This window comes from Mesorhizobium sp. P170090 (genome assembly GCF_057786115.1).
The window spans coordinates 3,451,201-3,506,193 of sequence record NZ_JBYNWH010000001.1 but is presented as its reverse complement, the minus strand read 5'-3'; the positions used below and the strand labels follow the sequence as shown (position 1 = coordinate 3,506,193).

Sequence of the window (54,993 nt, the reverse complement as noted above, 5' to 3'; positions counted from 1 at the left end):
AGCGCCGCCGCCGTTCGGGCAGTTTCGTGCGCCAGCCGCAATCGCAGGCCGCGGTGCTGGAAATCCACGACATCAGGATCGAGGTCGAGGCGCTTGGGCTGGCCTATCGCTACGAGCGCGTGGCGCGGCAGAAAAGGCGCAGCAGCGCCGAGGATCGCGCCTTGCTGGAATTGGGAGCGGCTGGACAGGTGCTGGCGCTGGAATGCCGGCATTTCGCCGGCAAGCGGCCGTTCGCGCACGAACAGCGGCTGATCAATCTCGCCGCCGTCGCGGAAGCCGCCGAGGAGGAGTTTCTCGACATCGCCCCCGGCCCTTGGCTGATCGGCCGCGTGCCATGGAGCGAGGCAGAGCACCGTATCCGCGCGGTGGCGGCCGACAGGCATATTGCCGAAGCGCTCGACATCGCAACCGGCGCGCCCTGCCTGGTGGTCGAGCGCCGGACCTGGAGCGCCGAGCACCCGGTGACGCAGGTGAGGTTCACTTATGCCGCGGAGAGCCACACGCTGGTGGCGAGGTTCAGGCCTTCGCAGGGGTGATTACCCTCCCCCTCGAGGGGAGGGTCGCGGAGCAAGTGCCGCAAGGCGGCACTGGTGACGCGGGGTGGGGTCGGTGCAGCCTCGCCGACCCCACCCCGTCTCGCAGTCTCCGCTTCGCTTCGACTACTCGCCGACCTTCCCCTCGAGGGGGAGGGTAAGGCGCCGTGCCTTAAATCGCCGCCGTAACAATAATCTCGACCACATATTCCGGCCCTGCAAGCTTGGCCTCGCCCGTGGCGCGGGCGGGCGTGTTGCCTTGCGGGACCCACTTGTCCCATTCCTTGTTCATCTCGGCGAAGGTGCCCATATCGGCCAGCCAGATGATCGCCTGCAGGATCTTGGTCTTGTCGGTGCCGGCCTTGGCCAGCAGTTCGTCGATAGATGCGAGGATCGACCTGGTCTGTTCGCCAACGCTGGCGCCGGGCGTTCCGACCTGGCCGGCGAGATAGACGGTGTTGCCGTGGATGACGATCTGGCTCATGCGCGGGCCAACATCGATGCGACGAATGCTCATGGGATGGTTCCTTCGTTTGTCGGTGCGCCTGTTTAGAGTTGCTGCCGCCTCCGGGCAAGGCCAACAGCGCGAAACCTCTTGAGCCTGGGTTGGATCTTGGGCCGCAAATGTCTATCTGCGCCGAGGTATTTCTTTCCGGCGCGGATTGCCGACCTCGTGTGAGAGTGGCAAGACTTCGCGCCAAACCAGGTTGAGAGGATGAGAGCCATGGAATATCGCGAAATCAGCGAGGACTATTCGGTCTCGGGCCAGATCCAGCCCGAAGATGCCGCCGCCATCAAGGAAGCCGGTTTCAAGAGCGTGATCTGCAACCGGCCGGATGACGAGCAGCCCGACCAGCCTTCGGCCGACAGCGTCAAGGCGGCGGTCGAAGCCGCGGGGCTGGCCTTCCGTTACATCCCGGTGATCAGCGGCCAGATCACAGCCGAGAATGTCGAAGATCAGGCCGAAGCGCTCGACGCGCTCGAAGGCCCGGTGTTTGCCTATTGCCGCTCCGGCGCGCGCTGCACCAATCTCTACGGGCTGATCCAGCAGTCCAAGGGGTGAGCATCCTGAGGCGCTGGCGATCCCTCACACCCTCCGCTGTCCTGCCGGACATCTCCCCCGCAAGGGGGGAGACCGGATGTCGCCTTCACTCGCCAATCGCCGACGTTGCAGGATGAGCGCTGTCGACAAAAGCTGCTGATCTCCCTCCTTGCGGGGGAGATGGCCGGCAGGCCAGGGGGGTGCTGTCCCGCCGACGTATCAACTGAAACTCTCTCAAACTAGATCGGCAGCGCCCCGGTTTCCTTGAGTGTTTCCAGCACGATCGCTGTCTTCACATGCTGGACCGATTCATGCGGCAGGAGCACGCCGTTGACGAACTCCGACAATGATTTGAGATCGGGTGTCACCACTTTCAGGATGTAATCCATCTCGCCGGTCAAAGCGTGCGCCTCCTGCACCTCGGGCAGCCGGGCCAGCAGTTCGCCAAAGCGCCTGGCATTGTCGCGGTTATGGGTGGCGAGCGTCACCGAGATGACATTGACCAGCGAGAATCCAAGCTTGTCGCGGTCGAGCACGGCGCGATAGCCCTTGATGAAGCCGTCTTCCTCCAGCCGTTGGCGGCGGCGCGAGCATTGCGATGCCGACAGGTTCACGCGCTCCGAGAGATCGTTATTGGTGAGCCGCGCGTCGCCCTGCAAGAGAGCCATTATCTTGCGGTCAAATTGATCGATGCGCGCGTCATTCATCGATTCACCTCCAATCATGCATGAGTTACGCACCAGATGATCATTTCAAGCGTTTGAATGCAAGCACCGTGCGGTCGCTTCGTACTATCATGCGTCATCTCGTGGTCCGATGCGGCCACCATCCGTTTGGAGGAATGCCATGGGTCCCTTCCCGCACGACGCCCCGCCCGCCAAGATCAGCAAGGAAAACCCCGCCGGCACCGACGGTTTCGAGTTCGTCGAGTTCGCGCATGCGGAGCCGCAGAAGCTCGCCGAGCTGTTCACCCGCATGGGCTATGTCGCGGTCGCCAAGCACCGCACGAAAGACATCACCGTCTGGCGCCAGGGCGACATCAACTATGTCGTCAATGCCGAGCCAGGCTCGCATGCGATGAAATTCGTCGACAAGCACGGCCCCTGCGCCGCCTCGATGGCCTGGCGCGTGGTCGATGCAAAGCATGCGTTCGAGCATGCGGTATCGAAAGGCGCCACGCCCTACGACGGCAACGACAAGGCGCTCGACGTGCCGGCCATTGTCGGCATTGGCGGCTCGCTGCTCTATTTCATCGAAGCCTATGGCAAGAAGGGCTCGGCCTATGATGCCGAGTTCGAGTGGCTGGGCGAACGCGACCCGCGGCCGCAAGGCGTCGGCTTCTATTTCCTCGACCACCTCACCCACAATGTCTATCGCGGCCAGATGGACAAATGGTGGGACTTTTATCGCGAACTGTTCGGCTTCAAGCAGATCCATTTCTTCGACATCGACGGCAAGATCACCGGCCTCGTCAGCCGCGCCATCACCTCGCCCTGCGGCAAGATCCGCATTCCGCTAAATGAATCCAAGGACGACACCAGCCAGATCGCCGAATACCTGAAGAAGTACAATGGCGAAGGCATCCAGCATATCGCCGTCGGGACCGACGACATCTACGCCGCCACCGACAAGCTTGCCGACAACGGGCTGAAGTTCATGCCCGGTCCGCCGGAGACCTATTACGACATGTCGTACAACAGGGTGAACGGGCATGACGAGCCGATCGAGCGGATGAAGAAGCACGGCATCCTGATCGACGGCGAAGGCGTGGTCGACGGCGGCATGACCAAGATCCTGCTGCAGATATTCTCCAAAACCGTGATCGGCCCGATCTTCTTCGAATTTATCCAGAGGAAGGGCGACGAAGGTTTTGGCGAAGGCAATTTCCGCGCGCTGTTCGAGTCGATCGAGCAGGACCAGATCAAGCGCGGCGTGATCAAGGTCGACGGCAAGGCGGCCTGAACCCCCGTTTGCGGCTCGATCGGCCTTGATCTAAGTTTCGATAAAAAGGGTCAACCCGTGAACGTCTCCATAACCGAAGCAAAGGCCAAACTAGCGGAACTCGTCGGCCGCGCGGAGACCGGCGAGGAGATAGTCATCACTCGTCACGGCAAGATCGCGGCGCGGCTCGTGCCACCAGTTCGAGAAGACTTGTTGTCGCGCATAGGTGCCCTGAAGGGCAAGATTTGGATTTCTGACGATTTCGACAAACTCGGCCCTGAATGGAACGAGTACACCAGATAAAGGTCAGAGGCCCAGCCGCTCGACCTCTTCCTTCCTCACCTTCAAATCATAATCGAGCAAAAACTCGTCCAGCTGCGGCGGCGCGACCGAGCTGCCCGAGAGCATCGCGTGAACCTGGCCGCGATGGTGGATGTCGTGCAGGAAGACATGGGCGAGAATGTCGCCGATCTTTTCGGGGATCATGCCGTCCTCGCGCCGGTCCGTGATGACCCGACGGTCGAGATCCGCCTCCGACAGCTTCTCGCAAAAGGCGATCAGGCGTCGATCTGCCGCGACCTGAGCGGCAAACAGCGCCTGCGGCACATCGAACGGCACGTAGTCGTCATGGGCGGCCGCGCCGACGCCGCCTTCTTCGAGAAAATCGAGATAGAGATGATCGACCGCAAGGATGTGGTTGAGCGTTGCCTTGATCGACGGGAAGAAGCTGGTGCGTTCGGCTTCGAATTCGCCGGGCTTCAGCGCAAGCACAGCGCGGTAGAGCCGGTCATTCGACCAGAGATTGTTGCCGGCCATGCGGCTGAAATGCTCGAGCAGGGTCACGCGTTCATTCGTCTGATCAGGCCAATGCCAGCCGCCATCACCGCGAAGCCGGCGACAACGATCAGCAGCAGCCGGTTCATGCGCCGCCGCATCGCCTGCGTCTCCTCGTCCCGGCCACATTGGTGTTGGTGATGGTGTGGAACATCATCGCCTTGCGCGGGTAGCCGCTGCGGTTGGTCAGATCGGGCGAGCGCGCCTCGATGCGGTAGCTCAGCCGGATCGCCTGGATGAAGACCACCAGAATGGCCAACGCCCAGACGCCGGCCAGCAGGTAGAACGCCTCGCCCGTCATTGCATTGCCCCCTCTTATGCCTGGGACTTCTCGACCTTCTGCTCGATGGCGCCGAAGATCGAGTTTCCGCTTTTATTCTTCATCTCGATACGCACCGTATCGCCAAAGCGCAGGAACGGCGTCTTGGGCTCGCCAAACTCAATGGTCTCGATCATGCGCAGTTCAGCGATGCAGGAATAGCCGGCGCCGCCGGCCGCCACCGGTTTGCCCGACCCGCCATCCAGCTTGTTGGAGACGGTGCCGGAGCCGATGATGGTGCCGGCAACCAGCGGCCGTGTCTTTGCGGCATGGGCAATCAGCGCCGGGAAGTCGAAGGTCATGTCGACGCCGGCATTGACACGGCCGAACGGCTTGCCGTTGACGTCGGCGAGCAGAGGCAGGTTGACCTTGCCGCCATCCCAGGCGTCGCCGAGTTCGTCCGGCGTCACCGCCACCGGCGAAAAAGCCGAGGACGGCTTCGACTGGAAGAAGCCAAACCCCTTGGCGAGTTCGGGTCCGGTGAGCGCGCGCAGCGTCACATCATTGACCAGCATGACCAGCCGGATCGCAGCGCGCGCCTGGTCGAGGCTGGCGCCCATCGGCACATCGTCGACGACGACGGCGACCTCCGCCTCCATGTCGATGCCGAAGGCTTCGTCCGCCGCGCGGATCGGATCGCGCGGCGCGATAAAGGAATCCGAGCCACCCTGATAGATCAGCGGATCGGTCCAGAAGCTTGCCGGCATCTCGGCGCCGCGGGCTTTGCGCACCAGCTCGACGTGGTTCACATAGGCAGAACCATCGGCCCATTGATAGGCGCGCGGCAGCGGCGAATGGGCGTCATGCTCATGGAAGCGTGCCGACGGCACCGCATTGTTCTCCAGCGATTCGGCGATCGTCGCCAGGTGCGGCGAAATCCGCTGCCAGTCGTCGAGTGCGGCCTGCAGCGTGCGCGCCAGGAACGAGGCGTCGGTGAAGCGCGTCAGGTCGCGCGAGACGACGACAAGCTTTCCGTCGCGCGTCCCGTCCCTCAATGTGGCAAGCTTCATGCGGTTTCCTCTCCTGATGCGGCTTTGGCGCCGTCTAAGTTCACAACAAGGCCGTCGCGGGCAATCGTCAAGTCACCCACCCACGATTTCCTGACAGCAGCCTCCCAGTCGGCCTCGCCGATCTCGGGATCATCGGCCGGAATAAGGTGGTTGAGCACCAGCCTCTTCACCCCGGCATCGCTGGCGATGCGGCCTGCCTGCTCGGCAAATGAGTGGCTGGCAAGCAGATGCTCTTTCAGCCGCGCGCCATTGCCGGTCCTGGCGACCAGCCGCTCGATGCCTTCTTCCAGCATGGCCTCATGGACGAGAATGTCGGCATTTCGGGCAAAGCCTGCGAGCGGCGGAAAGAAGGCTGTGTCGGCCGAGAACACGACGCTGTTCGCACCATGCTCGAAGCGCAGCGCGAAACAGTCGGTCACCGGCGGATGGTCGACGCGCAGTGCCGAGACCTTCAGGCCGCGCTGCGCAAAAATCTCGCCCTCGCCGAATTCCACGATCGAAGCCATTTCGCGAATGTCCGGCCTGCCCTCATCGACGATGCGAATTTCAATGTCGAACTCCATCGCCTGGCAGAAGCGGCGCCAGTATTGGCCGGTGCCGGGTGGTCCGAACAACGTCACCGGATTGGCCAGACCGGCGGTCCAGGCGGTGTGGAGCAGCGCCCCCAGTTCCAGCACATGATCGGAATGCAGATGGGTGACGAAGATCAGGTCGAGCGCCTTCAGGCTGACGCCGGCATCGACCAGGCCACGCGTGACACCCAGCCCGCAATCGACGACGATGGTCCGCCCGCCAAGCTCCAGCAGCGACGAACTCGGCCACGGCCCGCCCGGCCGCAATGCCGGGCCGCCTTTCGAGCCGAGAAGCACCAGCCGGTCGCTCATCGAGCTGATCTCAAGACCAGTCGCCCTCCGGCGTGCCGTTGAAGCGCTTCTTCAGGTCGGTCCAGCAGTCAATGTAATTGTCCTGCCTTGTTTCAAGCTCGGCGCCGTAGCGGGTCAGCATTTGCGGGAATCGGGTCTCGAACATGAAGGCCATCGTGTTGTCGAGCTTGACCGGTTTCAGCTCGGAGCGCGAGGCCTTTTCGAAGCCAGGTGCGTCGGGGCCGTGGGCCAGCATCAGATTGTGCAGGCTGATGCCGCCGGGCACGAAGCCTTCTTCCTTGGCGTCGTACTGGCCATGGATCAGGCCCATGAACTCGCTCATGATGTTGCGGTGGTACCAGGGCGGCCGGAACGTGTCTTCCGCCACCAGCCAGCGCGGCGGGAAGATGACGAAGTCGATATTGGCGGTGCCCTCCTCGCCGCTCGGCGCCGTCAGCACGGTGAAGATCGACGGATCGGGATGGTCGAACAGGATGGCGCCGACCGGCGAAAACGTCACCAGATCATATTTGTAGGGCGCATAGTTGCCGTGCCAGGCGACGACGTCGAGCGGCGAATGGCCGATCTCGGTGACGTTGAAATTGCCGCACCATTTCACCGTCAGCCGGCACGGCGTCTCCTTCTCCTCGAACCAGGCGCTGGGCGTCTTGAAGTCGCGTGGGTTGGCCAGGCAGTTGGCGCCGATCGGGCCGCGGTCGGGCAGCGTCAGCTTGGCGCCGTAATTCTCGCAGACATAGCCGCGCACTTCCTTGTCGGCGAGCTCGACCTTGAACACCAGACCGCGCGGCAGCACGGCGATCTCGCCGGGCCGAAGCTCGATGACGCCCATCTCGGTGACGAAGCGCAAGGCACCGACCTGGGGGACAATCAGCAACTCGCCGTCGGCGTTGAAGAAATGGTCGTCGACCATCGATCGGTTGGCGACATAGACATGCGCGGCCATGCCGCTTTGGCCCAGCACATCTCCGGCAGTGGTGATGGTGCGCATGCCGGCGATGAAGTCGGTCGGCTCACTCGGCATCGGCACCGGGTTCCAGCGATACTGCCCGAGCGCCAGTTCGTGGTCGCCGACATTGGGTGCTGTCTTCCACAAGGGATAGCTCGCTGCCTTGAAGCGGCCGGTGTGTTTTACGCTCGGCCGGATGCGGTAGAGCCAGGAACGCTCATTGGTGCCGCGCGGGGCGGTGAAGGGCGAGCCCGAGAGCTGCTCGGCATAAAGTCCGTAAGCCGGCCGCTGCGGGGAATTGCGCCCTTGCGGCAGCGAGCCGGGCAGCGTTTCGGTCTCAAAATCATTGCCGAAGCCCGGCATGTAGGAAAATTCCATCCGATCCTCCCTGATCCCGACCGCCGCGAAGCGCGGCCTGCCGGCGATGTTGACCAAACTGGTTTCATTTGTAACCATCGAAAATGTAACTATCAACGGCTGATGCCGCATCCACGGTGCGCATATGGAAACCCTCGAACTCGAAAATTTCCTGCCCTATCGGCTCTACCGGCTGGCCGACGCCGTCAGCCGCGAATTTTCAAAAATCTACCGCGACCGCCACGGCCTGACGCGGCCGGAATGGCGCACGCTGTCAGGGCTCGGACAGCGCGGCACCATGACGGCGACAGCGCTTGGCGAGCAGTCGGCCATGCACAAGACAAAGGTGTCGCGCGCGGTGGGGGAACTGGAGCGAAGGCGCTGGCTGGTACGCACAACTGACGAGAATGATCGGCGCGTGGAGCATCTGGCGCTGACAAAGGCGGGGCTGGCGGCCTATGGCGAAATGGTGCCGCTGGCGAAGGCGTTTGAACGGGAGTTGCTGGAGAGGCTTGGTACGGAAGAGCGGGCGGCGATTGTGAATGGGGTGGCGGCGCTGGAGGCAAAACTCACCTTGGGTTGAGATCTTCCCATAAGTTCGACCGTCGCTGAAATCAGATCGCGAATGCGGCAGGCAACGCCCCTAGACCGTAATAGGCGCGTTCGGCTTCAATGAAGCCTCTGACACGGCTTCGAAATGCCACCGGATCATCAATGTAGGCTAGAAGCGCCTGCGCTTGCGAAGCCGCGTGTCTTTGCGCGCTTTCAAACAGTCGCCTTGCCGTTTCAAAACCACCGGCCAAACCAGCCGCCACCCCGGCGTGGAAGGCCGCCCACTCGCCGTAGGCGCCCGGTTGCAATTCACTCACGAGGATTTTCGCTGTCGCCTGGACGGAAGGGAACATCGATCGGTGAACCTGATCGATTTCGACGACCTTCTTGGCCATTTGATCAACCGCGAGAAGAAACTGTGGCGGGCTCTCGAACGGAACGAACTGTCCAATGCGCTCAACGCGATCGAAGGTAATCGTTTCCGGAAGCGAACCCCAGAGCCAGTGGACTGCTACGTTAAGGTAAGTGCCCTTGGACCATGAGCTGGGCTGGAACTCGACTACACTTAGCCAGAAGCCGCGATCGGCGATCCAGATTCGGGATTGGCCCTTGCGTCGAAATCCAGCGGGCTTCAGTACGATCTTTGCCTGCGAGGCAATGATACGACCGTGCTCATTTTCCGCCATCTTGCACCCACACGTGCCTCACCAATCCATCACCACCTTACCCGAACTGCCGCTCCTCATCGCATCAAACCCCACCTGAAAATCATCAATCCCGATGCGGTGCGTGATCAGACCCGATACATCCAGCGGCCCCTGCACCAGCGCAATCATTTTGTACCAGGTCTCGAACATCTCGCGGCCGTAGATGCCCTTGAGATGCAGCATCTTGAAGATGACCTTGTTCCAATCGATTTCGAAGCCGGTCGGCGCGATGCCGAGAATGGCGATCTTGCCGCCATTGTTCATGGTGTCGATCATGTCGCGGAAGGCGGGCGCGGCGCCCGACATTTCGAGGCCGACGTCAAAACCCTCGGTCATGCCGAGCGCCGGCATGACGTCGCGCAGCTTTTCCTTGGACGCATCGACGACATGCTGGACGCCGAGTTTTTTGGCCAGCGCCAGCCGCACCGGGATGATGTCGGTGATGACGACTTTTCGCGCCCCCACACATTGGGCAACGAGCGCGCCCATGATGCCGATCGGTCCGGCTCCGGTGACCAGCACGTCTTCGCCGACGAGATCGAAGGACAGGGCGGTGTGGACGGCATTGCCGAGCGGATCGAAGATCGCGGCGATTTCGTCGGGCACATCGTCGGGGATCGGCACGACATTGTGCTGCGGGATCGCCAGATATTCGCCGAAGGCGCCGGGACGGTTGACGCCGACGCCGAGCGTGTTGCGGCAGAGGTGCCCTCGCCCGGCGCGGCAATTGCGGCAATGGCCGCAGACGATATGGCCTTCGCCCGAAACACGCTGGCCGACCTTGTATTCGGTGACCGCAGCACCAAAATCGGCAACCGTGCCGACGAATTCATGGCCGGTCACCATCGGCACCGGCACGGTCTTTTGTGCCCACTGATCCCAATTGTAGATATGCACGTCGGTGCCGCAGATCGCGGTCTTCTTGACCTTGATCAGCACATCGTTGGGGCCGATCTCCGGCACCGGCACCTCTTCCATCCAGATGCCCGGCTCGGCCTTGGCCTTCACCAGCGCCTTCATCATGTTCGACATGCTACAACTCCTTACCCTCCCCCTTGTGGGGAGGGTGGCCCGAAGGGCCGGGTGGGGGTCAAAAACTGGCGGAGGTCGTGACCCTGCAGACCCCCACCCCGCCTCCCGCCCGCTTGCTTCGCAAGCGGTCGAAAGTCGACCCTCCCCACAAAGGGGGAGGGTAAAACTCTCAGCCAATCACGCCCAGTTCCTTGCCGACTGCGGCGAATGCCGCCACGGCGCGGTCGATGTCGGCGGCGGAATGCGCCGCCGACATCTGCGTGCGGATGCGCGCCTGGCCTTTCGGCACCACCGGGAACGAAAAACCGATGACATAGATGCCGCGCTTCAGCATGCGCGCCGCCATTTCCTGCGCCAGGCTGGCATCGCCCAGCATCACCGGGATGATCGGGTGATCGGCGCCGGCCAATGTGAAGCCGAGCTTGCCCATCTCGGACCTGAACCGCGCCGCATTGGCATAGAGGCGCTCGCGTAGCGCATCGCCATTTCGGATCAGCTCGAAAACCTTGATCGAGGCGCCGGCGATCGCCGGCATCAGCGTGTTGGAGAAGAGATAGGGCCGCGAGCGCTGGCGCAGCCAGTCGACCACCTGGCTTTTGCCCGAGGTATAGCCGCCCGACGCGCCGCCCAGCGCCTTGCCGAGCGTGCCGGTGATGATGTCCACCCTGCCCTCGACGCCGCAATGCTCGGCCGAGCCGCGGCCGTTTTTGCCGACGAAGCCGACGGCATGGCTGTCGTCGACCATGACCATGGCGTCGTATTTTTCCGCGAGGTCGCAGACGCCTTTAAGATTGGCGATGATGCCGTCCATGGAGAACACGCCGTCGGTGGCGATCAGGCGGAAGCGGCAGTCTTTCGCCTCTTTCAGCCGCGCTTCGAGGTCGGCCATGTCGTTATTGGCATAGCGGAAACGCTTGGCCTTCGACAGCCGCACGCCGTCGATGATCGAGGCATGGTTCAGCGCATCGGAGATGATCGCATCCTCCTCGCCGAGCAGCGTTTCGAACAGGCCGCCATTGGCGTCGAAGCAGGAGCCGTAAAGGATGGTGTCGTCCAGGCCGAGGAAGGATGAAATCGTTGATTCAAGCTGCTTGTGCTCTTCCTGCGTGCCGCAGATGAAGCGCACCGAGGCCATGCCGTAACCGTAGCGGTCGAGCGCGCCTTTGGCCGCGGTGCGCAACTCGGCGCTGTCGGCGAGGCCGAGATAGTTGTTGGCGCAGAAGTTCAGCACCTTGTCGCCGCCGACTTCGATCTCAGCCGACTGGGTCGAGGTGATCACCCGCTCGGATTTGTAGAGCCCGGCGGATTTCAGCCCTTGCAGTTCGTTGTCGATATGGGAGAGGAATGCCGCGCTCATGATCAGGTCCTGTTGAGATTGGCGCGACTGTCGCGCTACGCGCACTAAAAATCCACCGCAAAAGCGACCGCTTCGGTGGCGCGGCTGCCTCAACCCTGGCGCGATCCGATCGCATGGCCAGCATGCTGGAGTAGCAGGCACGCGAATACGGCCATGCCGCGAAAGAACATGATAACCATCTCAGCAGCTTTCGTTTACTGCGGAAGCAGCAGTTCCGCCGGCTTCCAAACCTGTTAACCCTTTCAAGGCAATGGTGTTCTTGCCACGAATCGGTGGCAGAAATCCGTCGACCGAGGGGTCACCTAGAATATGTCGCAGCAGCCGGCGCAAACCGTCTCGGGCAAACTCATCCTGCTGATCAAGAGCGGCTACTGGCTGGCGCTGCTGATCATCGCCGCCATGGTGATGGCCTCCTTCATCCTGCTGCAGCAGATGATGGCGGCGCAACAGCACAACCATACTCTGCTCGACATCGTCAGCACCCAGAAGGCGCTGTCGCAGCGCATTGTCTTTTTGACCAGCGCAACCGGCTCCGCCGCGCGTGACAAGCAGCCGGCCCTGGTTGCCGCGCTGAAACAGGCGACCGCCGAGTTCGAGACGAACTACGACCTGCTGCTCAAACAGACGGGAGCCGACCCACTGTCGCCAGCATTGTCCGATCCAAAGTCGATCGAGAGCGTCCTTTACGGCAAGCCGTTCCACCTCGACTATTTCTCGGTCGGGCTGGTCGCCAATGGCGAAAGGCTGATCTCGTCCTTCGAATCCCAGCTCTCCGGCAATGCCGCCTACAAGGGCGGCGGCGAGCGCGTCAATCTCGATGCTTCCGTCGCCAATGCGACGCTGTCGGGTTATGCCGCGCTCGGCCAACGCATCGCCGCATTCGCAGACGAGCGGTCGGAAAAGCTCCTCGATCTCCATCGCACCTTGTTCTACGCCACCATCAGCGTCATCGTCCTGGTGGCGCTTTTCATCTTCCGGCCGATGTCGAAGGCGATCCTGCGCAAGACGCACGAGCTTGTCGATGCCCGCAACTCGATGGCCTTCATCGCCGTACATGACGGGCTGACCGGCCTGCACAACCGCACCTTCCTGACCGACCACTTCGAAACGCTGATCAAGGGCGCGCATCGCCGGCGCGAGAGGCTGGCGGTCATCCAGCTCGACCTCGACCGGTTCAAGCAGATCAACGACACACTCGGCCACGCCGCCGGCGACTATGTGCTGGTCGTCACCGCGCAGCGCATGCGCGATTCCTGCCGTGCGTCGGATCTCTGCGCGCGCCTTGGCGGCGACGAATTCGTGATGATCCTCAATGGCGCCGGCGGCCCCGAGGACATCAACATGCTGGCCCGGCGCATCCTGGAGGAGATCAACGAGCCGATTACCTTCCAGGGCACGACCATCCTTCCAGGGGCCAGCGCCGGCATTGCCGTCTATCCCATCGACGCCGACAATGCCGAGGATCTGCTCGTCCACGCCGACCTCGCGCTCTATTCCGCCAAAAAGCTCGGCGGCGGCAGCTTCTCGTTCTTCTCCGAGGAACTCAGGCGCGAGCTAGACTACCGCAAGCAGCTCGAGCACGACATCAAGGTCGCGATTTCGGAGAACGCCTTCCAAGTCTATTTCCAGCCGCAGGTGTCGCTGAGCAACGGCGCCATCAGCGGCATCGAGGCGCTGGTGCGCTGGAAGCATGCCGAGCGCGGCATGATTGCGCCGGGCGAGTTCATTCCGGTCGCCGAAAAATGCGGCTTCATGCCCGAGATCGGCCGCATCGTCTTTACCAAGGCGATCGAGCAAGCAGCCGAATGGGATCGCGCCGGCATTGCCTTCGGCCGGCTTGCCGTCAACGTGTCCGGCACCGAGCTGCGCGAACCCGACTTCGACCGCTTCCTGTTCGCGACGCTGGAAAAGGCCGGCCTTGCGCCGCAGAAACTGTCGCTGGAAATCGTCGAATCCGTCATTCTCGACGACGAGAAGACGGGCATCGCGGCGAAGCTGCGCCACATCCGCGCTGCCGGCGTCCATCTTGAGCTCGACGATTTCGGCACCGGCTATGCCTCGCTCAGCCATGTCAATCCCAACGAGATCGACCGGCTGAAGATCGACCGCCGCTTCGTCCAGAACATCAACGAGAATGGCGACAACACCAAGATCGTGCGCGCCATCACCGAGCTGGCGCGCGGTCTCGGCATTTCGATCGTCGCCGAGGGCGCGGAAACCGAAGCCGAGCTCGATTCGCTGATGGCAATCGGCTGCGATCAGGTGCAGGGCTATTCCATCGCCTTCCCGATGCCGCAGGACAAAGCGCGCGAATGGCTGCTGGCGCGCAGCCCGAAGAAAGCCAAGCTGAAGGTGCTTCAGGGCAATTTAGCCTAGACTATTGCCCACCGGTGCCGGTCATTTGGCCGGCGCGACATTCGCCCGCAATGCCGCCAGCACCTCGGCGAACTCCGCCAGCCTGTCGTCCGGCAATCCCGCGCGCAGCCGCTTGTCGAAGATGAGAGCCGCCGCCCGGAGCTTCAGGAACATCGTTTCGCCCGCCTGCGTCAGCTCGACCAGATGAACCCGGCGGTTGTCCGGATCGCGGCGGCGCGTCAGCAAGCCTTGCGCCTCCATGGCGTTGAGATGGTGGGTGAGCGTGGCGCCCTGGATGCCGATCATGCCGGCAAGTTCGCGCTGGTTGGCAAGCTCGCTCGACTTGACCGAAAGCAAGGTCAGCCACACCGGCAGCGTGCCGCCGGCCTCGACCAAAGCGGCGTCAAAGGCCTGCGCCACCAGCTTGGAGGTGCGCGCGAGATTCATGCCGATTGGCGGACGGTCAAAGGGAGTCATGCGCCGACAGTAGAACAAGGCGCCGAGCGATGGAACGCGGCATTATACATTGACATCGAACCATTTGATACCTAACTATCATGCGTGTCGATCTACCGAGTTCGTATTATCCCGCATTCGACAGGGATCCGAGGACGGGCGGCGGGCAAGGAGGAAGCGGTCATGCAATATGTCTACATCGTCGTTATCGGCCTTCACGTCATAGCCGGCGTGTTCTGGGCCGGCACCACCATCACGCTTGCCCGCGACCCCGAGATCAGGGCGGAGCGCTTTATCGGACCGCAAATGGGCTCGGCCGGCATGGTGTTCGTGACCGGCGCCCTGCTCTGGTATTTCTTCCATGGCGTCCATTTCGGCTCGATGGAAATGGTGCTGGAGCTAGGCATCCTGGCCGCCTTCGCCGCTGCCGGCGTTCTCAGCGTCGTCGTCCGCAAGACCAGCCGGCAGCTTGCCGGCGCGGACGCCGCAACGGAAGCGGCGCTGCGCAGCCAAATGGCACGCGGCGAGCGCATCGCCGCCTGGCTTCTGGTACTCACCGTGCTTTGCATGGCGACGGCCAGGATGATTTGAGCCCTGCCGCGCGTTGCCTCCCGGTTGAAGCATTCCGCGTCGTACGCCGCCTGGCTCCCGGGCGGTGGCGTACGCGGCGCGCAGTTCGGACGGATGTGCAAGGTGGCTCTCCGCACAGAGGTTTGGCTGCGCGCCACCCATCACTTTGATCGATCGAGTTGCGCCCGCCGGAAGGGTGAGATCGAGTTTTGGAACAAGCCGTAGGCCGCTTGTAAAGCTCACACCCGCAAGCCGAACCTGATGCCATCATAGATGGCCGCGTGGATGTTGCGCGATGCGACCGCATCGCCGATGCGCAACAGCACGAAGCCGCCTTCGGGATTGCGTGAAGGAAAAATATCGCCGCCGCCGACCAGCCGCTCATAGTCGACCGCTCCACCATTCTTCGACAGCGGTTTCAGCCGGAGATAGAGATCGTCGAGCGGCGCCGTGCCGTGCTCGACCACCACCTGGTCGACCCGCCTCTCGCCGCGCCAGCCATTGGCAAAGTCGGAGGCAAGTTCGGCAACCAGCTGATTACCTTCGCGCCGCACCGAGCGCAGCCTGGTGTTGATGGTGATGGTGACGCCCTTCTCGTGGAAGGCGCGCATATAGGGCACGTGATTCATGCCGCCCATTTCGGGGGCGAAGAAGCGCTCCGGCGAAACCAGCTCCAGTTTTGACCCTGCATTGGCGATCAGCTCCGCCGCGCCCATGCCCTGGTGGCCGCCATTGTCGTCGAAGAGCAGCACGTTCTCCGCCGGCTTGACACTGCCGGCCATGATGTCCCAGCTCGACGTCACGAGATTGTCACCCGATGTCAGCGGCGGGTTCTGCGGCAGGCCGCCGGTGGCGATCACCACCACGTCGGGCGACAGCGCCAGCACATCGTCCTGCTCGGCCCATGTATCGTAGCGGATCCCGACGCCGAGCCGGTCGAGTTCGGCCAGCCGCCAGTCGATGATGCCGATCAGTTCCTTGCGGCGCGGGTTCTGCGTTGCCAGCCGAACCTGGCCGCCGGCCTGACCGGAGGCTTCAAGCACCGTGACATGATGGCCGCGTTCGGCCATCACGCGAGCTGCCTCGAGCCCGCCAGCGCCAGCGCCAACGACAACGACGTTCCGCCTGGGCCCTTCGGTCTTCAGGATGATATGCGGAATCTCGGCCTCGCGGCCGGTCGCGGCATTGTGGACGCACAGCGCCTCGCCGCCTTCATAGATACGATCGAGGCAATAGGTGGCGCCGACGCAAGGCCGGATCTCGTGCTCGCGACCTTCCATGACCTTCTTGATGATGTGCGGGTCGGCGATATGGGCGCGGGTCATGCCGACCATATCGAGCTTGCCGGTCGCGATGGCGTGGCGCGCCGTGGCGACATCGGAAATCCGAGCCGCATGGAAGGTCGGAAATTTCGTTGCCGCCCTCACCTCGCCGGCGAAATCGAGATGCGGGGAAGAGCGCATGCCGGTCACCGGGATAACCTTGGTGAGCGCCGCGTCGCTTTCGATCGAGCCGCGGATGATGTTCAGGAAATCGACCTTGCCGGAATTGGCGAGCCGTCTGGCGATCTCGACGCCCTCCTCCTTCGACAGGCCTTTGTCAAAATCCTCATCGGCGACCATGCGGATGCCGACGACGAATTTTTCGCCGACCGCCGCCCGCACGGCATCCAGCACCATGTCGGTGAAGCGCAGCCGGTTGTCGAGCGAACCGCCGAACTCGTCGTCGCGATGGTTTGTGGCGGGCGACCAGAAGCCGTCCATCAGATGGCCGTAGGATTCGAACTCGATGCCGTCGAGGCCGGCGGCCTGGCAGCGCTGCGCAGCCGACGCATAGTCGGCGACGATGCGCTCGATGTCCCAGTCCTCGATGGTTTTGGGGAACGCGCGGTGCGCCGGCTCACGCACCGGCGAAGCCGACAGCACCGGCAGCCAGTCGGCCTTGTTCCAGCCGGTGCGGCGACCAAGATGGGTGATCTGGATCATCACCTTGCAGTCATGCTCGTGGCAGGCGTCCGCCAGTTCGGCCAGCCACGGCACGATGCGGTCGTCATAGACATGCAGATTGCCAAAGGCGGCCGGGCTGTCGCGCGAGACGATCGCCGAGCCCGCCGTCATGGTCAGCGCCATGCCGCCCTTGGCCTTTTCGGCGTGGTAGAGCCGGTAGCGCTGTTTCGGCATGCCGTCCTCGGAATAGGCCGGCTCGTGGCTGGTCGACATCACCCTGTTCTTCAGCGTCAGGTGTTTGAGCTGGTAAGGCTGGAGAAGCGGGTCGTTGCTGGTCATCATCTTCCTGCCGTTCCAGTTTGTGTCGGAGCAGCGCGCGCTGCTCCAGTTCTTGTCTTAAGCATCGAATTTATCCGAAAATCGCTGCACACTTTTTGATCCGATGCTAATGAGCGCGGAAAATCCCCAGGAAAACCACGATGATCGATACCAAAACCCTCACCCAGCTCGGCGCCCACGTCGGGACGCCACAGAGCCCGGAGACCGCGGTCCTGGAGACCGTGCCGTTCCAGCGCGGCGACGGGCCGCCGGCGATCGTGCGCTTCACCTGCCCGGAATTCACCTCGCTCTGCCCGGTAACCGGACAGCCGGATTTCGCTCATCTCGTCATCGACTACGCACCCGATGCCACCCTTGTGGAATCGAAGTCGCTCAAACTGTTTTTGACTTCGTTTCGCAACCATGGCGCTTTCCATGAAGACTGCACGGTGATGATCGGCCGCCGCATTGTGGCGGCAACGAAGCCGCTGTGGTTGCGCATAGGCGGCTATTGGTATCCGCGCGGCGGCATTCCGATCGATGTCTTCTGGCAGACCGGCGCTCCGCCCGAAGGCGCCTGGTTGCCCGACACCGGCGTTGCCCCCTATCGCGGCCGTGGCTGAAGCTATTTTGCGGACCTTTAGCGGGACAGCGCCCCCTCTGTCCTGCCGGACATCTCCCGCACACGGGGGAGATTGGCCGCCACATAGGCTTTCGCTAATCTCAAATGATGCGAAGCGGGCGAGACGCTGGAACTGCTGATCTCCCCACCCGAGGGGGAGATGTCCGGCAGGACAGAGGGGGGCGCGAAGGATCGCAGGCGCTGACCCTCAATCAACATTATTCGCACTGATACTGGCTGAGCGCCCATTCACCGGTCACCGAAAGCAGATCGGATATCTTCCACTTGCCGTCGACTTTCCTGAATTTCCATTCAAGGCGATGCGGGTTGCCGGCGACGACGAAGGCGACAATGACCTTGGCCTGGTCGCCATTGATCGCTTCGAGTGTCTTCAGGCTCTTATCGATCTCGGCCTTGTCATAGTCGGCATTGTCGAGCGCCATGTTGGGGTCGAGGCATTCGCCCTGCCCGGATTTGCGCAACGCGTCGCTCTTGTCGAGAACGGTTTTTGCCGGGTCGATGAAGTGGCTGCGCTGCGCCGGATCGATCTCCAGCCCCACCTGATCGTAAAATGGCCGCACCACCGCCGTCGGGGATCCCGGCAGAATGGGTGCGGCCGGTGCGGCGTCGGCCGGCGACCACCCAACCGGCGGTGTCGCCGCTTCCACCGCTGTCCCGGGTGGATTTGCGGGCGGTGCTGCGCCGGCCGGTGCCGTCACGGCCGGGGCATTGGCTGGCGGCGGGCCCAACAGGCCTTGTGCCGCGGCTGCGCTCATAGCCACCGCCAGCACGCACATGGGCGACAGCGCCAGGGCAAGACGGCGGAGCACAGGATCACTCCGGCGCTTTGTCGGGCATGCATTCCAGCGCGCTCAGCGTCCAGCTGCTGGTCTTGGAGGTAATGTCGGCGACCTTCCATTTGCCGTCGATTTTCTTCAGCGACCACAGCATTTCGCGTTTGGAATCATCGCCTTCCGCAAAAAGGCTGAAGGTGGCGGTGACTTCGGCCGTATCGCCATTGACGGTCTCGGCCAGCTTCAATGTCTTGGCAATCGACTTCTGGTCGAAATCCTGGGCGTCGAGGCCGGGATCGAAGTCGAGGCAGGCCACTTCGTCGGGCTTGTTCTTCGTTGCCTGGTCGTTGAGATCGAACAGCTTGGTCACCGGCTCGGTGAAGCGGTCGCGGTACTTTGCGTCTCCCTCGAATTTCACTTCAGGCACATAAAAGAACTTGACGGCGTTGGAAGCCGGCCCGGCCAGCACTGTCGCTGGCAAGGCAATCGAAAAGACAGCGGCAAGCACTATCGGTTTCATGCAGGCACTCCGGACGTTTGGCGGCAAGGTGCAATACCAGACATCCTGCATATCGGTTTTTTTGCGGCTCATGAAGCCCCGGCTGCACCGTCTCAGCCATCAAGCCAGACGTTCTGCAGGTCCATCTCGAAGGTCTGGTGGACGCCGTAGTTCTTCACCTTCTTGTTCATGTGGCTGTAGAGCTTCTGCCAGAAGGGTTGAATGATGACGCCGGAATCCTGCAGGATCTGCTCGACATCCTTCATCACCTCACGCCGCTTCTCCACATCGATCAGCGACAGCGCCTGCTTCAGCTTGGCGTCGAAGTCCGGGTTGGAATAGGCCGATTCATTCCAGGCCTCGCCGGTGCGATAACCAAGCGCCAGGACCTGGACGCCAAGCGGGCGCATGTACCAGATGGTCATCGAATAGGGATATTTCGTCCAGTCGTTCCAGAAGGTCGAGCCCGGCAGCACCGTGCGCTTGACCTTGATGCCGGCGTCGCGCAGTTGGCCGGCAATCGCGTCGCCGGTGTTCTTCTGCCAATCGTCCTCGACGGTGATCAGCTCGTGCTCGAAATCGGCCTGCCCAGCGTCGGCCATCAGTTTCTTGGCGCCGGCCGCGTCGCGCGTCTTCTTGGGCAGCGCGAAATATTCAGGATGGATAGGGCTGACATGGTGGTTTTCACCGACCGTCCCTCGCCCGGCATAGCCGAGTTCCAGCACCGCATTGTTGTCGACCGCCATCTGCAGCGCGTTGCGCACCCGCTGGTCGTCATAGGGCTTGTGGGTAACGTTCGTGCGGGCAACCAGCGTGGTTGCCGTCGCAACCTCGGACTTCTCCAGCCCCATCTTATCCAGGATGTCGATGAAGTCGGCCGGCGTCTCGAAATTGAGGTCTATCTCGCCGGATTCGAAGGCGTTGATCGAAGCGTTGAAGTCGGTGCCGTAGTCGATGAACTCGACGCTGTCGAGCGGCGCTTCACCACCCCACCACTTGCCGTTTTCACGACGCTTGACCACCGCCTTCTGGCCGACATCGTAGGAGACCAGTTCGAACGGGCCCGTGCCGATCGGCTTCTTGACCGGGTCGGCGCCTTCGGCGTCGAAATTGCGGTGGACGACGAGCGCGGGATAATCGGTGAGGTTCGGGATCAGCGAAATGTCGGGCGCGCTGAGCGTCAGCTTGACCGTATTGTCGTCGACCTTGGCGATCGCGCCTTCCCTGGCCTTGCCCGACTTTTCGTCGATCAGCCCGCCGACGCGAGCGGCCATGGAGTTGCCGGCGACCTTCTTCTCGCACCAGCGGGTAACATTGAAGACCACGTCATCGGCGTTGAAAGCATTGCCATTGTTCCAGGTGATGCCCTTGCGCACATGCAACGTGTATTCCGTGGCGTCGTCATTGATGTCCCAGCTTTCGAGCAGCACTGGCTCGAAGGTGAATTCCCTGGTGTAGCGGACCAGCGGCTCCAGCCAGCAGCGCGAGATGTTGGCGAGTTCCACCCAGTCATAGGTGCGCGGATCTTTTTGGGCCTTGACCGACATCGATATGTGCAGCGTGCCGCCCTTCTTCGGCTCCTCGGCAAAAGCCTGTCCCGGCGCGGCAAGGCCGATCATGCCGTAGGCCAGCGCCGTCGATGCGCCGAACGCACTTGCCAATGCAAGAAACTCGCGCCGGTCCATACGGCCAGCACGCGTCTCTTGCGCCATCGCCTCGATGGCCGTTGGCACGCGATCGCCATTGCTTTTGAAAAGTGTCATATCTTTCTCCCTTGCGGTTCCCATCGGGTCTTCGCCCGTTATCAACTCATTCGTCGTTCTCTTAGCTAACGCTGTCGGGCAGCCTCTCTTCGCGCTGCGCGATAAAGTCCCTGAGGCCCTCGGCAATGCCCTCATCGAGTTTCGGCTCTTCATAGTCGGCCAGCATGTTGCGGGCTTTCTCGCGGCCGCGCGTGTCGTGGTCCTTCGCCCCTCCAGCCTTCCATTGTTCGTAGGAGTTGAAATCCATGATGGTGGGCATGAAGAATGCCGACTCGTAATGATCGAGCGTGTGCTGGGTGCCGAGGAAATGGCCCTGCGGCCCGACCTCGCGGATCGCCGCCATGGCCTCCTTGAAGTCGTCGAACGGCAGGCCGCCGGCATATTTGTACCAGCCGACAAGCTGCTCGCAGTCGGTGGCGAATTTCGAATAGCCGCAGGTCAGCCCGGCCTCCAACCAGCCGGCGGAGTGCCAAATATAATTGGCGCCGGCGAGGATGGCGGCATGCATCAGCATGTTGGATTCATAGCCGGCCTGGGCGTCGTTGAGCTTGGAGCCGACATGGAAGCCGGAGGTTCGCCAGGGCAGTTTGTATTTCCGCGCCAGCGCGCCCATCAGATACATCATCTGGGCGGCTTCCGGTGTGCCGCCCATCGGCGCGCCGGTCTTCATGTCGACCGTCACCATGAACTGGCCGTAGATTTGCGGCGAACCAGGACGCAGCAGCTGGGTGAAAGCGACACCGGCCAATGCTTCGGCATTGACCTGCGCCACCGCGCCGACGGCCGAGGCCGAAGTCGATGCGCCGCACAGCGCAAAGGGCGCCAGGATCAGCGGCTGATTGCTGCGCGCATAGACCTTCATCGCGTCCAGCATGGTGGCGTCCCACACCAGCGGCGAGTTGCAGTTGGTAATCGACACCAGGACCGGGTTGTCGCGGACGAACTCCTCGCCGAAGACGATGCCGGCCATCGCCATCGTGTCTTCGGCGCGATCTTTGGAAGTAACGATGCCCATGAACGGCTTGTCGGAGTGCTTCAGCGCCGAATGGATGATGTGGAGATGCCGTTTCGGCACCGCGATCTCCATCGGCTCGCAGATGATTGAACTCGACGAATGCAGCGCCGGGGCCATGTAGGCGAGCTTGTGAAAATTGTTGAGGTCTTCAAGCGTGCCATAACGCCGGTTGTTGTCGAGGTCGCGCACGTAAGGCGCGCCATACATCGGCGCGAAGATGGAGTTCTTGCCGCCGACGCTCACGGTGCGCTCGGGATTGCGCGCATTGAGGGTGAACTCGGACGGAACCTTCGCGACCAGTTCCATCAGCAGGCCGCGGTCGATGCGGACGCGTGTCTCGGACACGTCGGCGCCCGCCGCCTTCCACATGGCGATCGCCTCGTCGTCGCGGAACTCGCAACCGACCTCTTCGAGGATGGCGAGTGACTCCTGGTGGATCAGTTCCACCGCCTCGTCCGGGACCATCTGGTAGGTGGGAATCTCGCGGACCAGCGTTGGGAACGAGGTGACGGGGGCGCTCCTCAGCGCCTTGCGTCCGAGGCGACCGCCGCCGCGGCGGTGGGTTTGCTCAGTCAGTTCAGCGGCCGGTGCGTTCATGGAGCCTCCTCATTCCGTCCAACCAAGTTAGCGAGAGGAAATATGGATGTGACGCTGGAAAATCCTGATCTCTTGTATAAGCTCAGCTTATGCGAAGCCTGCGCCACCTCCTGCCCTCGGCCGGCAGCCTGATCGTCTTCGAGGCGGCGGGCCGGCTGTCGAGCTTCACCGCCGCCGGGCGCGAGCTCGGCATGACGCAGGCCGCCGTCTCCTATGCGGTGCGCGGGTTGGAGGAACAGCTTAGCGCGCAGCTGTTCCAGCGCCGCCACCGCCAGGTCGTCCTGACAGAAGCGGGGGAACGCTTCCATGCCGACGTCTCGCTCGGTCTGTCGCATATCCGCAAATCGGCCGAGGATCTGCGCCTGCAGGCGAGCGGCGGCCATGTCACGCTGGCGGCGTCGACCGCCTTCGGCTCGTTCTGGATGATGCCGCGCCTGCAGCAGTTCCGCGACGAACTGCCGGGCATCGACTTGCGCATCCAGACCGCCGACCGTGATCTCGACATCATCGCCGAGGGCATCCCGCTCGCCGTTCGCGGCGGCGAACCGCGCGACTGGGCCGATTATCATTCGCTGCCGCTGGCCGACGAGGAGATTTTTCCGGTGGTTGGCGCCAGCTATCTCGCGAAATTCGGCATGCCAAGGAGCGTCGCGGAGCTGGCGACGCATCGCCTGATCCACCTCGAGGAGCCCTACCGCGAGGCGGCTAGCTGGGACGAATGGTTCCAGTCTGCGGGCGGCAGGCTCGACAACACCGCGCGCGGCCTGCGCATCAACGATTACGGCCTCGTGATCCAGGGCGTCATGGAGGGCCAGGGCATCGCGCTCGGCTGGCGGCATCTGGCCGAACGGCTCCTGGCGTCGGGGCTGCTGGTGCCGGTGACCGACCATGTGCTGAGAACCGGCAAGGCGTTCTATGTGGTTTGGCCGAAGAACCGGGAGTTGAGCGAGAATGCGCGGAAAGTCAGGGACTGGCTGGCGGCGCAGGCTTGAAATCGGTTGCAGCGTAGTCACTATCGCGGAGTTCCTTCACACCCCCTTCTGTCCTGCCCGACATCTCCCCCGCAAGGGGGGAGATTGGCAGTTCATATGTCGCGTCACCCTTCAAGCATTGAAGATTGGCGAAAGCCGTCGTGACATCTGATCTCCCTCCTTGCGGGGGAGATGGCCGGCAGGCCAGAGGGGGGTGCTGTCCCGCTGGCATCTCCAATGTCCGGCATTCATTGAAGCCTTCCGCACACCCTTCGAATCCGCCTATAATACCCCCATGCCCATTCGCCAGCTTTCCGAAACGATGATCAACCAGATCGCCGCCGGCGAAGTCATCGAGCGTCCGGCGAGCGTGGTGAAGGAACTGGTCGAAAACGCGCTCGACGCCGGCGCCTCCCGCGTCGAGGTCGTCACTGCCGGCGGCGGGCTGAACCTGATCCGCGTCACCGATGACGGCTCCGGTATCCCCGAACAGGAACTGGCGCTGGCCATTGCGCGCCACTGCACCTCGAAACTTGCCGACAACATTCATGATATCAGCTCGCTCGGGTTCCGTGGCGAGGCATTGCCGTCAATTGGTTCGGTGTCGCGACTGTCGGTTCGCTCGCGCACGGCCGCAGGCGACGCTGCAGCCGAGATCGCCATCGAAGGCGGCCGCGTTTCGGCGGTCAAACCGGCGGCGGCCAACCGCGGCACCACGGTCGAGGTGCGCGACCTGTTCTTCGCCACGCCGGCCCGGCTCAAGTTCATGAAGGGCGAGCGCGCCGAAAGCTCCGCCACCAGCGACGTGCTCAAGCGCATCGCCATCGCCTTCCCCGCCGTGCGCTTCACGCTGGCCGGCTCGGACCGCTCGACGCTGGAATTGCCGGCGACCGATGACAGTACCGAGGGCAGCCTGCGCCGCGTCGCTCAGGTGATGGGCGCCGAGTTTCCCGACAATTCCATCGCTATCGACGCCAGCCGGGACGGCGTGCACCTGACCGGCCACGTCTCGATCCCGTCCTTCACCCGCGCCAACGCGCTGCAGCAATATGCCTATGTCAACGGCCGGCCAGTGCGCGACAAGCTGATCGCCGGCGCCATTCGCGGCGCTTTCGCCGATGTGCTGCCGCGCGACCGGCACGCGGTGACCGTGCTGTTCCTGACGCTCGATCCGGCGACCGTCGACGTCAACGTCCACCCAGCCAAGGCCGATGTGCGCTTTCGCGACCCCGGCCTGGTGCGCGGGCTGATCGTCGGCGCCATTCGCGAGGCGCTGGCCAATGCCGGCATCCGCGCCGCCACCAGCGGGGCCGCCGGGATGGTGGCGGCGTTCCGGCCGGGAGCCGCCTCCTACGCCCATGCGGGTCCTGCCAACGGTCATCGCAGTTATGACGCGGCCTACCGGGCCTCGGGCTTTTCGGGCTTTGACCGCTCGCCACAGCGGCCGCTGGATATGGGATTTGACGGCGCCGGCTTCCGCGAAAACGACCAGGCTGCATTCGACGCCGGTCCGCTCGCCAGCGCCGATGCGCGTGCCGGCTTAGCCGAGCCGGCCGAGACGCTGCTCGGCACCGCGCTGGGCGCCGCCCGCGCGCAGGTCCACGAGAACTACATCGTCGCCCAGACGAGGGATTCGCTTGTCATCGTCGACCAGCACGCCGCGCATGAGCGGCTGGTCTACGAGGCGTTGAAGAATGCCCTGCACTCGCGCGCGGTGCCCTCGCAGATGCTGCTCTTGCCGGAGATCGTCGACCTGCCGGAGGAGGACGCCGAGCGGCTGGCCATGCATTCCGAAACGCTGGCCCGGTTCGGCCTCGGCATTGAGCGTTTCGGTCCCGGCGCGGTGGCGGTGCGCGAGACGCCGTCGATGCTCGGCGAAACCAATGTCCAGCAATTGGTGCGTGATCTTGCCGACGAGATCGCCGACAACGACACGATCGAGACGCTGAAGGAACGACTGGACAAGATCGCCGCCACCATGGCCTGCCATGGCTCGGTGCGCTCCGGCCGGCTGCTTAAGGCCGAGGAGATGAACGCACTGCTGCGACAGATGGAGGCGACTCCCGGCTCCGGCACCTGCAACCACGGCCGCCCGACCTATATCGAACTCAAGCTCGCCGATATCGAGCGGTTGTTCGGAAGGCGGTGAGCACAAGCCAGGTCAGGCCACACGCTCAATTCACCAACAGGCGATAATCCTTGAACCTATGAGAGAAAACGTAATCCCTTGAGTAGCCGGCGCTACCGCCGCGAAAATTCACGGAGATTATCTCGAAGCTTCTCCCAACCTGTTTTTGAACATTCATGTAGATGGGAGTCATCAGCATGCCGGCATCGCAATCGTCGTCATCGAAAGCGATCTCCTGAACGACCTTCTTTTTCTTCTTATCGATGACCCGCAATTTATTTATGCAGACGAGAAAGCCCGCTTTCTCGTAGACCCCGGCAAATCTGTGGGTGGCTGTCTGCGCCCAGAAGGGAATCTCGACGGTGCCGTCAACCTTCGCCTCGCCGGTATCATCGAGGCTTGCGACCTTCTTCAGCGTGATCGGGAACTTGTCCGAGCCCTTGCTCCAAGTCCCTGTTGCGCCGCTTTCGCCAAGGTCGAGAGAAAACGGACATCCGGCGGTGCCAACGGGCGTTTTCGATCCCATGACCAGCACCCGGTCGAACTCCCTGTCGTCCGCAATCTCGCAAAGGAAGAGGCTGGTGCCACTGATCTTGCCGTACACCGCTATCGGGCTTTGCTTCGCGTCGTAGAAATAGCTCCCCTCGACCGTAATCCCGCTGCCGAAACTGTCATATCTCTGCAGCGATAGGTGGACGGGGTTAGGTCCGATGGAGCCTTCGTAGTTTTCGACCTGATACCAGCCCGCGGCGGCTTTCCCGGTCAGCAGCAAAACGCAAAACATTGCCGATATGAACAGTCTTCCCATTCCGTCCCCCAGTGAAGGCAGCGTACCATAGCTGTCCTTCCTCTGGGTATCTGCATTCTGATGGAAGCGGTTCCCGGTTTGAGTCCGAAAACAGCTCCAATCATTGTTTTAACGCTTCAAATTCACCACGATGACGCCGCCGAGCGCCAGCGCACCGCCGATTATGCCGAGCAGCGTCGGCACTTCGCCCAGCCAGAAGAAGCCGATCAGGGCTGACATGGGCGAGACCAGATAGAGGAAGTTCGAGGCGCGTGCTGCCGGGAGGCGCGACAGTGCGGTTGCCCATGCGGCATAGGCGATCAGGCTGGGCACGATGCCAAGAAAGATCACGGCGCCGATACCGGCCGTGTTGGCGGCCGCGGCCTGCGCAAAGCCGCTTGGCAGAAAGGGTGCCAGGCAAAGCGCGCCAAGGATCATGTTGGAGGCCGAAATGGTCAGCGGGTGATGGCGGGCAAAGAGCGGCTTCTGGATGATCGTGTTGACGGCCGAGCACAGCGCGGAGCCAAGAACCAGCAGCGCGCCGGTGTCGAAACTCAAGCCATTGCCGTCGGCCACGGCGATGATGCCGATGCCGGCGAAAGAAATCGCCGTGCCGAACCAGGCCCAGCTTGAGAAGCGCTCGCCGAGCAATGCCATTGCCATGATGGCGGTGAAGATCGGGCTGACATTGATGATGAAACCGGCGGCACCCGCCGAAACCGTCAATTCGCCGAAATTGAGCATGACAGTGTAGAGCGCGACGAAGATGGCGCCGCCAAAGACCAGGCGCCACACTTCGTCGAGCCTCGGCAGCGCCGGGCGCTTGACGGCAAGAAAGATCGCCGCCGGCACCGCGGCAATGGCAAAGCGCAGCGCACCGAGTTCCAGCGGCCCGAATGCGGCGAGGCCGGCACGGATCGCCGGAAAGGCCGAGGCCCAGCCAACCACCGTCAACGCCACGGCGATGGCCGCCGTGGTGTCCATCCGCTGTGTCGGATTCGACATGCTGGTCGTTGCGCTCATCTGCCTGTCCTCGGGTTCCCAGAGTGTTGAAAGGCAGAAAGCGCCTTTTCGGCGCGGTTGACAAACGATCAAATCGAGGATCACCTGTGACTGTGGATCACAGCTCAGACACAATGGTGCCGCTCGAGACCCTGCGCGCCTTCGATGCGGCGGCGCGAACGGGGAGCTTTTCGGCCGCGGCCGAGAAGCTCAACATCACCCACGGCGCCGTCAGCCGGCAGATCGCCAAGCTGGAAGACTGGCTGGGCCTGAAAGTGTTCGACCGCGGCGCGCGCGGCGTCTCGCTGACCATCGAGGGCAACCGCCTGCATCTGCGCACGGCGGAAGCCTTTGCGCTGATCTCCAGCCATTCCGACCGCTGGGTCGAGCCGCGCGGCACCGCCGTGGTGCGGCTGACCTCGATACCCTCCGTCAGCGGGCTGTGGCTGATGCCACGCATGGCGGCGCTGGAGAACAATCCCACCAAGCTGCGCATCGTGCTCGACGTCGACATCCGCCAAGCCGACCTTGCCGATGAAGGCATCGACCTGTCGGTCCGCTGCGGCCGCGGCGGCATTCCGGGCCGCATCTCGGTGAAGCTGTTCGAGGAACATGTCTTTCCCGTCGCCGCGCCCGGCCTTGCCCGCGAGATCGGCCGCGGCGACCCGGCCCGGCTGCTGAGGTTTCCACTGATCAACGATTCCGACGCCTCCGGCTGGCGTGCCTGGTTTGCCGCGCAAGGGATGGACTACCGCCCGCGCCCGCAGGATCGCCGCTTCGAGGACTATAATCTGGTGCTCGACGCTGCCGCCTATGGGCTCGGCATCGCGCTGGCACGGCCGCCGCTGACCGGACACCAGTTGGAGGCAGGCCGCATCGTCGCCGTCGACGAGCGCACGGCGCTGAACCCGGTGTCGTACTGGCTCGACCGGCCGCTGGGGCGGCCGCGCATGGCTGCCGCCGAACTTTCACGCCGTATCGCTGTCGAGGCGGGGCTGGCGATGGACAAGATGGAAGCATTCCTCGAAGCCGAGCGATAGCGGCGATCGTTCGGTGCTCAGCGAAGCACCAGCAGGGCTAGCCCGACAATGGCGACGGCCAGAAACCCGGTTGCCAGCGCCATCAGACCGACACGCGTCTGCTGTCGGCCTTCCGGCTGGGCCGCATCATTCGGCCCAGACGTCGCCTGCTCCCGCTTCATTGGCATATCGGTGGTGGCAGCGCGGCGCTGCGGCGAAACCACGGGTGCGAGAAGCGCAAACCAGGGCAGTCCTGCGGGCTTTGCGGCAGCGCCATCTTCGGCCCTTGCCGGCGGCAGCGGCAGACCGCGCTGTGTGTCGTCATTTGCCGGCGAGACCGCAACGACCCTTGTCGGCGCGACCTTGTCTGGCGCCTCGACGCCAGGTTCAGCAAGGGCCAGATAGGCTTGCAGGACCTCGGCAGAACCCGTCTGCTGCCCCTTTGCGGTGGCTGCGGACAACAGCGCCTGCAGCGCCGGCGCCGGTGCCTGCTGCAAAGGCGCGCCGGACGGCGTCGGCGGCTGCACCAGCGCCTTTATAAGTGCTGCTTTCGCCGGATCGGCCTTCGCCGACGGCAACGCTGCCAATATCATGGCCTCACGCAGCAGCGCGGTCAGGCGGGCGGATGAAATGTCCATACCGGTCCCATAAGAATGGTTTGGAGCGACAATAGCGCCTCAGCATTGCGTCAAGCTTGACCTTGCCGGCAATTTATGGCGATGAAATCAGCATGAACCTTGGCACCACTCCATGAACCGCTTCGAAGGCCCCGGCGGCAAGGAAGCCCGTATCCGCTATCTCGACGGCGACTTCCAGGTCACCAGCCCCGGCGCCTTCGTGCGCTGCGCGGTGACCGGCGAGAGCATTCCGCTGGACGAGCTCAAATATTGGAGCGTCGCCAGGCAGGAGCCCTATGTCAGCGCCGCCGCCTCGCTGCGCCGCGAGATCGAGATGCATCCGGACCTGCGCAGCCGGGGTTAAAGGCGCGCACAGAGCCGTTGGTCGTGTTCCTTCACACCCCCCTCTGTCCTGCCGGACATCTCCCCCGCAACGGGGGAGATTGGATGATCATCTTTGCTTTCGCCAAATCACCAGCGTTGCAGAATGAGCGCCATTGGCAAAGCTGCTGATCTCCCTCCTTGCGGGGGAGATGGCCGGCAGGCCAGAGGGGGGTGCTGTCCGCCAGCATCTCCGCGTGACGCTGCACGCCCTACCCTCGCAGCTTCCGCTGTCTCCAGGCATCCAGCGTCTCGTCGATGATGCGCTCCGGCACAGTGTCGAGTTCGAACGTGGCGTCGATCTCCAGCACGGCGAGTTCAGCGAGGAAATCGGCCGGGGCAGCGCCGTGGCGCAGCCGGGCGGCGTCCTTGGCGGTGGTGACGAGGCCCAGTCCATCGCGGCGCGCGGTTGCCGCCAGTTCCGCGAGTTCATCAGGGGCATAGAAGTGATGGTCCGGAAACGACCGGCTCAGCGCCACTTCCGCACCGGTGCCGCGCAGCGTGTCGAAGAATTTTTCGGGGTGGCCGATGCCGGCAAAGGCGAGGAACCGCCGGCCGGCGAACCGCTCCTTGGCCGCGGGCTCGGCATGCGCCTCGAAGATCGGCCGGCCGGCGCGCGCCGCTTGGCGCACGACCTGGTCGGCGGCGGTGCCCTCGCCCATCTTCAACAGCCCATCGGTGAACACCAGTTGGTCGACGACGTTGGCGCGCAGCGGCCCACCCGGAATGACGCGGCCATTGCCGATGCCGTAGCGGGCGTCGACGACGACCAGCGCATAATCAATATGGATGCGCGCGCTCTGAAAACCGTCATCCATGATCAGGAAATCGCAGCCATGGGCTTCCATGAGCAGCTTGGCGCCGGCGGCGCGGTTCGGGCTTACCGCAACCGGCGCGTGCTCGGCCAGAAGCAGCGGCTCGTCGCCGACATGCTTGGCGGCGTCGTGACTGGCATCGACGACATGCGGCTGCGCAAACGAGCCGCCATGGCCGCGCGACAGGAATCCGGGATTGAGCTGCATGCGCCTGGCCTGCTTGGCCAGCGCGATGGCGACCGGCGTCTTGCCGCTGCCGCCGACGGTGAAGTTGCCGACGCAAAGCACTGGCGCGTCGATCTTTTGACGTATCGCCCGATGCATATGGCGGCCGGCGACCATGCCATAGACCGCTGATAGCGGCGACAGCGCAAAGACCCGCCAGTCCGGCGCTTCCCACCAGAAAGGTGGTGCTTCCGACGCCACCTATCGCCCGTCGGCGCCCTTCAGGCGCGACTTGACGATCAATGGCTGGATATAAGGCTCGAGCGACTTCAGCGTGTGCGCCAGCGCACCGCGCATCTGGTCGACTGTGGCGGCACCGGCCGCCATCATCTCATGGCGCGCAACTTCATTGCTCAGCAGGAAATTGACGGCGCCGGCCAGCATGTCGCGGTCGCGCACCAGCTTGGCGCCGCCACTGTCGAGCAGGCGCTGATAGGCCTCGCGAAAATTCTGGACGTTGCGGCCGGCCAGCACAGCGGTGTCGAGCATGGCCGGCTCCAGCGGATTCTGGCCGCCTTCCGAGGTCAGCGAGCGGCCGACAAAGGCGATTTCCGTCAGCCGGAGATAAAGCCCCATCTCGCCGATCGTATCGCCAAGGAGGATATCGGTGTCGGCGGTGATCCGGTCCCCCTTGCTGCGCCGCGCCAGCTTCAGGCCCATGCCGGAAATCTGTGCTGCCAGCGCTTCGGCGCGGTCGGGATGGCGCGGGACGATGATTGTCAGCAGGCCATGGTGGCGCTTGTAGAGCGTGGCGTGGACTTCCGCGGCGACCACCTCCTCGCCGTCATGGGTCGAAATTGCCGCCCAGGTCGGGCGGCCGGCGATCTGGCGCTTCAGCGTCGCCAGCGCCCGTTCGTCGACGGGCGGCGGCAAGGTGTCGACCTTGAGGTTGCCGGACACGGTGACCGGCCGGGCGCCAAGCGCGCGAAACCGTTCGCCGTCGACATCCGACTGGGCAACGACATGTGCGAGGTTCTCGAACAGCGCCTCGGCGATGTTGGCGCGCTTCTTCCAGGATTTGAACGAACGGTCGGACAGCCGGCCGTTGACCAGCACCTGCGGCACGTGTCGGGCGCCGAGCTCGAGGATGGTCATCGGCCATATCTCGGATTCGGCGATGATCGCCAGGTCCGGCCGCCAGTGATCGAGAAAGCGGCTGACGGCCGGCTTCAGGTCGAGCGGAACATATTGGTGGATGATGCGGTCGCCCAGCCGTTCGTCGGCAACCTGCGCCGAAGTGACGGTGCCCGTCGTCAGCACGATGTTGACACCGTAGTCGAGGATGCTTTGCACCAGCGGCACGACCGCAAGGGTCTCGCCGACGCTTGCCGCATGGATCCAGATCACCGGCCCTTCAGGGCGCGGCCGCCCGGCAACGCCGTAGCGCTCACGGCTGCGGCTGCGGTCTTCCTTGCCCTGCGATGTGCGCCAGGCGACATAGGGACCCATCAGCGGATAGGCGGCGGCACCGGCAAGGCGGTACGCCGCCAGGAAGGCGCGCGCCCAGCCGACGCTCATGGCCTGCCGTCCACGAGCCGATAGGCCTCGGCGGTCGCGGCATTGAGCGCGGCCGTGACTTCCTGGCGCTTGCGCTCCATTTCGGCCTCGTCGGCATTGGCCGGCACGAAAACCGGCGTTCCGATGACGATCGAGGAGCGGCCGAACGGCAGGTTGATGGTGGTCTTGTCCCAGCTTCTTTCCAGCACCTTGCGGCGGCTGGTGGCGATGGCGGCAGGCATGATCGGCCGGCCGGAAAGGCGTGCCAGCAGAACGATACCAAGCCCCGCGTCGCGCGGCGTGCCGTGGGGAATGTCGGCGATCATGGCGACGTTCTTGCCGGCGACGAGTGACTTTTTCAGGGCGATGAGCGCCTTGGCGCCGCCCTTGTCGAGATGCTTCGTGCTTTCACGCCCGCCGGAGCCGCGCACCGCCTCGATGCCGAATTTTTCGATCATCAGCGCGTTGAGTTCGGCGTCGGCGCTGCGCGAGACCATGGCGACCAGCGGCCGTCCCTTGGGATAATAGGCTGGGGTCAGCAGATGCTGGCCATGCCAGAGCGCGATGATGCCGGGTTCGAATTCGGCGTAGTCGCCGCCTGAAAATTTAGCCGAGCCTTCGACCACGCGGTTGGTCAGGCGCACCAGGCGGACGAACTGGGCGAGCAGGCTGACGATCATGCTCTTGACGATTCGCGACTGCGCCAACGGCTCGCGGATCTTGCGCCAGAATGTCTTCGAACTGCCGCCGCGTCTTCTTCGGACCGCGGCGCCGGTGGGCTGCCCTTTCACCGCTTCATGCTCCATCGCTGTCAACCGGCGGCCTTGCTTTCAGGGTCGAGCAGCCGGTGCAGATGGACGACGAAATAGCGCATATGGGCATTGTCCACGCTGGCTTGCGCCTTTGCCTTCCACGCGGTGTGCGCGGTTTGATAGTCCGGATAAACGCCAACGATGTCGAGCGCGTCGAGATCGCGGAACTCGGTGCCTCCCAGCTTCTTCAGCTCGCCGCCGAACACCAGGTGCAAAAGCTGTTTCTTTCCGTCTTCCGCGGCCATTTCGGTCCTTCACATATTGTGAGTTTGCGACAGGTCTAGCCCAAAGCTGCCGACTTTGGAACCTTCGATCACGCTTCCGTATCGGCAATGACGCCGGCAAGCACGGTCAGCAACTGCCCGCTGCCGGCGACCAGCGCGCCGTGACGGATGATCTCCCCGGCATAGAGCGGCGCGCGGCCATGGCCGTCGAGCACGGCGCCGCCAGCCTCGCGCAAGATGAGATCGGCGGCGGCGATATCCCAGTCATGCGCGTTGGGCTTGACGAAGGTTGCGTCGAGCGTGCCGTTGGCGACCATCGCCAGCCGGTAGGCGAGAGAGGGAATGTGCGCCGCCCGCCGCACCCGGCCCTGCCATTGCGCCGGCATCAGGTCGATCAACTGCTTCAGCCCGCCGATCTCGACCGTCTTACCCAGGCCGCGCACGGCAATCGGCTTGCCGTTGCGGAAAGCTCCATGGCCAGGCAGCGCCCAATAGGTTTCGCCCTTGGCCGGACATTCGAGCACACCGGTGAGCGTGCGGCCATTCTCGACCACCGCGACGCTGACGCACCACGAGCGCAGACCTTCGAGGAAGCCGCGGGTGCCGTCTATGGGGTCGACGACAAAGGTGCGCCGCGCCAGAAGCCGCGCCGGATCGTCAGTCGTTTCCTCTGATAGCCAGCCATAGTCCGGCCGCGCCGCAAGCAGGGTCTCGCGCAGATAGGCGTCCGCCGCGTGGTCGGCTTCGCTGACCGGCGAGGTGCCGCCCTTCATCCACACTTGCGGGTTCTTGCCGAAATAGCGCATGGCGATCGCGCCCGCCTCGCGGGCGGCGTCGCGCAGCAGATCGAGGTCTTCCGAGGCCCCGGCCGATATGACCGGGTCACGCTCCGGCAAGGGTCATTCCTTCGATCAGCAGCGTCGGTGCGGCAGTGCCGAAATCGCGGTCAAGATCGCTCGCCGGAACCATATTGAGGAACATCGTCTTCAAATTCGAGGCGATGGTCACCTCGGCCACCGGATAGGCAAGCTCACCATTGTCGATCCAGAAGCCGGATGCGCCACGGCTGTATTCGCCGGTCACCATGTCGACGCCCTGGCCGAACACTTCAGTGACATAAAAGCCGGATTTTAGCGACCTGATCAGGTCTTCCGGCGTCCTGTCGCCCGGCTCGATGGCGAGATTGGTCGAAGACGGCGATACCGACGAGCCGCTGCGCGCGCCGCGTCCGTTGGTGGTCAGCCCCAATTCCCGCGCGGCGGACGTCGACAGGAACCAGTGCTTCAGCACGCCGTTCTCGACCATCAACAGCTTTTCGCCCTCGACGCCTTCGCCGTCGAACGGGCGCGAGGCCTGGCCGCGACGCCGTAGCGGCTCGTCGGTGACGGTGATGGCAGCCGACGCAACCTGCTTGCCCATCATCTCGCGCAAAAAACTGGTCTTGCGCGCCACCGAAGCGCCGTTGATGGCGCCGGCGAGATGACCGGCAATGCCGCGCGCGACGCGCGGATCGAACACCACGTTGACCGGACCGGTCGCCGCCTTGCGGGCGCCGAGGCGGCGCACGGCGCGCTCGCCGGCCTTGCGGCCGATCAATTCCGGTGCGTCCAGATCGGAAAAATGCTGGTTCGAAGAGTATTCGTAGTCGCGCTCCATGCCGGTGCCTTCACCCGCAATCACGCTGGCCGAACGCGAAAAGCGCGACGCGACATAGTGGCCGACGAAGCCGTTCGACGTGGCAAGCACCAGCCCGCCGAGGCCTGCGCTGGCGCCGCTGCCGGCCGAATTGGTGACACCCTTGACTGCAAGGGCCGCTTCCTCGGCGGCAAGGGCCGCTTCCTTCAACTGATCGGCCGAAACCTCGGTGGCGTCGAACAGATCGAGGTCGCGCACCTTGCCAACCAGCAAAGCCGGATCGGCGAGACCCTGATAGGGGTCCTCGGGCGAGACTTTGGCCATGGCCACGGCGCGCTCAGCCAGCGCCTTGGGGTCCGATGCCGCCGTCGCCGAGACGCTCGCCACCCGGTTGCCGACGAAGACGCGCAGCGAGACATCGTCGCCCTCGGACGCTTCGGTGTGCTCGACCTTTCCCAGCCGCACCGACACGCCGATCGAACGGCCGCGCACGGCAACCGCGTCGGCGGCGTCGGCGCCGGCCCGCTTGGCAGCCTCGACCAGTGCCGCGACGCGGTCGGTCAATTTCGCTGCCTCTGATGTATCGGTCATGCGCGTGGTCCTGGCTGAAGCCGCGCCGGGCGGTAGCGGCTGCTGCACCATCTATTGTCCCAATGCGGCTTGTGCAATGGCGCACGGGCAATTGTCCCGCTGCGGCATAGCGCCCAAGCGGCCCGCAAAGCCATCCGCGGCGGCGCCACAGACGCGCGGCTTGACCGGTTTGTGAGTTTAACCGAGGCCGATTCCGTCAAGGAGTGGCGACCGGCGTCCAGATCACGTCATCGATCCTCGTCGCGCCCGTTGCCAGCATCACCAGCCGGTCGAAGCCAAGCGCCGAGCCGCTGGCTTGCGGCATGATGGCGAGGGCGGCGAGAAAATCCTCATCCAGCGGATAGCGCTCGCCATAGACGCGCTCCTTCTCGTCCATCTCGGCGGCAAAGCGCCGGCGCTGCTCGGCCGGATCGGTCAGTTCGCCAAAAGCATTGGCGAGCTCGACGCCGCAGCAATAGAGCTCGAAGCGCTCGGCCACGCGCTGGTCCTCCGCGCTCGGCCGGGCCAAGGCGGCCTCGGAGATCGGATAGCCATAGAGGATTGTGGCCCGCCCCTGCCCCAGCATCGGTTCGACCTTTTCCACCATCACGCGGCTGAACAAATCGGCCCAGTTGTCATCGTCGGCCGTGCGCAGGCCGGCCTTGACCAGAGCATCATGAAGTGCGGCGCGGTCTGTGCCGCCATCGGCAGAAACGGTGGCAAGAAGATCGATGCCGGCGTAACGCGCAAAAGCTTCCGCCACGCTCACGCGTTCCGGCTCGGCAAACGGATCGGCCTCGCGGCCGCGAAAGCGGAAGGTTTTGGCGCCGGCCCGCTCAGCCGCGAGCTTCAGCAGTTCGGCGCAATCAGCCATCAGGCTCTCATAGGTTTCGCCGACTCGGTACCATTCGAGCATGGTGAACTCCGGGTGATGCAAAGGACCGCGCTCGCGGTTGCGCCAGACGGCGCCCAGGCTGAAGATGCGCCGTTCGCCGGCGGCAAGCAGCTTCTTGCAGGCGAATTCCGGTGAGGTGTGGAGGTAAAGCGGCCGGCGCGCACCGTCGGCGCCGATAGCCTCGGTGGCAAAGGCGGAGAGATGCGCCTCATTGCCCGGTGATATCTGCAGCGCCGCCGTCTCGACCTCGATGAAGTCGCGCTCGCCAAACCAGCTGCGCATTGCGGCAGCTATGGCGTTACGCGCCATCAGCCGCGGCCGGCGGTCGGCGTGAACATCCGGCGTCCACCAGGGCGAAGCGCCAGTCATGGGTTTGCCGGGCAACGGAATTGCTGACAGGGCTGGCGGTTCGGGCCAAGATGCGCTACGGCGACGGCTCTCGCAGCCGATTTGCGCCGAACGATCGTTTCAGGCCAACGAAGTCTAGGATTGAAAACCGTGGTGAAGGTCATCGCCAGTTCGCTCCGTAAAGGCAATGTCGTCGACAAGGACGGCAAGCTTTACGTGATCCTCTTTGCCGAAAACATCCACCCTGGCAAGGGTACGCCGGTCACCCAGCTCGACATGCGCCGCATCTCCGACGGGGTGAAGGTTTCGGAGCGCTACCGCACCACCGAGCAGGTCGAGCGCGCCTATGTCGAGGAGCGCGAGCACACCTTCCTCTACGCCGACGCCGAGGGGTATCACTTCATGAACCCGGAAAGCTACGACCAGGTCGCGGTGCCGGAAAGCGTGGTCGGCGACATGGCGCCCTACCTGCTCGAAGGCATGGCGGTGCAGATTTCGCAGTTCAACGGCATCGCCATAGCCCTGGTGCTGCCGCAGCGCGCTACTTTCGAAGTGGTCGAGACGGAGCCGACGACCAAAGGCCAGACGGCGTCCTCGTCATACAAGCCGGCCGTGCTTTCCAACGGCGTGCGCACGCTGGTGCCGCCGCACATCGCGCCGGGTACCCGCGTGGTGGTGATGACGGCCGATGGCGCTTATGTGGAGCGGGCGAAGGACTGAGGCGCGAGCGCCTCCGTCCTGGTTGATCCGTTGCATTGCCTTCTGCGGCCGCTGGCTCGATAGTCCTGCCGATGTGGCAGACCTTTGTGACCTACTGGCCTCTAATCCTTGTGATCATTCCGATGCTGATGGCCGCCATCGGCATCGTCCACGCAATCATGACCAAGGAAGACGTGCGCGCCGCCACCGGCTGGGTCGGCGTGATGATCTTGTCGCCGTTCCTTGGCGCGATCATCTATGCCATTGCCGGCATCAACCGCATCCGCCGCGCCACGATCAGCGCCATGCGGCCCGTCGCCGGTGAAGCCGAGACAGCCAAACACGACCACGACATTGCGCTCGAAACACTCATCTCAGCCGAATTCGGCCAGCGCTTTGCCGGCCTGAAGACGCTAGGCGACAGGGTGGCGCGGCGCGGCCTGCTTTCGGGAAATGCAATCACCATCCTGAGGACCGGTGACGAAGCCTACGCGGCAATGTGCGGGGCGATCGACGGCGCACGGCGCAGCATCCTGCTCGAGACCTATATCTTCGACAATGACGAGATCGGACGACGTTTTGTCGGATCGCTGGCCGGAGCGGTCCGGCGCGGTGTGACGGTTCGCGTGCTGATCGATGCGGTGGGCGTGCGCTATTCCGTGCCCAGCATTCTTGGGACACTCCGGGAAGCCGGCGTCACCGTCGATCTGTTCAACGGCAACATCGTCATGGGCCTGAGACTTCCCTATGCGAATTTGAGGACGCACAGGAAAATCCTGATCGTCGACGGTGTGGTGGCGTTCACGGGAGGCATGAACATCCGCAAGGGATTCTCGGCCGAATTCGCCGGCAGCGCCAGTTCGGCGGATACGCATTTCCAGGTCACGGGGCCCGTCGTGGCCGACCTGTTCGCGGTTGCCGCCGAAGACTGGCGTTTTGCCGGCAACGAGGCCCTCAAGGACGAGGTCTGGCACGTGGAAAAGCCCTCGCCGCCTCCCGGTCAGCCGATCCTGGTGCGGGCGGTGGCGTCGGGGCCGGACGCCAGCATCGAAACCAACCACAAATTGCTGACGGGGGCATTTTCCGTCGCCCGCAAATCGATCCGCATCATGTCGCCCTATTTCCTGCCGGACCGGGAATTTGTCAGCGCGCTGGTCACGGCTGCCCGGCGCGGCGTCGAGATCGACATCGTCGTGCCCGCGGTCAACAATCTCTTCCTGGTCGGCCGCGCCATGACGGCGCAGTACGACCAGGTGCTGAAGCACTATTGCCGCGTCTGGCGTCATGAAGGGTCATTCGACCATTCGAAGCTGTTGTCGGTCGATGGCGTCTGGGCCTATGTCGGCTCTTCCAACCTCGACGCCCGGTCGCTGCGGCTGAATTTCGAAATCGACCTGGAGGTGCTGGATACCGGCTTTGCCGCCGAGATCGAAGGGCGCATCGGAGCGGCAATCGCTTCCGCCAAACCCGTCACACTCGCAACCTTGAAAGCGCGGCCATTTCTCATCCGGGTTTTTGACCGGTTGTTATGGCTGGGATCGCCCTATCTCTAATGCATACCGCCTCGAAGTGGTCCCGGTTGTGAGAGAACGATATGCATAGAACAAAGAATCAGGACATCGAATAGCAGGCCTATGGACATAAACGGACGCAGCCTTCCTGAAACAGTGCTCCTGTCGATCCGCGGCAGGAAAGCGCGCAAGGCGAACGCGACGCCGCGCAAGCACATTGAAGGCGCCCAGATGGTGGTCGCCTCCTACAACGTCCACAAATGCATCGGCACCGACCGCAGGTTCGACCCCGAACGCACCGCCCGCGTCATCCGCGAGATCGGCCCCGACGTCATCGCGCTGCAGGAGGCCGACAACCGCTTCGGCGATCGCGCCGGGCTGCTCGATCTTGCCCGGATCGAACACGAAACCGGGCTTGTGCCGGTGCCGGTTTCCGGAAGCGGCAAGGGCCATGGCTGGCGCGGCAATGTGCTTTTGTTCAAGCGCGGCACCGTGCGCGACGTCCATCAGATCAAGCTTCCGGGACTGGAGCCCCGCGGAGCGCTGGTTGCCGAGATCGACCTCGACGAAACGCGCACTCTGCGCGTCATCGCCGCGCATCTCGGCCTGTTGCGCCGCTCGCGTTCGGAGCAGGCCCGCGTCGTGCTCGACATCATGAGCAACCAGGATGAAAGGCCGACCCTGCTGCTCGGCGACCTCAACGAATGGCGGCTGGGCAACCGCTCGGCGCTCAAGACGCTGCACGCCACCTTTGGTTTCACGCCGGCGGCGGTGCCGACTTTTCCCTCAGGCCTGCCGGTACTGGCGCTCGACCGGATCATGGCCAACCGGCACGGCATGGTCTCGTCGGTGGAAGCCCATGACACGCCGCTGTCGCGGGTTGCGTCGGATCATTTGCCGCTGACGGCGTTTGTCAGCCTCTAACTCATCCGTCCCGCAGCCAGACCAGCATCTCGCCGGGTTCACGGTTGTCCCAGGCGTAGTAAGGAACGGCGGTGATTCTCGTCTCGCTCACCGCCGGCGGATCGGTGCGATAGAGCCCGGGTTCCCAGTTTTCCTGCGCTTCCTTGCTGGCAAGTGCCGAAAGCGTGACGATGCCGCCGAGCAGGTTCGGCTCGGCATGCGCCTCGATTTTTGCCCTTCGCGGCAGAGCGATCCGATGCAACTGGCCGGCATTGTCGGTCTCCTCGACGCAATAGATCAGCGGACCGCGCGCAAGTGCGACGCGGCCGATGTCCTGACGCACCTCCGGATTGGCGAACAGACGGGCGATCGACATTTCGAGATCGAGTTCGACCCGGTCGCCCTGGCGCCACTCGCGCCGGATCGCGGCATAGCCGTCGCTGGTGATGTCATCCAGATCGACCGCGGCGCCGTTGATCTTGAGCGCCGCCTTGCCGCACCAGGAGGGGACGCGCAGGTGCAAGGTGAACTCGACCGGCGCTTCGGCTTCGATCCGGATCGAGACCGCGCCATCCCAAGGATAATTGCTGGTCTGAATCAGACTGACCGCCCGGTTCGATATGTCGAAGCGCGCGGTGCTGTCGCCGTAGAGATGAACGGCCAGCGCATCATCCGACAGGGAGTAGAAATAGCTGCCGATGGAGGCGACCATGCGGCCGATATTGGGCGGGCAACAGGGGCAGCGATGCCATTTCCAGCGATTGTGCCTGCCCCGGCTCTCCAACGGGTTCTCGTAGAAGAACAGCGAGCCGTCGAGCGACAGGCCGGAGATCGAGCCGTTGTAGAGTGCCCGCTCCATCATGTCGGCGTAGCGGGCGTTGGGACCCATGCCGAGCATGCGGCTGGCCCAGAACACGAGGCCGACCGAGGCACAGGTCTCGGCATAGGCGGTTTCGTTGGGCAGGTCGTAGTCGCTGGTAAAGCCCTCATTGTGCGCCGATGGCCCGAGGCCGCCGGTGACATAGAGGTTCTTGGTGGTGAGATCGTTCCACAGACGGTCGAGCGCTACCCTGAGCGTGTCGTCGCCATATTCGGTGGCGATGTCGGCCATGCCGGAATAGAGGTACATCGCCCTGACCGCATGGCCGACGACCTTGTCCTGCTCGCGCACCGGCTTGTGCGACTGGTTGTACTCATAGGTCTTGAAATGATAGGCCTTCGGGTCGGCGCCGCGCGCACGCGCCTCCTCGTCGAAATAATGCGGCTGCTGCCCGCGCTGGTCGATGAAATACCTGGCCAGGTCCATGTATTTCTGCTCGCCGGTCGCCCGCGCCAGCTTGACCAGCGCCAGCTCGATCTCCTCATGGCCGCAATAGCCCTTCTTCTTGCCCGGCTCCGGACCGAAGGTGTCGGCGATATGGTCGACGTAGCGGCACATGATATCCAGCAGCTTGCGCTTGCCGGTGGCCTGGTAGTAGGCGACCGCGCCTTCGATCAGATGGCCGGCGCAATAGAGCTCGTGGCAATCGCGCAGATTGGTCCAGCGCTTGCCGGGCTGGATACGCTGGTACCAGCTGGAGAGATAACCGTCTTCCTGCTGCAGTCTGCCGTAGAGGTCGATGACGGCATCGATCTTCTTCTCGAGCGCCGCATTCTTGCGCCGGTAGAGCGAATAGGCCGCGGTCTCGATGGTCTTGCCCCAATCGGAGTCCCAGAACATCTGCGTCGTCACCGTCGAGCCGGTGAAGCCGGGGCTGGCAGCCTCGTCGGGCGACGGCGAATGGAACGGAATGACGACGCCCGGCGAGGGCCGGTCCGGGTCGATCTGCTCCAGCATGCGCGCCTCGACGCAGCGCTCGTAGAGGATGTCGGCGGTGCGCGACGCCACGGCATCGACACGGTCGCCCCAGAAGCCGCGGACATCGACCTGCGGCACCGGCAGCGGGCGGAAGGCGAGTTTGCCGGGCTTGGCGGATGGTTGAACGGTCATCGTGTCACTCCGTTGGATATTGGTCATTTCACGGGGGGTCATTTCACCGCGCCGGCCATCAGGCCGCGGATGTAGAAGCGCTGCAGCAACAGGAAGAGCACCAGGCACGGCACCATCATCACTGTGACGCCCGCCTGCACGGCGCCCCAGTCGATGGCGCCGAAGCGGCCGGACTGAAGTGCGGTCATCATGATCGGCAGCGTGAATTTGGACTGGTCGGTCATCAGCACGAGTGCGGCCAGGAATTCGTTCCAGGCGCCGAGGAAGGCGAACAGCGCGATGGTGACGATGCCCGGCCAGACCAGCGGCAGCATCACCTTGAGCAGCATGGTGACGTTGTTGGCGCCGTCCATGCGCGCGGCCTCCTCGATCTCGCGCGGCACCGCGTCGAAGGCGTTGCGCATCATGAAGATCGAGAACGGCAATTGCAGCGTGACGTAGACCAGGACAAGCCCGGTCAGCGTGTTGTGCAGGCCGACCTTGGTCAGCACCAGGAAGATCGGCGTCAGGATCGACTGGAACGGGATCATGATCGTCGAAAGGATCACGATGAAGAGCACATCCTTCATGGGAAAGCGGAAGCGCGAAAACCCGTAGCCGGCCAGCACGCTGACGATGACCGACAGGATCACCGTCATCGAGGCGACATAGAGGCTGTTTTGCGCCGGCAGCCAGAGGCCGTCGCCAAAGGTGTCGAGCGTGCGGTAGTTCTCGACCGAAAAGCCTGTCGTCGGCCATGGCGGCAGCGGCGGCTGGCGCGCCTCCTGCGCCGGCTTGAAGGTCGACAGCACGGCCCAGACGATCGGCGCGATGAACAGCACTGAGGCGATCATGCCGGTCGAATGCTCGGCGATCCTGAGCCAGAGGCGGCTGCTGCGGCTTCTTGCCTGCGCCATCAGTCGATGCCCTCCGGCTTGCGCAGCAGCCACAGCTGGACCAGGCTGAGCGCCACCAATATGGCCAGCAGGATCATCGACAAAGCGGCGCCATAGCCGAGCTTGAACGAGACGAAGGACTGGTTGAAGATCCAGTAGACGGCGGTCAGCGTCTGGTTGCGCGGGCCGCCGCGCAGGATGATGTAGAACTGGTCGAAGGCGAGGATCGAGCCGGCGATCGACAGGATCAGCGCCAGCGCCAGCGTGCGGCGCATCAGCGGCAGGGTGATGGCGCGAAAGCGCGCGAACGGCCCTGCCCCGTCGATCATCGCGGCTTCCTGCAGATCGGTCGGGATCGACTGCAGGCCGGTCATCAGGATGATCATGGTGAAGCCCGCTACCTTCCAGACGACCATGGCGATGATCGACCAGAAGGCCGGCTGGAACGTCGCCAGCAGGTTGAACTTTTTCGCCGTCAGGCCGAAATCGTAGGCGGCCGGGCTGAACAGGCCGGAATCGACATTGAGCAGCCACGACCACAGCAGGCTGGCCGAGGCGAAGCCGACGACCGCCGGCATGAAGAAGGACGTCCGGTAAAAGCCGGTCAGCTGCCTGGGCTTTTCGATGAACAGCGCCAGCGGAAAGGCGACGGCGAAGATCACGATGGTGACGATCACGGTGTAGTAGGCGGTGAAGCTCAGCGCGTTCCAGAAGCGATTGTCGCGCAGGATCGCCCGGTAATTGTCGAAGCCGATATAAAAATGCTCGCCCATCAGCGGCCAGTTGTGCAGCGACATCCACGCGGTCATGCCGAGCGGGATGATGAAGAAGAAAACGACCAGTGCCACTGCCGGCGCGACATAGAGCAGGCCGATCCACTGCCGGCGGCCGGCGCCGACGAGTTTTCTGGCGCGTGGCGGGGTGGTGGTGGCGGTCATACGTGGGCTCCGGGTGCGGTGATCCCCCTCCCCCTCGAGGGGAGGGTCCGGCCGCAGGCCGGGGGTGGGGTCCTCCGCGCAGTGCGCCGACGAAAAAGAACGTCGAGCACTGCCGGAACGACCCCACCCGGACCTGCGGTCCGACCTCCCCTCGAGGGGGAGGTAGGGGCGGCGCTTACTTTTGCGGCGCCTGGTCGATGATGGACTGCATGGTCTCTTGTGCATTGGCGATGGCGCCATCGACGTCGTCGCCGAAGACGACCTCGTTGATCATCTGCGTCCACGGACCGTTGGCCGAGTTGATCAGGTCGTTGAACACCACGGAATAGGGCGTGCGGCCCTTGGCCATGGCTTCGGCGGCGATCTGGTAGCGCGGATCGAGATCTTTCAGCGCCTCCTTGGCGATGTCGCCGCGCACCGGCAGGCTGCCGTATTTGGCCAGGATGGTCTGGCCTTCGAGCGAATAGGCGAAGTCGAGAAACTCCTTCACCACGGCGAGCTTCTTGGTGCCCTTGGTGACGACGAAATTGTCGCCGCCGGCAAACGAAGACCAGCCGCTGTCCTTGCCCGGCAGGAAGGTGACGCCATAGTCGATATCCGGATACTGCGTGTTGAGCGCGCCGATGGCGAAGGCGCCGGATGGCGAAATGCCGATGTTGCCGGTGGCGAAGGCGGCAAAGAAGTTGGCGCCGGTGTCGGTCTGCGCGCCGGCCGGCACCAGATCCTTCTTGACCATCGAGCGGTAGAGGTCGATGGCGCCACGCAATTGCGGGCTGTCCAGCGTCGCCTTCGAGCCGTCCTCGGAGAGGATGTCGCCGCCCGAGGCCCAGATCAGCGGCGTGAACGTGAAGATATTGCAGCCGCCGCAATTGCCGGAGAAGTAGAAGCCCTTGATGTCGCCGCCAAGCGCATTGACCTTTTCGGCATCGGCCTCGATCTCGGCCCAGTTGGCCGGCCCCTTGTCGGGATCGAGCCCCGCCTGCTTGAACAGCTTCTTGTTCCAGATCAGCACCGAGGCGTCGGCCGAGAACGGCAGCCCGTAGATGTGGTCCTTGTAGGTGCCGGTCTTGACATGCGCCGGCGACAGGCTGGCGAAATAAGGCAGCGATTTCGCCCAGTCGGTGATGTCCTCGAGCTGGCCGGCGGCGGCAAAGGACGGCGTGTAGATCAGGTCGAGCGACAGCGCGTCGGGCGCCGTGCCGCCGGCGGCGGCGGCGCCATATTTCGGGATGATCTCGGCATTGGGAATGATGTCCAGCTTGACCTGGTTCTCATGGCCCTTGTTGAAGGCATCGACGATCCGCGGCATGAAGTTCGAGCCGTCGGCGCGGACCCAGATGTTGGCGGTGTCGGCAGCCATTGCAGGCAAGGCAATGATGCTCGCGGCGAGCGCGAACCCGGTAATCACGGTCTTCATGGTTTTCCTCCTCATGGTTCTGTTCTCCTCCCTGTTGCGGCGCTCCCTTAGATGGCGCCGCGCGTTCTCCTAGCCGTCCAATGGGCGGCCGCAGGACTGACGCACCACCAGCCGGCACGGCAGTTTTCGAATGCCCGGCGCGGCGGGTTCGCCACCGACGAGCGATAGCAGTGTGAGGCCGGCCTCGCGGCCGAGCGCCGCCAGGTTCATGTCGACCGAGGTCAGCGGCGGGCGGGTTGCCTCCGCCACGATCTCCCAATTGTCGAAGCCGATGACGCCGACATCGCCGGGCACGCCTAAGCCGCGCTCGCGCAGCGCATCGATGACGCCGCGCGCGATCTGGTCGTTGCCGCAGAACACGGCGTCGGGTTTCTCCCCCTTCTTGTTGAAGAGCGTTGGGCCGTCGAACAGCTTTCCGACGGCTTCATGCCCCCAGGCTTCCGACCACGAGCCGAGCAAGGGCTCGGTGACCGGCAGGCCGTGGGCGGCCAGCACATCGCGAAAAGCCTGTGCCCGCTCATTCACCACGGCAAAACTGGCGGGACCGCTGACATGGGCGATGCGCCGACGCCCGAGCCGGCAAAAATGCTCGACCGCCAGCCGCGCCCCGCCGGCATCGTCGGAGACGAAGGCGATGGCATCGGGATCGGGCTGGCTGAAGGCGTAGATGACGGGCACGCCGAGATTGGCGAGGTCGACCGGCAGATGGCGGTCGATGCGCTTGCCGCTGGCGATGATGCCGTCGATGCGCTTGTCCAGCATCGCCTCGACATGCAGCTGCGCCAGCCGCGGGTCGTCCTCGACATTGCACATGAACACCGAGACACCGGCGTCGACCAGCGCATCCGAAATGCCCGACATGACCGGCAGCGAAAAGCGGCCATAGGTATCATTGGTCAACAGGCCGACGGTGAAGGAGCGCCGCCGCAGCAGGCTCTGCGCCAGGCTGTTGGGGCGAAAGCCGAGCCGCTGCGCCGTCTCGCGAATGCGCTGCCGCGTCTCGACGGTCATCCGCCCCTGCCCGTTCAGCGCCTTCGACGCCGTGGCCACACTGACGCCAGCCATCGCTGCGACTTCACGCAGGGTGACGGGGGTCTTGGCGGGTGTTGGCGTGTCGGAGGCCATGTTTCGGGTGTGGGTCCTCGAGTTGGGAAAAGGTTTTCTCTTACTTGGCCATTGCGTGTCGATGTGGATGATCGACAGATGCTGCGGGAGTTGGGAAAAGGTTTTCTCAGGGAGATTAGGATGAGAATTTGGGTATGGCAAGGGGGGAAGGAGTGAGATCGAAGGGTTGAAGCCTGCCTCTTGGTCACGCTTGCATGCCCATTGAGATGTTGCCAATTCATCAGGTTGCGTCTTTACAAACGCATAGATACCGTCGTTCCTTGGTAGAAATGACCGGTACTAACTTAGGGCATCGAACTTAATGGCCAAATCAAGCATGCCACGCCAGTCTAGCACTGCGGATGTCGATTGGAGCATGGTCTCTGACCACGCTTGGCGGTACTTCGAGCTCCACGCCAACCAGCGAATGGCTGTGTTTAATTTCTTCACGGTATTGTCTGGAGCTGTCGTTGCCGGCATTGCTGCGACCCAAGGCGCGCCACGGTTCGGAGTGGCGCTTGGCCTCGCCCTGACGATATTGTCCTTTATATTCTGGAAGCTTGATCAGCGAGCCGCGTTTCTTATTAAACATGCGGAGGAGGTGCATGTCATCGCGGAAGCCCAACTCTGCCCTACTGCGACACGTCTTTTCACTCTCGAGCCGGCCAAGCAGGGGACCGCGCATGCTCACCAGAATATTCTGCAGCGCCCTTGGACCTTCGGAAGATCGTTCCGGACTACCTTCTTTGTGATGGGGCTAATCGGGGTTGGATCAACTATCCTATCGGCCTTTGGCTTCTAACAAAATGCAATTCCACCCAAGCTCATCTGGTATCTCCTGGGAGATGCTTATCTGCGCCTGCTAACACTGTTGGAACACTGAACCGGAAGCATAAGGTGCACTTGGGACTCCCTCGCAGTTTTACTTGCGTTTACTGGGTATCCATGTCAATGTCCTCAAAATAGCAGTCAAAAATAAGTTCTGCCGGGCAGGCTTCTTTGTTAAATTTAAGCCCGGCACTAGGGGGGGAGCTTGGGTAAGGTCATTTATCTGACGGGCGCGCCAGCGTCCGGCAAAAGCTCTACAGCACGGTTGTTGGCCGATGCCATACCGGGATTGCTTGTATGGGAGTATGGCGCAAGATTAACAGACCACGTGAGGTCACGTTCAGCAAAAGTGTCGAGCCAAGACAACCTCAGGGAGCATTCATCCGCAGTTGTGACGCCGGAAGATGTTGCGCAGGTTGACTTGGCATTGCTTGACTTTGTCGCGGCCAATCGAGCATCGAAAAATATTATAATAGACAGCCACCCGGTTACCAAAGAGCGCTATGGGTTTCGCATCACGCCATTTTCGCTAGAGCAGTTCAATCAGCTAGACCCTGACGAGATTTGGCTGCTCTACGCATCTCCAGAAGTCACTATCGCCCGCATTGAGAAAGATGCTGCGGGAAGGCCGATGATCTCCGAAGAGGAAGCGCGGATGCACACGGCTCTTCAATCCTCCGTGGCCGCTACATATGGCATGTCTGCCGGCGCTGCCATCTATCTGTTCGACACATCGGCGCCAGACAGGGCAAGCCTAATTTCGCTATTGGGAAGGCGACTAACTTGATGTCGCCGCTCGCCGTAGCGCGCAGGTTGCTGACCTGCCGCCCGAAAAGGCCCAAACAGCGAGGACTAGCGAAATCCGAACCCTCTCAGCGGAACCGGATCGATCTACGCGCAGCATTGAACGCAGTCTCAGACGTCGTCCAGAACAGGCCGAGACCGCTTCGAGTCTTTGATCAGATCCATATGAAGTCCGGTGACATGGTCATGCAGAGCGAAATTGTAGCAGATTGGGCTGACGGGAAGCGGCTGGCGTTCATTGGTGATGGCGACGCAATCAGTGTTTGCGTCGCCTACCTCCAGGCGAAGGACGTGCTCCAATTCGGCCCATCGCACATCACCGTCTTCGACTTCGACCAGCGGACCGTGAACGCGGTAAATCGCTTCGCGGACAAGGAGCGAATTAGTAACTTGGATGCTCGGCTTTACAACGTGCTTGACGCGTTGGACCCGGCTGTGAACTACGATCTATTTTACACCAATCCTCCTTGGGGCGCCTCGAACAAGGGTGAGAGCGTAAACATTTTCGTTGAACGGGGCATTGAGGCCACGCGATATGTTGGAGAGGGTATGGTTGTCATCGCGGACGATGACGAACTTGAGTGGCCAAAGCGGGTGTTGGCGAGCGTGCAGGCCTTCGCGGCGCGCAGCGGTTTTTATGTTTCGAGGATGCAACGCAAGTTGCACGAGTACCATCTTGATGACGCTCCTGAATTAAAATCCTGCAACCTCTACCTCAGCGCTTTGCCGGACAACGGACGAGATCGCGCCAAAAGCAGCCCGATCAAGGATGTAGAAAGGCTCGCGAATTTCTATGGCCGATCAAAGGAGCCGCGGGTAAGGTACGTGATGGAGCGCAACCGGCTCGACTATGGCGTGGCTCACGAGGATGAGTACGAACTCGTTATGCTGGAGAAAGACGTTGAATGACATCTTAAGGCCCGGCGAAGGCCTTCTTTTCATGAAGATCGGGACGCATGCCCGCGAAAGTCTTGCGGATATCATCGAGCGAAAGTCGCGTGAAATAAAGGAGACGGGCTATGGAATGTGGGGGTACGGTGGCAACACCTGCCATCCGTCCTCTATGGTTCAACCGTTCGCACAAGCGTTTGCCGAGAAAGGGCGTGTAATTCATTTGTGCATGGAAGAGATGGAGTCCGGTCATCTGGCTGAGCCACTCTGCGCAGCCGAATACTCTGCTGATGGGATAAAGTGGAGCACAATACCTAAGACAATCGAAGTGCGCGGCTCAAAGTACGCGCTTGTAATAGACCAGCTTCATCGTGAGCAATTTAAACTACCCCTTGATCAAACCCGCGTACCAGTTGGCCGTAGCACGGGCCGCCTGGGTAGCCGGTATGTGAAAGGCCGGGTTGATAAAGCCTGCCTTGAATTTCTTGAGCGACCGGAGCTCAACAATGAAATACCACCGCGCGATATAGATATCGGCTTGGTAGCAACATTATTGGAGCCCTATGCAGTTTTCTTAAGAGGTCAACGCTGAAAGGTCAGCGGATTTCAAGAGAGTACCTGCACCGTCTGCTCTAAGATGGTTTGTGTAGCTCTCTAGTCCTTCAATAATCTTCGCACGGCTTACCGACACCTTGCTTGAGCAGCTAAAGCAAATGGATGCGGCCATGTCAGCCTTCGGCGCACGACAAATTTTCTGACGCATTTCCTCGATGTCAGATCGGCTGGCAATGTCTGATAGAACCTGCTCTAAACAAGCTAGCTTTCCCTGAGCTGGAGCAGTGGCAATGCCTGCGATCGCCCGGATCGCTCTTTTGTCGCCTGTAAGAAGCACTTTGCACTCACGAACCAGCAAGATCGTCAGAAGCTGACTTTCTCCGCCGTCCAATTCAAGGTTTCGCCGTGTTGCTGCACTTTCAAATTCCGCAGCAATTGCGAGTTCGTCCTGGGTTGGTTCCAAGAGCACTAGCGATGAAAGAAGTGCCTCAAATGCCACCAAGGCAGCCTTGGGATCAGGAATCCAACCAGCTCGTGCAAGCCTATCGCGGACGACAAACCGCCCTACTCCCAGCATTGCTGGTGGACCAGCAGCGGTCCCCGTCACCGCTTTCTGCAGCTCGTCGCCTAATCCGTACGCGGAAATCTTGATGATTACGTCATTGTCAATGAGCGACGCTTGGGTCATCGGCCAGTCATTACGTTGCGTAGATATTGGGCCGCTTCATCGCTGAGTTGATCCCAACCAATTTCGCTTTCGGCTATCCCGTTGACTTCGCGCCACACAGGTTTGGGCTCGGTGTATATGAATCGAAGAGCGGCGTTGGCTATTGGCCAAGCCTCGCGTTGAAAAGCCAAGCACAAAGCGAGAGTCCCTGGCTCAATATTGTAGAGAGGGCCGGCGTTCAGGACCGCTGAGGCTAAGCTGGGTGCGTTAAATTTGTCGACATTCGTTTCTATGTCGGGTTTCGGCGAGCCCGTAAGCAGCGTCAAGGCATAGGCATCCGCCTCGTCTTCTTGCTTATCTCCGTCTTGGGCCGTGGCCGGATCTTTCAGATCAATGAGCGCGGGCGCATCGCCCAGATGGCGACGAAAGATGTGGCCTAACTCATGAGCTAGCGTGAAGGCGACCGGTGCAGGATAGGAAGCATCGCGCCCCAACAAGATCGCGAACCTTCCGTCAACCGCAACCACCATTGCGTGCATTGCCTTGGTTTCCAGGGGGAACACACGCAGGTGGATAACCGGAATGCCAAGCGCCCAGCATGTCGTGAGCAGTGATCTCAGATCCACGTATGGGGCGCCAGCCAGTATCGCCTCGCGAAGTTCCTCAGGTGTCGCGTTAAGTGCTTCCCCTGGATCTGGCGTAGCGTGTAACAGCAAACGACCAAGCGAAATTCCATAGGACGTAAGGGCAGATCGCTCCGCCGCATCTTCCGTCGAAAGATGCTTGAACCGAGCCTCATCATTCCAAACGAATTCAACTCGTTCGCCGAGCAACGGCTTGGGATCTAGGCCGAGCCGTCGCGCCAAAGCAAAGCGCAATTCGGCACGCCCAGAGGGAGACTCATTGATTTCCTCAGTCCACCACGTCGGCCACGCTGCTTCAATCGCGGCCCGGCTAATCCCGGCTTCCCGTAGCTTGTCGACTAATTTCTCGTTGTCGGTGGCCACCTATCACCCTGCCTTCGCTACCCAAGCTACTAAAGCCGGTAAGCAAGATGAGGACCTTGCTTAGAGCAGCGTTCCGGTCGTCTGCGTCGAGGATAACCCAAAACTCGGCCCTTCGCGCACGGCCTTGCTGAGATCAACCCAATCAGCCTCGCTCGATTTGGTGGCACGCTCGATCAGTTTTCGATTAGCGGCGGTGAGCAAAACCGCATCGGTTAGCCGAACCCAATATGCGCCAGTTAGCCAAGCGCTCAAGTTAACCTCATAGTCCGATCCGCCGTGGAGGCGATCCACTCTTCGGAGCAGTGCGGTCACCTGCGAATTGCCGACTGGTGCACCTTTCCCGCTGGCATTGCGGAATGCGGCCGGATCAAAAGACTCAATCCCTCTGCGCAATACCAACGGCTCAGGGGAATAGCACATGAGAGCGTAGTGTGACTTCTTCGGACCAGAGGCACTATCGGCTCGGCTTGTAACCAAAGCATTTGGCGGCAGCGTGCGTTCAGCACCATAGGCATCAATGTAACGGCGCCACACAACCGTCCTCTCGGGGGCGACATCAACCGCCTTGGGGCGCGATTTCATGATGGAGAAGATAGCCCTTACTGGCATCCCAGAGCGAGCGAGAGCGCTTGCAATCACTGCTGGCGGATTTCCTACCCCCCAAAAGAAGGTGCCATTGCCTGCGCGCCGCTCCTGCTCCTTCCGCTCTACAATCGCTTCGAGTGGTTGCCCCGCCTCCGCCTGCATTCGTGACCAGCAAATGAATTCGTCCAGACGCGAGGCGGTGGCCGACGTATCAAGTGCCAATGACGCGTTCATAGTTTGTTTCCCGGCGGAAGGTTTCTCACGGCGGTATCTTTCACCTCAATCGCCCCGGCACAACTGCGCTTGCAGGTTTCGGTCGTCATAGCTGTGGAGCCCCAAGTGCATAGCCGGTGGATAGTCATTGGATAACATTGGTATCTGTCCTCAGCCTGACCTCGTGAATGGGCTGCCTATCGCACTTGTTCCCTATTTGTTCCTATTCGTCAAGATGGCGTCGCAAGCGAGTTGGCTGCCGGCCATTGCCGCGTATTAGATGCCCAAAACCAGGCCGCACCCTGGAGAACCAATTCTCGCGGGAACGCTGGTCACCCCGCCTAGCATCACTTGTCGGAGTGCCTTCAGCCGACGCCAAAGAGCAAGTAAGGCGCGCGCCCGCAAGGTCAACAAGGGGCGGGCAATACCCGCACCCCCAGACACACTCCAGAAACAAAATTCAACAGTTCGGAAAAACCGGCGAAAAGATCGGGTGGCATAAGCTTCCCAGTCGGGATTCCGCGTTCTTCCTTTTTGGACCACCAACAAATTCGCAGCGGCGGCGCAGCGCCTGCTGCAGCGGCGGCATGAACAGCCTGGCCAGGTAGAACCTGCCATCTACCAAGCTCAGCCTCTATGATCCAAACAGTCTCGGGTCACATGCGATGGCGGAGCGCGTCGATGATCACCGCCATCGCAGGGGAGAGCTGTCGCCTGCTCGGATAGTAGAGGTGATAGCCGGCAAAAGGCGGGCTCCAGTCGTCAAGCACGAGCCTGAGGCGTCCCTCGGCGATGTGGTGGCTGACGAGGTTTTCCGGGACATAGGCGATCCCGAAACCGCTTGTCGCAGCCTCGATCATGGGAATGGACGAATTGAAGGTGAGTTGGCCTTCCACCCGCACACGAAGGTCGCGGCCGTCCCTGGCGAATTCCCAGGCATACAATCCGCCGAACGTCGCCTGCCGCATATTGATGCAGTCATGGTCGACCAGGTCCTGGGGCGCGGTCGGAACCGGATGGCGGGAAAAGTAGTCCGGCGAAGCCACGGCCACGAGCCTCCAATCCGGCCCGATGCGCACCGCGATCATATCCCGGTCGATGCTCTCGCCAAGCCGCACGCCTGCGTCGAAGCGCTCCTCCACAATGTTCTTCATGCCGTTGTCGCTGTAGAGCTCGACGCGAACGTCGGGATTGTCGTTCAGCAAGGGCTGGAGCTTCGGCCAGACGGTCGTCTGGAGCGCATGGTCGGACAGGGTGATGCGGACCGTTCCGGAGGGCTTGTCGCGAAACGCCACCAGGCTTGCGAGGTCGGATTCGATTTCCTCGAAGCGGGGAACGAGAGATTGGAAAAGTCGCTCGCCGGCCTCGGTCGGAGAGACGCTCCGCGTCGTACGCGTCAGCAGGCGGACGCCAAGACGAGCTTCAAGCTCCTTGATTGTCGAACTCAGGGTCGACTGCGAGGTTCCGAGCTTTGCCGCCGCCCTGGTGAAGCTGCGCTCCCGGGTGACCGCCACGAACCAGAGCAGATCCTTCATGCCATCGCGCTGCATAGGGCACCTCCCGCCGGACATTCATATCATGAGCAGATAAGTCCATGCGGATTACTTAGTCTACTTAAATGGGTTCCCCTGCAATATCTTCTGGCAGCGATGGCGGCTGATCCGTCCGGCCGCTTTGCCAGGATGCCAATCATGGAAACGACATACGACACAAGGCTGGTCGAAAACCGCACCGCATGGGGCGCAGTGTTGTCGATGGCGTTGTGTGTTTTCGTGCTCATCGCGTCGGAATTCATGCCGGTCAGCCTGCTGTCGCCGCTAGCGGCCGATCTCGGCATCACCGAGGGCCGCGCGGGACAGGCGATCTCGATTTCGGGCGCTTTCGCCGTCGTGACCAGCCTGCTGGTCGCCGGCCTCACGCGCCACATCGACCGCCGACTGGTCGTGACCGGCTTCACCCTCCTCCTCATCGTGTCCGGTCTGGCTGTCACCTTCGCGCCGAACTACGCGTTGCTCATGGTCGGCCGGGCGCTGCTCGGCATCGCGATCGGCGGGTTCTGGTCGATGTCGACCGCGGTCGTCATGCGCCTCGTGCCGCAAGACATGGTTCCGAAGGGTCTCGCCATGCTGAACGCCGGCAATGCCATTGCGGCCACCATCGCCGCGCCGCTGGGCAGTTTTCTCGGCGCCTATGTCGGCTGGCGCGGCGCTTTCTTCCTCGTCGTGCCGTTTGGCCTCCTGGCGCTGGCCTGGCGGTGGACAAGCCTGCCGGCGCTGCCCCCGCGCCGCAGGAATCGTGCCGGCAATCCGCTGGCGCTGCTCGGCCGTCTTCCCGTCGCCACCGGCATGGCGTCGATCATGATGCTGTTCATGGGCCAGTTCGCGCTCTTCACCTATCTGCGGCCCTTCCTCGAGAACGTCACCCGGCTCGACATCGCCGCCCTCTCGGCGGTCCTGCTGGCGATGGGGCTGGCCGGGGTGCTCGGCACATGGTGCGTCGGCCGGCTTCTGCGCACGCGTCTGTTCAGCATCCTCACCCCCGCTGGTCATGGCTGCGCTGGCCGCCGCGCTCATCGCCCTCGGTGCACTCCCGGGTCCCACAGCGCTGCTGCTCGTTGCCTGGGGCTTCTTCGGCATGGCCGCGCCGGTCGGTTGGGGCACGTGGCTCAGCCGAACGTTGCCGAACGACGCGGAGGCCGGCGGCGGGTTGCAGGTAGCCGTCATCCAGCTCGCCATCACCGGCGGCGCCGCGATCGGCGGCACGCTCTTCGATACGGTCGGCTGGTGGGGGCCGTTCACTCTGGGCGCGGTGCTGCTCTGCGGATCGGCGCTCGCCGCCCTCGCCGCAGCGCATATGGCCCGGAGGTCTTTGCCATGACGATCGAACATGCGCCGCTCAGCCGCCGGACATTGCTCGGCGCCGCGCTCGCGGTGGCGGCCCTGCCTCGCACAGCCGCCAGCCAGGAAGGCCAATCTCCCGTCAGCCAGGAGCCCACCGACATGAAGATCAGGATGGTTTTCAACGGCCGCACCATGACCGCCACGCTCTACGACAATCCGTCGGCGCGCGACTTCTTCTCCATGCTGCCGCTCGACCTCGAGATCGAGGACTACGCCCACAACGAGAAGATCGCCTATCTGCCGCGCAAGCTGACCGAGGAGGGAAGCGGTCCGTTCGCCGACGAGCAGCCCTACGACCTGTGCTATTTCATGCCCTGGGGCAACCTGGCCATGTTCCATGCCGACTACCGCCATCCCGGGCTGATCAGGCTTGGCCGCTTCGACGAGGGCGAGCAGGCCCTGCACATTCGCGGCAAATTCCCGCTTGGCATCGAACGCATTTGAGGACGCAAAGGAGATCACCATGGACATTCTTCGCGCCGGCACCAGGCCTTCCGGCAAGGGACCGCCTGACTGGTTCACCGGAACGGTGCGGATCGATCCGCTCTTCAATCCCTTCGACGCCGAGCGGGTTCAAGGCGCACAGGTAACCTTCGAGCCCGGCGCCCGCACCGCCTGGCACACGCATCCGCTCGGCCAGACGCTGATCGTCGTCTCGGGCCTCGGCCGAGTTCAGCGCGAAGGTGGCCCGGTCGAGGAAATCCGTCCAGGCGACGTCGTCTGGTTCGCGC

The 54,993-nt window shown here is 62.8% G+C and carries 56 protein-coding genes and 1 pseudogene (2 of these 57 cut by a window edge); 21 read left to right on the top strand and 36 right to left on the bottom strand.

Going from position 1 to position 54,993, the window contains the following annotated elements; translation table 11 throughout:
• Positions 1-536, top strand: partial view of a histidine utilization transcriptional repressor HutC gene (gene hutC / locus AC3EML_RS16835; RefSeq protein WP_023682918.1) — the 3' portion only. Its footprint begins 202 nt before the window's first position; only the last 536 of its 738 coding nucleotides appear in the window; its start codon lies beyond the left edge, outside the window; its stop codon occupies positions 534-536.
• 169 nt (positions 537-705) lie between these two features.
• On the opposite strand, the gene AC3EML_RS16830 is transcribed toward hutC, so the two are convergent.
• A complete protein-coding gene (locus AC3EML_RS16830) occupies positions 706-1,050 on the bottom strand; it encodes a RidA family protein (protein ID WP_023682919.1) in 345 nt (114 codons plus the stop codon).
• Between the two features lie 207 nt (positions 1,051-1,257).
• Here AC3EML_RS16830 and AC3EML_RS16825 point away from each other — a divergent pair, with 207 nt between their 5' ends.
• Positions 1,258-1,596, top strand: coding sequence for a protein tyrosine phosphatase family protein (locus AC3EML_RS16825; protein WP_023672907.1), 339 nt, complete (start codon positions 1,258-1,260; stop codon positions 1,594-1,596).
• Positions 1,597-1,814: 218 nt separating this feature from the next.
• Here AC3EML_RS16825 and AC3EML_RS16820 read toward each other — a convergent pair whose 3' ends face one another.
• Complete coding sequence (locus AC3EML_RS16820; RefSeq protein ID WP_023694411.1) at positions 1,815-2,282, bottom strand: Lrp/AsnC family transcriptional regulator; 468 nt, start codon at positions 2,280-2,282, stop codon at positions 1,815-1,817.
• A 139-nt stretch (positions 2,283-2,421) separates the two neighbouring features.
• On the opposite strand from AC3EML_RS16820, the gene hppD reads away from it, so the two are divergent.
• Complete coding sequence (gene hppD / locus AC3EML_RS16815; RefSeq protein ID WP_023694412.1) at positions 2,422-3,537, top strand: 4-hydroxyphenylpyruvate dioxygenase; 1,116 nt, start codon at positions 2,422-2,424, stop codon at positions 3,535-3,537.
• A 57-nt stretch (positions 3,538-3,594) separates the two neighbouring features.
• Positions 3,595-3,819, top strand: a complete 225-nt coding sequence (locus AC3EML_RS16810) for a type II toxin-antitoxin system Phd/YefM family antitoxin (protein ID WP_352520908.1) — start codon at positions 3,595-3,597, stop codon at positions 3,817-3,819.
• Positions 3,820-3,822: 3 nt separating this feature from the next.
• Here the strand turns inward: AC3EML_RS16810 and AC3EML_RS16805 are convergent, their stop codons facing one another.
• The 5 genes from AC3EML_RS16805 to hmgA form a co-directional block, all read right to left on the bottom strand.
• Positions 3,823-4,359, bottom strand: a complete 537-nt coding sequence (locus AC3EML_RS16805) for a DinB family protein (RefSeq protein ID WP_352520909.1) — start codon at positions 4,357-4,359, stop codon at positions 3,823-3,825.
• Between the two features lie 76 nt (positions 4,360-4,435).
• Positions 4,436-4,651 carry a hypothetical protein gene (locus AC3EML_RS16800; protein WP_352520910.1) on the bottom strand — a complete coding sequence of 72 codons (216 nt, stop codon included), beginning with the start codon at positions 4,649-4,651 and terminating at the stop codon, positions 4,436-4,438.
• 14 nt (positions 4,652-4,665) lie between these two features.
• Positions 4,666-5,679: a fumarylacetoacetate hydrolase family protein gene (locus AC3EML_RS16795; protein WP_488505266.1), complete on the bottom strand. Its 1,014-nt coding sequence runs from the start codon at positions 5,677-5,679 to the stop codon at positions 4,666-4,668.
• Positions 5,676-6,563, bottom strand: coding sequence for an MBL fold metallo-hydrolase (locus AC3EML_RS16790; RefSeq protein ID WP_352497311.1), 888 nt, complete (start codon positions 6,561-6,563; stop codon positions 5,676-5,678). The genes AC3EML_RS16795 and AC3EML_RS16790 overlap by 4 nt, the downstream gene beginning before the upstream one ends.
• 10 nt (positions 6,564-6,573) lie before the next feature.
• The gene (gene hmgA, locus AC3EML_RS16785) at positions 6,574-7,887 is read right to left on the bottom strand and encodes a homogentisate 1,2-dioxygenase (protein ID WP_352520912.1); all 1,314 of its coding nucleotides are present in this window, start codon (positions 7,885-7,887) and stop codon (positions 6,574-6,576) included.
• A gap of 124 nt (positions 7,888-8,011) precedes the next feature.
• On the opposite strand from hmgA, the gene AC3EML_RS16780 reads away from it, so the two are divergent.
• Positions 8,012-8,449, top strand: a complete 438-nt coding sequence (locus AC3EML_RS16780; RefSeq protein WP_352520913.1) for a MarR family winged helix-turn-helix transcriptional regulator — start codon at positions 8,012-8,014, stop codon at positions 8,447-8,449.
• A gap of 31 nt (positions 8,450-8,480) precedes the next feature.
• Here AC3EML_RS16780 and AC3EML_RS16775 read toward each other — a convergent pair whose 3' ends face one another.
• From AC3EML_RS16775 to AC3EML_RS16765, 3 genes are all read right to left on the bottom strand, one after another.
• Positions 8,481-9,104 carry a DUF4304 domain-containing protein gene (locus tag AC3EML_RS16775; protein WP_352520914.1) on the bottom strand — a complete coding sequence of 208 codons (624 nt, stop codon included), beginning with the start codon at positions 9,102-9,104 and terminating at the stop codon, positions 8,481-8,483.
• 18 nt (positions 9,105-9,122) lie between these two features.
• Entirely contained in the window at positions 9,123-10,157 is a 1,035-nt protein-coding gene (gene tdh, locus AC3EML_RS16770; RefSeq protein ID WP_352520915.1) for an L-threonine 3-dehydrogenase, read from the bottom strand.
• A 169-nt stretch (positions 10,158-10,326) separates the two neighbouring features.
• A complete protein-coding gene (locus tag AC3EML_RS16765; protein WP_352520916.1) occupies positions 10,327-11,514 on the bottom strand; it encodes a glycine C-acetyltransferase in 1,188 nt (395 codons plus the stop codon).
• 309 nt (positions 11,515-11,823) lie between these two features.
• On the opposite strand from AC3EML_RS16765, the gene AC3EML_RS16760 reads away from it, so the two are divergent.
• Positions 11,824-13,890 (top strand): putative bifunctional diguanylate cyclase/phosphodiesterase, encoded by a 2,067-nt coding sequence (locus AC3EML_RS16760; RefSeq protein ID WP_352520917.1) that lies wholly within the window; start codon positions 11,824-11,826, stop codon positions 13,888-13,890.
• A gap of 21 nt (positions 13,891-13,911) precedes the next feature.
• Here the strand turns inward: AC3EML_RS16760 and AC3EML_RS16755 are convergent, their stop codons facing one another.
• Positions 13,912-14,316, bottom strand: a complete 405-nt coding sequence (locus AC3EML_RS16755) for a MarR family winged helix-turn-helix transcriptional regulator (RefSeq protein ID WP_023672921.1) — start codon at positions 14,314-14,316, stop codon at positions 13,912-13,914.
• Positions 14,317-14,508: 192 nt separating this feature from the next.
• On the opposite strand from AC3EML_RS16755, the gene AC3EML_RS16750 reads away from it, so the two are divergent.
• Positions 14,509-14,916 carry a hypothetical protein gene (locus tag AC3EML_RS16750; RefSeq protein ID WP_352520918.1) on the top strand — a complete coding sequence of 136 codons (408 nt, stop codon included), beginning with the start codon at positions 14,509-14,511 and terminating at the stop codon, positions 14,914-14,916.
• Positions 14,917-15,134: 218 nt separating this feature from the next.
• Here AC3EML_RS16750 and AC3EML_RS16745 read toward each other — a convergent pair whose 3' ends face one another.
• Positions 15,135-17,180 carry an oxidoreductase gene (locus AC3EML_RS16745; RefSeq protein WP_352521092.1) on the bottom strand — a complete coding sequence of 682 codons (2,046 nt, stop codon included), beginning with the start codon at positions 17,178-17,180 and terminating at the stop codon, positions 15,135-15,137.
• Between the two features lie 140 nt (positions 17,181-17,320).
• Between AC3EML_RS16745 and queF the strand changes: the two genes are divergently transcribed.
• Complete coding sequence (gene queF, locus AC3EML_RS16740) at positions 17,321-17,782, top strand: preQ(1) synthase (protein ID WP_023715229.1); 462 nt, start codon at positions 17,321-17,323, stop codon at positions 17,780-17,782.
• 217 nt (positions 17,783-17,999) lie between these two features.
• Here queF and AC3EML_RS16735 read toward each other — a convergent pair whose 3' ends face one another.
• From AC3EML_RS16735 to AC3EML_RS16720, 4 genes are all read right to left on the bottom strand, one after another.
• Positions 18,000-18,611, bottom strand: coding sequence for a hypothetical protein (locus tag AC3EML_RS16735; RefSeq protein WP_352520919.1), 612 nt, complete (start codon positions 18,609-18,611; stop codon positions 18,000-18,002).
• Between the two features lie 4 nt (positions 18,612-18,615).
• Complete coding sequence (locus AC3EML_RS16730) at positions 18,616-19,095, bottom strand: DUF3828 domain-containing protein (protein WP_023694426.1); 480 nt, start codon at positions 19,093-19,095, stop codon at positions 18,616-18,618.
• Positions 19,096-19,187: 92 nt separating this feature from the next.
• A complete protein-coding gene (locus tag AC3EML_RS16725) occupies positions 19,188-20,837 on the bottom strand; it encodes an ABC transporter substrate-binding protein (RefSeq protein WP_023824540.1) in 1,650 nt (549 codons plus the stop codon).
• A 61-nt stretch (positions 20,838-20,898) separates the two neighbouring features.
• Complete coding sequence (locus AC3EML_RS16720) at positions 20,899-22,449, bottom strand: trimethylamine methyltransferase family protein (RefSeq protein ID WP_352446174.1); 1,551 nt, start codon at positions 22,447-22,449, stop codon at positions 20,899-20,901.
• 89 nt (positions 22,450-22,538) lie between these two features.
• Here AC3EML_RS16720 and AC3EML_RS16715 point away from each other — a divergent pair, with 89 nt between their 5' ends.
• Both AC3EML_RS16715 and mutL read left to right on the top strand, forming a co-directional pair.
• A complete protein-coding gene (locus tag AC3EML_RS16715) occupies positions 22,539-23,441 on the top strand; it encodes a LysR substrate-binding domain-containing protein (RefSeq protein WP_023671586.1) in 903 nt (300 codons plus the stop codon).
• Positions 23,442-23,715: 274 nt separating this feature from the next.
• The gene (gene mutL, locus AC3EML_RS16710) at positions 23,716-25,569 is read left to right on the top strand and encodes a DNA mismatch repair endonuclease MutL (RefSeq protein WP_352520920.1); all 1,854 of its coding nucleotides are present in this window, start codon (positions 23,716-23,718) and stop codon (positions 25,567-25,569) included.
• A 25-nt stretch (positions 25,570-25,594) separates the two neighbouring features.
• On the opposite strand, the gene AC3EML_RS16705 is transcribed toward mutL, so the two are convergent.
• Both AC3EML_RS16705 and AC3EML_RS16700 read right to left on the bottom strand, forming a co-directional pair.
• Positions 25,595-26,356 (bottom strand): hypothetical protein, encoded by a 762-nt coding sequence (locus AC3EML_RS16705; protein ID WP_352520921.1) that lies wholly within the window; start codon positions 26,354-26,356, stop codon positions 25,595-25,597.
• A 108-nt stretch (positions 26,357-26,464) separates the two neighbouring features.
• On the bottom strand, positions 26,465-27,358 hold the full coding sequence (locus AC3EML_RS16700) for a DMT family transporter (protein ID WP_352446178.1): 894 nt from the start codon (positions 27,356-27,358) through the stop codon (positions 26,465-26,467).
• 113 nt (positions 27,359-27,471) lie between these two features.
• On the opposite strand from AC3EML_RS16700, the gene AC3EML_RS16695 reads away from it, so the two are divergent.
• Positions 27,472-28,377 (top strand): LysR family transcriptional regulator, encoded by a 906-nt coding sequence (locus tag AC3EML_RS16695; RefSeq protein ID WP_050588886.1) that lies wholly within the window; start codon positions 27,472-27,474, stop codon positions 28,375-28,377.
• Positions 28,378-28,394: 17 nt separating this feature from the next.
• Here the strand turns inward: AC3EML_RS16695 and AC3EML_RS16690 are convergent, their stop codons facing one another.
• Positions 28,395-28,994, bottom strand: coding sequence for a hypothetical protein (locus AC3EML_RS16690; RefSeq protein WP_352520922.1), 600 nt, complete (start codon positions 28,992-28,994; stop codon positions 28,395-28,397).
• Positions 28,995-29,106: 112 nt separating this feature from the next.
• Between AC3EML_RS16690 and AC3EML_RS16685 the strand changes: the two genes are divergently transcribed.
• Positions 29,107-29,337: a DUF2093 domain-containing protein gene (locus AC3EML_RS16685; RefSeq protein WP_023682940.1), complete on the top strand. Its 231-nt coding sequence runs from the start codon at positions 29,107-29,109 to the stop codon at positions 29,335-29,337.
• A gap of 229 nt (positions 29,338-29,566) precedes the next feature.
• On the opposite strand, the gene lpxK is transcribed toward AC3EML_RS16685, so the two are convergent.
• The 7 genes from lpxK to epmA form a co-directional block, all read right to left on the bottom strand.
• Complete coding sequence (gene lpxK, locus AC3EML_RS16680; RefSeq protein ID WP_352520923.1) at positions 29,567-30,595, bottom strand: tetraacyldisaccharide 4'-kinase; 1,029 nt, start codon at positions 30,593-30,595, stop codon at positions 29,567-29,569.
• Positions 30,596-31,912, bottom strand: coding sequence for a lipid IV(A) 3-deoxy-D-manno-octulosonic acid transferase (gene waaA / locus AC3EML_RS16675; RefSeq protein ID WP_023671577.1), 1,317 nt, complete (start codon positions 31,910-31,912; stop codon positions 30,596-30,598). It lies immediately after the preceding gene.
• Positions 31,909-32,697 (bottom strand): lysophospholipid acyltransferase family protein, encoded by a 789-nt coding sequence (locus AC3EML_RS16670; protein WP_023682942.1) that lies wholly within the window; start codon positions 32,695-32,697, stop codon positions 31,909-31,911. Before AC3EML_RS16670 ends, waaA begins: the two co-directional genes overlap by 4 nt.
• Before the next feature lie 5 nt (positions 32,698-32,702).
• Complete coding sequence (locus AC3EML_RS16665) at positions 32,703-32,948, bottom strand: DUF4170 domain-containing protein (protein ID WP_023682943.1); 246 nt, start codon at positions 32,946-32,948, stop codon at positions 32,703-32,705.
• Between the two features lie 68 nt (positions 32,949-33,016).
• On the bottom strand, positions 33,017-33,823 hold the full coding sequence (locus AC3EML_RS16660; RefSeq protein WP_023682944.1) for a 3'(2'),5'-bisphosphate nucleotidase CysQ: 807 nt from the start codon (positions 33,821-33,823) through the stop codon (positions 33,017-33,019).
• Positions 33,810-35,153, bottom strand: coding sequence for a TldD/PmbA family protein (locus AC3EML_RS16655; protein WP_031194038.1), 1,344 nt, complete (start codon positions 35,151-35,153; stop codon positions 33,810-33,812). Before AC3EML_RS16655 ends, AC3EML_RS16660 begins: the two co-directional genes overlap by 14 nt.
• A gap of 196 nt (positions 35,154-35,349) precedes the next feature.
• Positions 35,350-36,396, bottom strand: coding sequence for an EF-P lysine aminoacylase EpmA (gene epmA / locus AC3EML_RS16650; RefSeq protein WP_023745485.1), 1,047 nt, complete (start codon positions 36,394-36,396; stop codon positions 35,350-35,352).
• 129 nt (positions 36,397-36,525) lie between these two features.
• Between epmA and efp the strand changes: the two genes are divergently transcribed.
• The 3 genes from efp (at position 36,526) to AC3EML_RS16635 (ending at position 39,509) form a co-directional block, all read left to right on the top strand.
• Positions 36,526-37,095 carry an elongation factor P gene (efp, locus tag AC3EML_RS16645; protein ID WP_023682947.1) on the top strand — a complete coding sequence of 190 codons (570 nt, stop codon included), beginning with the start codon at positions 36,526-36,528 and terminating at the stop codon, positions 37,093-37,095.
• A 71-nt stretch (positions 37,096-37,166) separates the two neighbouring features.
• On the top strand, positions 37,167-38,627 hold the full coding sequence (locus AC3EML_RS16640; protein WP_023697668.1) for a phospholipase D-like domain-containing protein: 1,461 nt from the start codon (positions 37,167-37,169) through the stop codon (positions 38,625-38,627).
• A gap of 81 nt (positions 38,628-38,708) precedes the next feature.
• Positions 38,709-39,509, top strand: a complete 801-nt coding sequence (locus AC3EML_RS16635) for an endonuclease/exonuclease/phosphatase family protein (RefSeq protein WP_023671569.1) — start codon at positions 38,709-38,711, stop codon at positions 39,507-39,509.
• A 1-nt stretch (position 39,510) separates the two neighbouring features.
• On the opposite strand, the gene AC3EML_RS16630 is transcribed toward AC3EML_RS16635, so the two are convergent.
• From AC3EML_RS16630 to AC3EML_RS16605, 6 genes are all read right to left on the bottom strand, one after another.
• A complete protein-coding gene (locus tag AC3EML_RS16630; protein WP_352520924.1) occupies positions 39,511-41,478 on the bottom strand; it encodes a glycoside hydrolase family 127 protein in 1,968 nt (655 codons plus the stop codon).
• A gap of 38 nt (positions 41,479-41,516) precedes the next feature.
• Positions 41,517-42,374 carry a carbohydrate ABC transporter permease gene (locus AC3EML_RS16625; protein ID WP_023705753.1) on the bottom strand — a complete coding sequence of 286 codons (858 nt, stop codon included), beginning with the start codon at positions 42,372-42,374 and terminating at the stop codon, positions 41,517-41,519.
• Positions 42,374-43,291, bottom strand: a complete 918-nt coding sequence (locus AC3EML_RS16620; protein ID WP_352520925.1) for a carbohydrate ABC transporter permease — start codon at positions 43,289-43,291, stop codon at positions 42,374-42,376. The genes AC3EML_RS16625 and AC3EML_RS16620 overlap by 1 nt, the downstream gene beginning before the upstream one ends.
• A 175-nt stretch (positions 43,292-43,466) precedes the next feature.
• Positions 43,467-44,708: an ABC transporter substrate-binding protein gene (locus AC3EML_RS16615; protein ID WP_023821164.1), complete on the bottom strand. Its 1,242-nt coding sequence runs from the start codon at positions 44,706-44,708 to the stop codon at positions 43,467-43,469.
• A gap of 69 nt (positions 44,709-44,777) precedes the next feature.
• A complete protein-coding gene (locus tag AC3EML_RS16610; RefSeq protein ID WP_352520926.1) occupies positions 44,778-45,833 on the bottom strand; it encodes a LacI family DNA-binding transcriptional regulator in 1,056 nt (351 codons plus the stop codon).
• A 310-nt stretch (positions 45,834-46,143) separates the two neighbouring features.
• Positions 46,144-46,404: a hypothetical protein gene (locus AC3EML_RS16605; protein ID WP_352520927.1), complete on the bottom strand. Its 261-nt coding sequence runs from the start codon at positions 46,402-46,404 to the stop codon at positions 46,144-46,146.
• Positions 46,405-46,845: 441 nt separating this feature from the next.
• On the opposite strand from AC3EML_RS16605, the gene AC3EML_RS16600 reads away from it, so the two are divergent.
• Genes AC3EML_RS16600 through AC3EML_RS16590 form a run of 3 tightly spaced genes read left to right on the top strand, consistent with a single transcriptional unit; the run spans position 46,846 to position 48,927 of the window.
• Positions 46,846-47,427 (top strand): AAA family ATPase, encoded by a 582-nt coding sequence (locus tag AC3EML_RS16600; protein WP_352520928.1) that lies wholly within the window; start codon positions 46,846-46,848, stop codon positions 47,425-47,427.
• Between the two features lie 26 nt (positions 47,428-47,453).
• Entirely contained in the window at positions 47,454-48,353 is a 900-nt protein-coding gene (locus AC3EML_RS16595; RefSeq protein WP_352544738.1) for a bis-aminopropyl spermidine synthase family protein, read from the top strand.
• A complete protein-coding gene (locus AC3EML_RS16590) occupies positions 48,346-48,927 on the top strand; it encodes a hypothetical protein (protein ID WP_352520929.1) in 582 nt (193 codons plus the stop codon). The genes AC3EML_RS16595 and AC3EML_RS16590 overlap by 8 nt, the downstream gene beginning before the upstream one ends.
• On the opposite strand, the gene AC3EML_RS16585 is transcribed toward AC3EML_RS16590, so the two are convergent.
• From AC3EML_RS16585 to AC3EML_RS16570, 4 genes are all read right to left on the bottom strand, one after another.
• On the bottom strand, positions 48,910-49,578 hold the full coding sequence (locus tag AC3EML_RS16585) for a hypothetical protein (protein ID WP_352520930.1): 669 nt from the start codon (positions 49,576-49,578) through the stop codon (positions 48,910-48,912). The genes AC3EML_RS16590 and AC3EML_RS16585 overlap by 18 nt on opposite strands.
• Positions 49,575-50,564 carry an ImmA/IrrE family metallo-endopeptidase gene (locus AC3EML_RS16580; RefSeq protein WP_352520931.1) on the bottom strand — a complete coding sequence of 330 codons (990 nt, stop codon included), beginning with the start codon at positions 50,562-50,564 and terminating at the stop codon, positions 49,575-49,577. The genes AC3EML_RS16585 and AC3EML_RS16580 overlap by 4 nt, the downstream gene beginning before the upstream one ends.
• 60 nt (positions 50,565-50,624) lie before the next feature.
• Positions 50,625-51,383: a hypothetical protein gene (locus AC3EML_RS16575; protein WP_352520932.1), complete on the bottom strand. Its 759-nt coding sequence runs from the start codon at positions 51,381-51,383 to the stop codon at positions 50,625-50,627.
• A gap of 635 nt (positions 51,384-52,018) precedes the next feature.
• On the bottom strand, positions 52,019-52,912 hold the full coding sequence (locus AC3EML_RS16570; protein WP_352520933.1) for a LysR family transcriptional regulator: 894 nt from the start codon (positions 52,910-52,912) through the stop codon (positions 52,019-52,021).
• A 141-nt stretch (positions 52,913-53,053) separates the two neighbouring features.
• Between AC3EML_RS16570 and AC3EML_RS16565 the strand changes: the two are divergent.
• The 3 genes and pseudogenes from AC3EML_RS16565 to AC3EML_RS16555 all read left to right on the top strand — a co-directional run.
• Positions 53,054-54,239, top strand: a pseudogene (locus AC3EML_RS16565) (MFS transporter).
• Positions 54,236-54,706 carry a cyclophilin-like fold protein gene (locus AC3EML_RS16560; protein ID WP_352563417.1) on the top strand — a complete coding sequence of 157 codons (471 nt, stop codon included), beginning with the start codon at positions 54,236-54,238 and terminating at the stop codon, positions 54,704-54,706. The pseudogene AC3EML_RS16565 and the gene AC3EML_RS16560 overlap by 4 nt, the downstream one beginning before the upstream one ends.
• A gap of 19 nt (positions 54,707-54,725) precedes the next feature.
• Positions 54,726-54,993, top strand: the 5' portion of a protein-coding gene (locus AC3EML_RS16555; RefSeq protein ID WP_023700619.1) for a (R)-mandelonitrile lyase. It continues 128 nt past the right edge of the window; only the first 268 of its 396 coding nucleotides appear in the window; its start codon is at positions 54,726-54,728; its stop codon lies beyond the right edge, outside the window.

What these genes read in the sequence shown, in the direction of transcription:
- AC3EML_RS16830 (WP_023682919.1), bottom strand. Translation starts at nt 1,050, where the DNA reads ATGAGCATTCGTCGCATCGATGTTGGCCCGCGCATGAGCCAGATCGTC.
- AC3EML_RS16825 (WP_023672907.1), top strand. Translation starts at nt 1,258, where the DNA reads ATGGAATATCGCGAAATCAGCGAGGACTATTCGGTCTCGGGCCAGATC.
- AC3EML_RS16820 (WP_023694411.1), bottom strand. Translation starts at nt 2,282, where the DNA reads ATGAATGACGCGCGCATCGATCAATTTGACCGCAAGATAATGGCTCTC.
- hppD (WP_023694412.1), top strand. Translation starts at nt 2,422, where the DNA reads ATGGGTCCCTTCCCGCACGACGCCCCGCCCGCCAAGATCAGCAAGGAA.
- AC3EML_RS16800 (WP_352520910.1), bottom strand. Translation starts at nt 4,651, where the DNA reads ATGACGGGCGAGGCGTTCTACCTGCTGGCCGGCGTCTGGGCGTTGGCC.
- AC3EML_RS16795 (WP_488505266.1), bottom strand. Translation starts at nt 5,679, where the DNA reads ATGAAGCTTGCCACATTGAGGGACGGGACGCGCGACGGAAAGCTTGTC.
- AC3EML_RS16790 (WP_352497311.1), bottom strand. Translation starts at nt 6,563, where the DNA reads ATGAGCGACCGGCTGGTGCTTCTCGGCTCGAAAGGCGGCCCGGCATTG.
- hmgA (WP_352520912.1), bottom strand. Translation starts at nt 7,887, where the DNA reads ATGGAATTTTCCTACATGCCGGGCTTCGGCAATGATTTTGAGACCGAA.
- AC3EML_RS16780 (WP_352520913.1), top strand. Translation starts at nt 8,012, where the DNA reads ATGGAAACCCTCGAACTCGAAAATTTCCTGCCCTATCGGCTCTACCGG.
- AC3EML_RS16775 (WP_352520914.1), bottom strand. Translation starts at nt 9,104, where the DNA reads ATGGCGGAAAATGAGCACGGTCGTATCATTGCCTCGCAGGCAAAGATC.
- tdh (WP_352520915.1), bottom strand. Translation starts at nt 10,157, where the DNA reads ATGTCGAACATGATGAAGGCGCTGGTGAAGGCCAAGGCCGAGCCGGGC.
- AC3EML_RS16765 (WP_352520916.1), bottom strand. Translation starts at nt 11,514, where the DNA reads ATGAGCGCGGCATTCCTCTCCCATATCGACAACGAACTGCAAGGGCTG.
- AC3EML_RS16760 (WP_352520917.1), top strand. Translation starts at nt 11,824, where the DNA reads ATGTCGCAGCAGCCGGCGCAAACCGTCTCGGGCAAACTCATCCTGCTG.
- AC3EML_RS16755 (WP_023672921.1), bottom strand. Translation starts at nt 14,316, where the DNA reads ATGAATCTCGCGCGCACCTCCAAGCTGGTGGCGCAGGCCTTTGACGCC.
- AC3EML_RS16750 (WP_352520918.1), top strand. Translation starts at nt 14,509, where the DNA reads ATGCAATATGTCTACATCGTCGTTATCGGCCTTCACGTCATAGCCGGC.
- AC3EML_RS16745 (WP_352521092.1), bottom strand. Translation starts at nt 17,180, where the DNA reads ATGACCAGCAACGACCCGCTTCTCCAGCCTTACCAGCTCAAACACCTG.
- queF (WP_023715229.1), top strand. Translation starts at nt 17,321, where the DNA reads ATGATCGATACCAAAACCCTCACCCAGCTCGGCGCCCACGTCGGGACG.
- AC3EML_RS16730 (WP_023694426.1), bottom strand. Translation starts at nt 19,095, where the DNA reads ATGAAACCGATAGTGCTTGCCGCTGTCTTTTCGATTGCCTTGCCAGCG.
- AC3EML_RS16725 (WP_023824540.1), bottom strand. Translation starts at nt 20,837, where the DNA reads ATGACACTTTTCAAAAGCAATGGCGATCGCGTGCCAACGGCCATCGAG.
- AC3EML_RS16720 (WP_352446174.1), bottom strand. Translation starts at nt 22,449, where the DNA reads ATGAACGCACCGGCCGCTGAACTGACTGAGCAAACCCACCGCCGCGGC.
- AC3EML_RS16715 (WP_023671586.1), top strand. Translation starts at nt 22,539, where the DNA reads ATGCGAAGCCTGCGCCACCTCCTGCCCTCGGCCGGCAGCCTGATCGTC.
- mutL (WP_352520920.1), top strand. Translation starts at nt 23,716, where the DNA reads ATGCCCATTCGCCAGCTTTCCGAAACGATGATCAACCAGATCGCCGCC.
- AC3EML_RS16705 (WP_352520921.1), bottom strand. Translation starts at nt 26,356, where the DNA reads ATGGGAAGACTGTTCATATCGGCAATGTTTTGCGTTTTGCTGCTGACC.
- AC3EML_RS16700 (WP_352446178.1), bottom strand. Translation starts at nt 27,358, where the DNA reads ATGAGCGCAACGACCAGCATGTCGAATCCGACACAGCGGATGGACACC.
- AC3EML_RS16695 (WP_050588886.1), top strand. Translation starts at nt 27,472, where the DNA reads ATGGTGCCGCTCGAGACCCTGCGCGCCTTCGATGCGGCGGCGCGAACG.
- AC3EML_RS16690 (WP_352520922.1), bottom strand. Translation starts at nt 28,994, where the DNA reads ATGGACATTTCATCCGCCCGCCTGACCGCGCTGCTGCGTGAGGCCATG.
- AC3EML_RS16685 (WP_023682940.1), top strand. Translation starts at nt 29,107, where the DNA reads ATGAACCGCTTCGAAGGCCCCGGCGGCAAGGAAGCCCGTATCCGCTAT.
- waaA (WP_023671577.1), bottom strand. Translation starts at nt 31,912, where the DNA reads ATGAGCGTCGGCTGGGCGCGCGCCTTCCTGGCGGCGTACCGCCTTGCC.
- AC3EML_RS16670 (WP_023682942.1), bottom strand. Translation starts at nt 32,697, where the DNA reads ATGGAGCATGAAGCGGTGAAAGGGCAGCCCACCGGCGCCGCGGTCCGA.
- AC3EML_RS16665 (WP_023682943.1), bottom strand. Translation starts at nt 32,948, where the DNA reads ATGGCCGCGGAAGACGGAAAGAAACAGCTTTTGCACCTGGTGTTCGGC.
- AC3EML_RS16655 (WP_031194038.1), bottom strand. Translation starts at nt 35,153, where the DNA reads ATGACCGATACATCAGAGGCAGCGAAATTGACCGACCGCGTCGCGGCA.
- epmA (WP_023745485.1), bottom strand. Translation starts at nt 36,396, where the DNA reads ATGACTGGCGCTTCGCCCTGGTGGACGCCGGATGTTCACGCCGACCGC.
- AC3EML_RS16640 (WP_023697668.1), top strand. Translation starts at nt 37,167, where the DNA reads ATGTGGCAGACCTTTGTGACCTACTGGCCTCTAATCCTTGTGATCATT.
- AC3EML_RS16635 (WP_023671569.1), top strand. Translation starts at nt 38,709, where the DNA reads ATGGACATAAACGGACGCAGCCTTCCTGAAACAGTGCTCCTGTCGATC.
- AC3EML_RS16630 (WP_352520924.1), bottom strand. Translation starts at nt 41,478, where the DNA reads ATGACCGTTCAACCATCCGCCAAGCCCGGCAAACTCGCCTTCCGCCCG.
- AC3EML_RS16625 (WP_023705753.1), bottom strand. Translation starts at nt 42,374, where the DNA reads ATGGCGCAGGCAAGAAGCCGCAGCAGCCGCCTCTGGCTCAGGATCGCC.
- AC3EML_RS16620 (WP_352520925.1), bottom strand. Translation starts at nt 43,291, where the DNA reads ATGACCGCCACCACCACCCCGCCACGCGCCAGAAAACTCGTCGGCGCC.
- AC3EML_RS16615 (WP_023821164.1), bottom strand. Translation starts at nt 44,708, where the DNA reads ATGAAGACCGTGATTACCGGGTTCGCGCTCGCCGCGAGCATCATTGCC.
- AC3EML_RS16610 (WP_352520926.1), bottom strand. Translation starts at nt 45,833, where the DNA reads ATGGCCTCCGACACGCCAACACCCGCCAAGACCCCCGTCACCCTGCGT.
- AC3EML_RS16605 (WP_352520927.1), bottom strand. Translation starts at nt 46,404, where the DNA reads ATGTTTAATAAGAAACGCGGCTCGCTGATCAAGCTTCCAGAATATAAA.
- AC3EML_RS16585 (WP_352520930.1), bottom strand. Translation starts at nt 49,578, where the DNA reads ATGACCCAAGCGTCGCTCATTGACAATGACGTAATCATCAAGATTTCC.
- AC3EML_RS16575 (WP_352520932.1), bottom strand. Translation starts at nt 51,383, where the DNA reads ATGAACGCGTCATTGGCACTTGATACGTCGGCCACCGCCTCGCGTCTG.
- AC3EML_RS16570 (WP_352520933.1), bottom strand. Translation starts at nt 52,912, where the DNA reads ATGCAGCGCGATGGCATGAAGGATCTGCTCTGGTTCGTGGCGGTCACC.
- AC3EML_RS16560 (WP_352563417.1), top strand. Translation starts at nt 54,236, where the DNA reads ATGACGATCGAACATGCGCCGCTCAGCCGCCGGACATTGCTCGGCGCC.